Source organism: Aeromonas allosaccharophila (assembly GCF_000819685.1).
GTDB lineage: Bacteria > Pseudomonadota > Gammaproteobacteria > Enterobacterales > Aeromonadaceae > Aeromonas > Aeromonas allosaccharophila.
Genome location: NZ_CDBR01000023.1, coordinates 111,814 through 156,432, shown reverse-complemented (window position 1 = coordinate 156,432; position 44,619 = coordinate 111,814). Strand labels below are relative to the sequence as shown.

The 44,619-nt window shown below is 56.4% G+C and carries 45 protein-coding genes and 2 tRNA genes (1 of these 47 only partly in view); 20 read left to right on the top strand and 27 right to left on the bottom strand.

Annotated elements, in window-relative coordinates; translation table 11 throughout:
* Positions 1-421 precede the first annotated feature (421 nt).
* From BN1115_RS05195 to BN1115_RS05180, 4 genes are all read right to left on the bottom strand, one after another.
* Positions 422-2,353, bottom strand: a complete 1,932-nt coding sequence (locus BN1115_RS05195) for a putative bifunctional diguanylate cyclase/phosphodiesterase (protein WP_042656336.1) — start codon at positions 2,351-2,353, stop codon at positions 422-424.
* A gap of 23 nt (positions 2,354-2,376) precedes the next feature.
* On the bottom strand, positions 2,377-2,877 hold the full coding sequence (locus BN1115_RS05190) for a putative pterin-binding protein (RefSeq protein ID WP_042656335.1): 501 nt from the start codon (positions 2,875-2,877) through the stop codon (positions 2,377-2,379).
* Positions 2,878-2,978: 101 nt separating this feature from the next.
* The gene (gene groL / locus BN1115_RS05185; RefSeq protein WP_042063066.1) at positions 2,979-4,613 is read right to left on the bottom strand and encodes a chaperonin GroEL; all 1,635 of its coding nucleotides are present in this window, start codon (positions 4,611-4,613) and stop codon (positions 2,979-2,981) included.
* Positions 4,614-4,655: 42 nt separating this feature from the next.
* Complete coding sequence (locus tag BN1115_RS05180) at positions 4,656-4,949, bottom strand: co-chaperone GroES (protein ID WP_005340573.1); 294 nt, start codon at positions 4,947-4,949, stop codon at positions 4,656-4,658.
* A gap of 260 nt (positions 4,950-5,209) precedes the next feature.
* On the opposite strand from BN1115_RS05180, the gene BN1115_RS05170 reads away from it, so the two are divergent.
* Positions 5,210-6,544 (top strand): MATE family efflux transporter, encoded by a 1,335-nt coding sequence (locus BN1115_RS05170; RefSeq protein WP_244152222.1) that lies wholly within the window; start codon positions 5,210-5,212, stop codon positions 6,542-6,544.
* A 46-nt stretch (positions 6,545-6,590) separates the two neighbouring features.
* On the opposite strand, the gene BN1115_RS05165 is transcribed toward BN1115_RS05170, so the two are convergent.
* Positions 6,591-7,070 carry an FxsA family protein gene (locus tag BN1115_RS05165; protein ID WP_042656332.1) on the bottom strand — a complete coding sequence of 160 codons (480 nt, stop codon included), beginning with the start codon at positions 7,068-7,070 and terminating at the stop codon, positions 6,591-6,593.
* Between the two features lie 442 nt (positions 7,071-7,512).
* On the opposite strand from BN1115_RS05165, the gene aspA reads away from it, so the two are divergent.
* The gene (gene aspA / locus BN1115_RS05160; protein ID WP_042063058.1) at positions 7,513-8,955 is read left to right on the top strand and encodes an aspartate ammonia-lyase; all 1,443 of its coding nucleotides are present in this window, start codon (positions 7,513-7,515) and stop codon (positions 8,953-8,955) included.
* A gap of 126 nt (positions 8,956-9,081) precedes the next feature.
* A complete protein-coding gene (locus BN1115_RS05155; RefSeq protein ID WP_042656331.1) occupies positions 9,082-10,401 on the top strand; it encodes an anaerobic C4-dicarboxylate transporter in 1,320 nt (439 codons plus the stop codon).
* 562 nt (positions 10,402-10,963) lie between these two features.
* Here BN1115_RS05155 and tsaD read toward each other — a convergent pair.
* Positions 10,964-11,977, bottom strand: coding sequence for a tRNA (adenosine(37)-N6)-threonylcarbamoyltransferase complex transferase subunit TsaD (gene tsaD, locus BN1115_RS05150; RefSeq protein WP_042656330.1), 1,014 nt, complete (start codon positions 11,975-11,977; stop codon positions 10,964-10,966).
* 179 nt (positions 11,978-12,156) lie between these two features.
* On the opposite strand from tsaD, the gene rpsU reads away from it, so the two are divergent.
* From rpsU to BN1115_RS05125, 5 genes are all read left to right on the top strand, one after another.
* Positions 12,157-12,372, top strand: a complete 216-nt coding sequence (gene rpsU, locus BN1115_RS05145; RefSeq protein ID WP_005309452.1) for a 30S ribosomal protein S21 — start codon at positions 12,157-12,159, stop codon at positions 12,370-12,372.
* A gap of 15 nt (positions 12,373-12,387) precedes the next feature.
* Positions 12,388-12,831 carry a GatB/YqeY domain-containing protein gene (locus BN1115_RS05140; RefSeq protein ID WP_042656329.1) on the top strand — a complete coding sequence of 148 codons (444 nt, stop codon included), beginning with the start codon at positions 12,388-12,390 and terminating at the stop codon, positions 12,829-12,831.
* 88 nt (positions 12,832-12,919) lie between these two features.
* Positions 12,920-14,698 carry a DNA primase gene (gene dnaG, locus BN1115_RS05135; RefSeq protein ID WP_042656328.1) on the top strand — a complete coding sequence of 593 codons (1,779 nt, stop codon included), beginning with the start codon at positions 12,920-12,922 and terminating at the stop codon, positions 14,696-14,698.
* 183 nt (positions 14,699-14,881) lie between these two features.
* A complete protein-coding gene (gene rpoD, locus BN1115_RS05130) occupies positions 14,882-16,777 on the top strand; it encodes an RNA polymerase sigma factor RpoD (protein WP_263718854.1) in 1,896 nt (631 codons plus the stop codon).
* A gap of 187 nt (positions 16,778-16,964) precedes the next feature.
* Positions 16,965-17,041 (top strand) — tRNA-Ile (locus tag BN1115_RS05125).
* Between the two features lie 648 nt (positions 17,042-17,689).
* Here the strand turns inward: BN1115_RS05125 and BN1115_RS05120 are convergent.
* The 9 genes from BN1115_RS05120 to BN1115_RS05090 all read right to left on the bottom strand — a co-directional run bounded on the left by BN1115_RS05120 (position 17,690) and on the right by BN1115_RS05090 (position 23,055).
* Entirely contained in the window at positions 17,690-18,121 is a 432-nt protein-coding gene (locus BN1115_RS05120) for a hypothetical protein (RefSeq protein ID WP_042656327.1), read from the bottom strand.
* On the bottom strand, positions 18,121-18,495 hold the full coding sequence (locus tag BN1115_RS05115; RefSeq protein ID WP_042656326.1) for a hypothetical protein: 375 nt from the start codon (positions 18,493-18,495) through the stop codon (positions 18,121-18,123). The genes BN1115_RS05120 and BN1115_RS05115 overlap by 1 nt, the downstream gene beginning before the upstream one ends.
* A 225-nt stretch (positions 18,496-18,720) precedes the next feature.
* Positions 18,721-19,074, bottom strand: coding sequence for a hypothetical protein (locus BN1115_RS05110; protein ID WP_042656325.1), 354 nt, complete (start codon positions 19,072-19,074; stop codon positions 18,721-18,723).
* 205 nt (positions 19,075-19,279) lie between these two features.
* A complete protein-coding gene (locus BN1115_RS22960; protein ID WP_413835532.1) occupies positions 19,280-19,510 on the bottom strand; it encodes a recombinase family protein in 231 nt (76 codons plus the stop codon).
* A gap of 109 nt (positions 19,511-19,619) precedes the next feature.
* The gene (locus tag BN1115_RS22955; RefSeq protein ID WP_082034797.1) at positions 19,620-19,982 is read right to left on the bottom strand and encodes a helix-turn-helix domain-containing protein; all 363 of its coding nucleotides are present in this window, start codon (positions 19,980-19,982) and stop codon (positions 19,620-19,622) included.
* Positions 19,945-20,145 carry a hypothetical protein gene (locus BN1115_RS22530; protein WP_042656324.1) on the bottom strand — a complete coding sequence of 67 codons (201 nt, stop codon included), beginning with the start codon at positions 20,143-20,145 and terminating at the stop codon, positions 19,945-19,947. Before BN1115_RS22530 ends, BN1115_RS22955 begins: the two co-directional genes overlap by 38 nt.
* A gap of 681 nt (positions 20,146-20,826) precedes the next feature.
* Positions 20,827-21,111, bottom strand: coding sequence for a hypothetical protein (locus tag BN1115_RS05100; RefSeq protein ID WP_042656323.1), 285 nt, complete (start codon positions 21,109-21,111; stop codon positions 20,827-20,829).
* 12 nt (positions 21,112-21,123) lie between these two features.
* Positions 21,124-21,606, bottom strand: a complete 483-nt coding sequence (locus BN1115_RS05095; protein WP_128821499.1) for a hypothetical protein — start codon at positions 21,604-21,606, stop codon at positions 21,124-21,126.
* A gap of 147 nt (positions 21,607-21,753) precedes the next feature.
* The gene (locus BN1115_RS05090; RefSeq protein ID WP_042656321.1) at positions 21,754-23,055 is read right to left on the bottom strand and encodes a tyrosine-type recombinase/integrase; all 1,302 of its coding nucleotides are present in this window, start codon (positions 23,053-23,055) and stop codon (positions 21,754-21,756) included.
* 166 nt (positions 23,056-23,221) lie between these two features.
* On the opposite strand from BN1115_RS05090, the gene BN1115_RS05085 reads away from it, so the two are divergent.
* Positions 23,222-23,297: transfer RNA gene (locus BN1115_RS05085), tRNA-Ile, on the top strand.
* Positions 23,298-23,461: 164 nt separating this feature from the next.
* Here the strand turns inward: BN1115_RS05085 and BN1115_RS05080 are convergent.
* The 4 genes from BN1115_RS05080 to purH all read right to left on the bottom strand — a co-directional run bounded on the left by BN1115_RS05080 (position 23,462) and on the right by purH (position 27,645).
* Complete coding sequence (locus BN1115_RS05080) at positions 23,462-24,019, bottom strand: cytochrome b/b6 domain-containing protein (RefSeq protein WP_042656320.1); 558 nt, start codon at positions 24,017-24,019, stop codon at positions 23,462-23,464.
* Positions 24,000-24,374: a cytochrome b562 gene (locus BN1115_RS05075; RefSeq protein WP_042656319.1), complete on the bottom strand. Its 375-nt coding sequence runs from the start codon at positions 24,372-24,374 to the stop codon at positions 24,000-24,002. Before BN1115_RS05075 ends, BN1115_RS05080 begins: the two co-directional genes overlap by 20 nt.
* A gap of 277 nt (positions 24,375-24,651) precedes the next feature.
* On the bottom strand, positions 24,652-25,938 hold the full coding sequence (gene purD, locus BN1115_RS05070) for a phosphoribosylamine--glycine ligase (protein WP_042656318.1): 1,287 nt from the start codon (positions 25,936-25,938) through the stop codon (positions 24,652-24,654).
* Between the two features lie 114 nt (positions 25,939-26,052).
* Positions 26,053-27,645, bottom strand: coding sequence for a bifunctional phosphoribosylaminoimidazolecarboxamide formyltransferase/IMP cyclohydrolase (gene purH, locus BN1115_RS05065; RefSeq protein ID WP_042656317.1), 1,593 nt, complete (start codon positions 27,643-27,645; stop codon positions 26,053-26,055).
* Positions 27,646-28,060: 415 nt separating this feature from the next.
* Between purH and zntR the strand changes: the two genes are divergently transcribed.
* Positions 28,061-28,516 carry a Zn(2+)-responsive transcriptional regulator gene (gene zntR / locus BN1115_RS05060; RefSeq protein WP_042656316.1) on the top strand — a complete coding sequence of 152 codons (456 nt, stop codon included), beginning with the start codon at positions 28,061-28,063 and terminating at the stop codon, positions 28,514-28,516.
* Positions 28,517-28,728: 212 nt separating this feature from the next.
* Positions 28,729-28,968 (top strand): alternative ribosome-rescue factor A, encoded by a 240-nt coding sequence (locus BN1115_RS05055; RefSeq protein ID WP_005340543.1) that lies wholly within the window; start codon positions 28,729-28,731, stop codon positions 28,966-28,968.
* 116 nt (positions 28,969-29,084) lie between these two features.
* On the opposite strand, the gene hemW is transcribed toward BN1115_RS05055, so the two are convergent.
* Together hemW and rdgB are read right to left on the bottom strand one after the other, a co-directional pair.
* The gene (hemW, locus tag BN1115_RS05050) at positions 29,085-30,230 is read right to left on the bottom strand and encodes a radical SAM family heme chaperone HemW (RefSeq protein ID WP_042656315.1); all 1,146 of its coding nucleotides are present in this window, start codon (positions 30,228-30,230) and stop codon (positions 29,085-29,087) included.
* 90 nt (positions 30,231-30,320) lie between these two features.
* The gene (rdgB, locus tag BN1115_RS05045; RefSeq protein ID WP_005340539.1) at positions 30,321-30,917 is read right to left on the bottom strand and encodes an RdgB/HAM1 family non-canonical purine NTP pyrophosphatase; all 597 of its coding nucleotides are present in this window, start codon (positions 30,915-30,917) and stop codon (positions 30,321-30,323) included.
* Positions 30,918-31,155: 238 nt separating this feature from the next.
* Between rdgB and BN1115_RS05040 the strand changes: the two genes are divergently transcribed.
* The 3 genes from BN1115_RS05040 (at position 31,156) to BN1115_RS05030 (ending at position 34,072) form a co-directional block, all read left to right on the top strand.
* Positions 31,156-32,319 carry a multidrug effflux MFS transporter gene (locus tag BN1115_RS05040; protein WP_005340537.1) on the top strand — a complete coding sequence of 388 codons (1,164 nt, stop codon included), beginning with the start codon at positions 31,156-31,158 and terminating at the stop codon, positions 32,317-32,319.
* 133 nt (positions 32,320-32,452) lie between these two features.
* Complete coding sequence (locus BN1115_RS05035; RefSeq protein ID WP_042656314.1) at positions 32,453-33,514, top strand: oxidoreductase; 1,062 nt, start codon at positions 32,453-32,455, stop codon at positions 33,512-33,514.
* A 309-nt stretch (positions 33,515-33,823) separates the two neighbouring features.
* Complete coding sequence (locus BN1115_RS05030; protein ID WP_042063080.1) at positions 33,824-34,072, top strand: hypothetical protein; 249 nt, start codon at positions 33,824-33,826, stop codon at positions 34,070-34,072.
* Between the two features lie 62 nt (positions 34,073-34,134).
* Here BN1115_RS05030 and rimJ read toward each other — a convergent pair whose 3' ends face one another.
* The 3 genes from rimJ to BN1115_RS05015 form a co-directional block, all read right to left on the bottom strand.
* Positions 34,135-34,686 (bottom strand): ribosomal protein S5-alanine N-acetyltransferase, encoded by a 552-nt coding sequence (rimJ, locus tag BN1115_RS05025; protein ID WP_042656313.1) that lies wholly within the window; start codon positions 34,684-34,686, stop codon positions 34,135-34,137.
* Positions 34,686-35,240, bottom strand: coding sequence for a GNAT family N-acetyltransferase (locus BN1115_RS05020; RefSeq protein WP_042656312.1), 555 nt, complete (start codon positions 35,238-35,240; stop codon positions 34,686-34,688). The genes rimJ and BN1115_RS05020 overlap by 1 nt, the downstream gene beginning before the upstream one ends.
* Before the next feature lie 107 nt (positions 35,241-35,347).
* Complete coding sequence (locus BN1115_RS05015) at positions 35,348-36,244, bottom strand: LysR family transcriptional regulator (protein WP_042656311.1); 897 nt, start codon at positions 36,242-36,244, stop codon at positions 35,348-35,350.
* Between the two features lie 92 nt (positions 36,245-36,336).
* Here BN1115_RS05015 and mdtH point away from each other — a divergent pair, with 92 nt between their 5' ends.
* From mdtH to BN1115_RS05000, 3 genes are all read left to right on the top strand, one after another.
* Positions 36,337-37,533 carry a multidrug efflux MFS transporter MdtH gene (gene mdtH / locus BN1115_RS05010; protein ID WP_042656310.1) on the top strand — a complete coding sequence of 399 codons (1,197 nt, stop codon included), beginning with the start codon at positions 36,337-36,339 and terminating at the stop codon, positions 37,531-37,533.
* A gap of 140 nt (positions 37,534-37,673) precedes the next feature.
* Complete coding sequence (locus tag BN1115_RS05005) at positions 37,674-38,084, top strand: type III secretion system chaperone (RefSeq protein WP_082034796.1); 411 nt, start codon at positions 37,674-37,676, stop codon at positions 38,082-38,084.
* A gap of 14 nt (positions 38,085-38,098) precedes the next feature.
* Positions 38,099-39,514, top strand: coding sequence for a hypothetical protein (locus BN1115_RS05000; RefSeq protein WP_042656308.1), 1,416 nt, complete (start codon positions 38,099-38,101; stop codon positions 39,512-39,514).
* 34 nt (positions 39,515-39,548) lie between these two features.
* On the opposite strand, the gene BN1115_RS04995 is transcribed toward BN1115_RS05000, so the two are convergent.
* Positions 39,549-40,636, bottom strand: a protein-coding gene (locus BN1115_RS04995) for an IS3 family transposase (RefSeq protein WP_128821496.1) whose coding sequence is annotated in 2 segments (ribosomal slippage) — positions 39,549-40,387 and positions 40,387-40,636 — 1,089 coding nt in all. Because the reading frame shifts where the segments join, the coding sequence is not laid out codon by codon here.
* Positions 40,637-40,746: 110 nt separating this feature from the next.
* On the opposite strand from BN1115_RS04995, the gene BN1115_RS04985 reads away from it, so the two are divergent.
* The 3 genes from BN1115_RS04985 (at position 40,747) to BN1115_RS04975 (ending at position 42,655) form a co-directional block, all read left to right on the top strand.
* Complete coding sequence (locus BN1115_RS04985; RefSeq protein WP_042656306.1) at positions 40,747-40,980, top strand: hypothetical protein; 234 nt, start codon at positions 40,747-40,749, stop codon at positions 40,978-40,980.
* A gap of 156 nt (positions 40,981-41,136) precedes the next feature.
* Complete coding sequence (locus BN1115_RS21555; RefSeq protein ID WP_042656305.1) at positions 41,137-42,060, top strand: bifunctional helix-turn-helix transcriptional regulator/GNAT family N-acetyltransferase; 924 nt, start codon at positions 41,137-41,139, stop codon at positions 42,058-42,060.
* 64 nt (positions 42,061-42,124) lie between these two features.
* The gene (locus BN1115_RS04975) at positions 42,125-42,655 is read left to right on the top strand and encodes a phosphatase PAP2 family protein (protein ID WP_050070490.1); all 531 of its coding nucleotides are present in this window, start codon (positions 42,125-42,127) and stop codon (positions 42,653-42,655) included.
* Between the two features lie 76 nt (positions 42,656-42,731).
* Here the strand turns inward: BN1115_RS04975 and prfC are convergent, their stop codons facing one another.
* Positions 42,732-44,321 (bottom strand): peptide chain release factor 3, encoded by a 1,590-nt coding sequence (gene prfC, locus BN1115_RS04970; RefSeq protein ID WP_128821495.1) that lies wholly within the window; start codon positions 44,319-44,321, stop codon positions 42,732-42,734.
* 216 nt (positions 44,322-44,537) lie between these two features.
* Positions 44,538-44,619 carry the end of a tetratricopeptide repeat-containing diguanylate cyclase gene (locus tag BN1115_RS04965; protein ID WP_042656303.1) on the bottom strand. It continues 1,766 nt past the right edge of the window, so 82 of the gene's 1,848 nt are visible here — the last part of the coding sequence; its start codon lies off the right edge, out of view — the gene reads right to left on this strand; its stop codon occupies positions 44,538-44,540.

Genomic DNA, 44,619 nt, shown 5'->3' with positions numbered 1-44,619 from the left:
TGCTGAAATAAACTGTTCGGCTTGTTATTGCTAACAAGTCGTTTTGGTCACTTCACCAGACATTGAAAATCAACAAAATTGTTTGATGTTCGATGCTGTGAGTGCCCACACAGATTGCTTGATTCAAATTGTTAAAGAGCGACGCAACAGTTCGTTGCTGCGGGAGTGGAATTCTACTCAACCGCCTTCTCGAGTCAAGCCTTATTTTCAAAGGCTTTTCGAGGTTATCGACTCAGGCTTTCTGCGTTGCCGCTTGCCCTGTCGATGGAGGCGCATTATAGGGAGTTGAATCTTTCTGGCAAGGGTAAATTGCATATTTTTTTGATAAAACCGCACAACCGTTCAAACAACAAACAACACGAGGAAAATTTGAACCGAATCACACATTCCGGAGGCAGATGACAGCCAAGTAATCCCCCCTTCAACTCATATAAGCCATTTCAGATTGTTGACGCGCCAGCCAAAGCTCCTCCATTTCCAGCAAGGTTTGATAGATTTTCTCCGCCTGCTCTGGCCGGCTGAACAGATACCCCTGCCCATAAAGATGGATATCGGTCAGGGATCGCAGCACATCCAGCTGGGCCTGAGTCTCAATCCCTTCACACACCAGACTCTTGCCCAGCATGGACCCCATCCGGCAGATATTGGCGACCAGCTCGGATGCCTCCATTGAGGTGTCAATGCCCTGTATAAAGGAGCGATCGATCTTCACCTTACTGACCGGCAGTTTTTGCAGGTAGCTCAGAGAGGAATAACCGGTACCAAAATCGTCCAGAGCCAACAGCACTCCCTGCTGATTGAGATCCTGCATCAGTTGCAGCGAGTTCTTCACTTCGCGCATGGTGGTATCTTCCGTGACCTCCAGGACCAGACTGCTGGCAGGCAGGTGATGCTCCATCAATGCTTTGGCCACCAGTTTGAGCAAATTCCGCTGGTACATGCCTGGCGAGATATTCACGCACATCTGCAGATCGACCATACCAAGCTGGTGCCACTGATAGAGCTGCTCGCAGGCGGTGTTCAGCACCCAGCTGCCAACCCGTTCGGCAAGCTGGAACTCTTCTGCAACCATGATCACTTCGTTTGGCGGAATAAAACCGAGCTCCGGATGCCGCCAGCGCAACAATGCCTCGACAGCTTCGCAGCGGCCACTCTCGAGATTGACGATGGGTTGGTAATAGAGCTCCAGCGCATTGTGCTCCAGCGCCATGATCATGTCCGAGGCCAGATGCTTGCGCCGAGCCGTCTCGTTGAGCAGGGAGTTATCGTAAATCACATAGGGAACGTGGGTCTTGCGACTATGAAACAGGGCCTGTTCCGCACGGCTTAACAACTCCTGGGTCTTGTCACTGTCCATCGGATAGAAGGCAATGCCGATCCCGACTTCCAGCCGGAAGGGATAGTCGTCATAGACGATATCCTGCTTCAGCGCGTGCAGCAGGCGCGCGACCAGCTCCCTGACCTGACGCAGATCACTGCTGCCTCGCTGAATAATGGCAAATTGATCACCCCCCAAGCGCCCACTCCACTCGCCCTCCTCACAGAGCACCTTGATCCGTTTGGCAAACTCGCTGAGCAGATGATCACCGGTGTCATAGCCGAACTTGCTGTTGATATCCCTGAAGTCATTGATGTCGACCAGCACCAGTCCGAACGGTACTTCCTGAGTGGCATACAACTCCATCCGCTCCAGCAAGGCAACCCGATTGGACAACCCGGTCAACGGATCCCGTCTGGCCGCCCTGAAATGACGACGCCCTTCATATATAAGCAGCATGCTGAGCAGCAGCACCGAAATGACCAGACCAGAGACCATCAGCAACAAGGCATTGCGCAGCTGGCCAAAATGGCGATCGTTCTCGGAGTAGACGTTGATGTTCTTCTGCATCACAGAAGCGAGGGAGTAAGAGAGCGGCTCTTGCAGCGGGGCAAGGCGCATCATGATCTGCTGATAATCGGGCGCCCCGCTCTGCAACTTGGTGATATCAGACTCTATTTGGCGAATATTGGTTTCAATCAGCTGCACCAGACGCAAGGTTTTCTGCTTGTCCTGCATGCTTTTGCGCAGCTGACCGCTCAACAGGATGGGCGTTCTACTCCAGAGAATGTCATAACGCAGCATCAAGGTGTCATGATCAATCCCGCCATAGTGATAGACCTCTACCGCATTGAGGAAACGCCCGAGCTCCAGCTGCAACTGCATCAGCGCCCAGGAGACATCGTAGGTGTATTTCTCCATCGCTCTGGTCGCATTCTGGATCTGCATCAGGCAATAGAGGGTGCTCCCGGTAAACGACAGGATGGATACATACAGAATGACGAGCAGTGGCCACGCCCTGGTCTTTCCTTTCACCCCATGCTCCCGTGCAGTTTTTATCAGTGCTGAATGTCTATCAAATCAAGTTGCCAGATCATCATGTCGGTATATTCGGATCGCTTCAATTCCGGATATTGATCAAGAGGCAGCATAAACCAGAGCGGTCCCTTGTCACGCACCCGCATGACAGCGCCATTGTCTTCCCATGCAAGGATAGGGTCATATTTGGCGACCTTGTCCCATTCAATACGGATCTGGAAGCTGTTCAGCGCCGTCAACGTAATGGTCTTGCCATCCGCGCCGACCGCAGCCAATACATCGGCCAGTTTGGGGCCTCTGTATTTGTGAGGTTTATCGACCCAGGGATTGCCGGTCACTATCTCATGTTGCGGCAGTGCCTGCAGTTTGGCCAGATCAAACAATACCTTGCCATCAACTTCATCTGTCGAGCTGATGTTGCCACCCACTTTCAGGATCACCGGCCCGGTCAATGCCTCAGCAGCCATAACTGGCATGATGACCAATGAGCACAGTAGCGTCAGCCAACCAAACATCTTCATATCGCCCCCAAATTTGCTGTCTCAACAGACTCAGTTTAGTCAGATATAAAAAAACGGCTCGCCTTGGGCGAGCCGTTTCTCAAACAGAGCAAGGGTAATGATTACATCATGCCCATGCCACCCATGCCGCCCATGTCAGGCATGGCAGGGGTATCTTTCTTCGGCAGTTCGGTGACCATGCACTCGGTGGTGATCATCAGACCGGCGATGGAAGAGGCAAACTGCAGGGCAGAACGGGTCACCTTGGTCGGATCCAGGATACCCATGGCCAGCATGTCGCCATACTGCTCGGTGTAAGCGTTGTAACCGAAGTTGCCTTCGCCGTTCTTCACTGCGTTGGCAATGACAGAGGCTTCTTCACCCGCGTTGATCACGATCTGACGCAGCGGGGCTTCCATGGCGCGCAGTGCAACCTTGATACCCACGTTCTGGTCTTCGTTATCACCACGCAGGCCAGTCAGCTTGGCAGCTACGCGCACCAGCGCTACACCACCACCGGCAACCACACCTTCTTCGACAGCGGCGCGGGTAGCGTGCAGGGCATCTTCCACGCGTGCTTTTTTCTCTTTCATCTCGACTTCGGTGGCAGCGCCAACCTTGATAACGGCAACACCGCCAGCCAACTTGGCTACGCGCTCTTGCAGCTTCTCACGGTCGTAATCGGAAGAAGTATCTTCAATCTGCTGACGGATCTGGGCAACACGGCCTTCGATCACAGCGGCATCACCCACGCCATCAATGATGGTGGTGTTCTCTTTGGTGATAACGATGCGCTTGGCACGACCCAGATCTTCCAGCGTCGCTTTTTCCAGCTCCATGCCCACTTCTTCAGAGATGACGGTACCGCCAGTCAGTACGGCGATATCCTGCAGCATGGCCTTGCGACGGTCACCGAAGCCCGGTGCCTTGACTGCAGCCACTTTCACGATACCGCGCATGGTGTTGACCACCAGAGTCGCCAGCGCTTCGCCTTCTACGTCTTCGGCAACGATCAGCAGCGGCTTGCCAGCTTTGGCAACGCCTTCCAGCACCGGCAGCATTTCGCGGATGTTGGAGACTTTCTTGTCAACCAGCAGGATGAACGGGTCGTCCAGTTCAACGGAACCGGTCTCTTGCTTGTTGATGAAGTAGGGGGACAGGTAGCCACGGTCGAACTGCATACCTTCGACAACCGCCAGCTCGTCTTCCAGACCTTGGCCATCTTCTACAGTGATGACGCCATCGCGACCCACTTTGTCCATGGCTTCAGCAATCAGCTTGCCCACTTTCTCGTCGGAGTTGGCGGAGATAGTGCCCACCTGAGCGATGGCATTGCTGTCAGCACACGGCTGGGACAGCGCTTGCAGCTCGGCAACAGCAGCCACAACGGCTTTGTCGATACCGCGCTTCAGATCCATCGGGTTCATACCGGCGGCAACGGCTTTCAGACCTTCGTTGACGATCGCCTGAGCCAGAACGGTTGCAGTAGTGGTACCGTCGCCCGCTGCATCGTTAGCCTTGGAAGCCACTTCCTTGACCATCTGGGCGCCCATGTTCTGGAACTTGTCTTCCAGCTCGATTTCGCGCGCAACAGACACACCATCCTTGGTGATGGTCGGGGCGCCGAAGGACTTGTCCAGCACCACGTTGCGGCCTTTCGGGCCCAGAGTCACCTTGACGGCATCAGCCAGGATGTTTACGCCTTCCAGCATCTTGATGCGGGCTTCGTTACCAAACTTAACGTCTTTAGCTGCCATTTTCTTCAATCCTTAAATCAATTCGGGGAAAAGGAGGATGGATTACTCTTCGACAATCGCCAGGATGTCGGTTTCGGACAGGATCAGGACGTCCTGACCATCCAGCTTCTCGGTTTTCACACCGTAGCCTTCGTTGAAGATAACCTTGTCACCAACCTTCACGGCCAGCGCTTTGACTTCGCCATTATCCAGGATGCGACCAGTCCCCACGGCAAGCACTTCACCACGGGTGGACTTCTGGGCCGCAGTACCAGTCAAGACGATACCGCCGGCAGATTTGGCTTCAGCTTCGATGCGCTTGATGATGACGCGGTCGTGCAGTGGACGAATTTTCATCGATAACTCTCCCAAAATGAGTCTCATTGTTGCTTTGAGGAATGGCCGTTCCAGGCCAAATTAGATATGTCCCTGATGTGGGGCAGAGTTGCTAACCCTTCAAGGGCAAATACAAAAAAAATTTTTTCACGTACTATGAATATCTTCGATGGTTCACCCATGTCCGCACCCTGGTGCAAGGTCGGTTCACGCCGCCCGTTTTCCATGCCAGAACCTTCAAAGCCAGCTGTAGAGACGAGCCCTTGACCCGCACCAACCCCATGCTGACAGCCCCTATTCCGGTCGTATTGCGCCAGATGACGGGCCCCATGATCTTCGGCATCATCGCCATTCTGGCCTTCAATCTGGTCGACACCTTTTTTATCGGCATGCTGGGCACCCAGGCACTGGCCGCCATCAGCTTTACCTTTCCGGTCACCTTTGTGGTCACCTCACTGGCGATGGGATTGGGCGCCGGATTGTCAGCGGTGATCGGTCACACCCTGGGACAGGGCAAACACGATGAGGCGGCCCACCTCACCACCGACAGCCTGTTTCTGGCGGTGATCATGGTGGCCATGCTCTCCACGGGCGGCGCCCTCACCATCACACCGCTGTTTACCCTGCTGGGCGCCAGTGCCGAGCTGATCTCCCTCATCCATGACTACATGCTGATCTGGTATCTCACCGTCCCCATGCTGGTACTACCCATGGTGGGAAATGCCGCCATCCGGGCGACCGGCGATACCAAAACCCCCAGTCTGGTGATGGCGGTAGCCGGGCTGGTCAACGGGGTGCTGGATCCTCTGTTGATCTTCGGGATCGGCCCCTTTCCCGAATGGGGGATCCGCGGGGCCGCCATCGCGACCTCTATCTCCTGGTTGATGGCGATGCTGGTCAGCCTCTATATCCTGCGCCATCGGGAAGGCTTGCTGCTCTGGCGCCTCTCGCCGCGAGCGCGGTTGCTATACCACTGGCGATCGCTGCTCCATGTCGCCGTCCCCGCCTCTTTTACCAATATGCTCAACCCCCTGGCCAACGCGGTGCTGATGACAATTTTTGCGGGCCTGGGTACCGAAGTGGTAGCCGCTTATGGTGCCGCGTCGCGGGTCGAGGCGCTGCTGCTGATCGTGATGATGGCGCTCGCCTCCGTGCTGGCCCCGTTCATTTCGCAAAACTGCGGGGCAGGCAATCCGGCACGCGCCAAGGCTGCGCTGCAAAGCTGCATGGGTTTCGCCCTGCTGTTCCAGCTCGCCATCTATGGCCTGACCTGGCTGCTTGCCCCGCTGATCGCCAATCTGTTCAGCGATCATCCGCAGGTCATTCGCCTGATTATTCTCTATCTGCATCTGGTGCCGATCGGTTACGGCTTTCAGGGCATGGTGATGCTGCTGGCCTCGGCACTCAATGGCGTGCGAGCATCCAGTATTTCGTTCTTGTTCAATGGATTGCGACTATTCGGTTTTCTGTTGCCAGGAGCCTGGCTGGGGGCACAGCTGGGGGGAGAACAGGGGATATATCTGGGGATACTGCTGGCCAATCTGGCGGCGGGCACCCTCGCGTGGTGGTATGCCCGACACCGCTTCGAGGCGCTGTGCCATCAGGGCAAACCCTGATTAGTCACTCGCCTCGGGTTTTCGTCTCGTCGATTACTCTTTACGCTCACTCTTTGCGCTCAAATTCGCCTTCGATGGTGGTACCGCCCTGCTTGGCGTGACCCAGATGATCATCTGACGGCGCGTTGCCAAACGGCGATTGTGTTCCCTGCTGGAAACCACCCATCTGCATCCGGAACTGGCTGCTGCCGATCAGCTTGTCGGCCAGTTTGTTGCGCAGCCAGGGTTGCAGCAACAGCACACCGAAAATGTCGGTCACGAAACCCGGGATAATCAGCAGCAAACCAGCCAACGCCAGCATCATGCCCCCCATCACCTCGCGGCCCGGCATCTCGCCCATCTGCATTTTTTGCTGGGCACTGAACAGGGTTTTGATCCCTTCACTGCGCACCAGCGAGGAGCCCAATACCGCGGTCAGTATGAGCAAGCCGACTGTCGGCAGCGCCCCAATCACTGAGCCGACCTCGATCATCACGGTGAGCTCCAGTACCACCAGACCCACCAACAACAGAAACAACTTGCCCATATCCACTCCAGCACCGGTAAATTGAGAAAAAGTGGCAACCTTCACAGGGCGGCCCATGCGCGATGCGTCTGTCGCATCATCACCACTTTTACCCTGAATAAGTGGGGTCTTCCCTGCCCTTTTCAAGCCTCTCAAATGACACCTACGTCAGCAACCATCTAAAAAACCGGCAAAAATTCACAAAAATTTATAATAATCATCATGATAAAAGCGTCATAACATATGTGTACTTTCCTCAAAGTAATTTGAAAATGTCTCAAATTTAGTGATCCACCTCTAATAACCGATACCTCAATTGGAGTAGTATATTGATTAGTTTTTCGGGAGGTCATTCTCCCTACCGCCCCACTCGATGTGTGGTGCTTCAGGATGAGCTGTGCGCAAGGAACTCGCGACCACTCGGTGAGGATTTTTCCATTTATCTGATTTCTGAGGCATTACAATGAGCGACATCAAGAACGTCCGCATTGAAGAAGACCTGCTGGGCACCAAAGAAGTTTCCAATGATCTCTACTACGGTGTGCACACCCTGCGCGCTGTCGAGAACTTCAAGATCAGCTCTCAGAAGATTTCTGACGTTCCGGAATTCGTCCGCGGTATGGTTCTGACCAAGAAAGCGGCTGCGCTGGCAAACGGCGAACTGGGTACCATCCGTCCTGAAATTGCTGACAAGATCGTAGAAGCCTGCGACCTGATGCTGAACACCGGCAAATGCTTCGACCAGTTCCCAGTCGACGTTTACCAGGGTGGTGCCGGCACCTCCGTCAACATGAACACCAACGAAGTACTGGCCAACATCGCCCTGGAAATCATGGGTCTGGAGAAAGGCCGTTACGACGTCATCAACCCGAACGACCACGTCAACAAGTGCCAGTCCACCAACGATGCCTACCCAACCGGTTTCCGCGTAGCGGTAGTGAACAGCACCGATGTGACCCTGCACGCGCTGGAGCACCTGATCGCGGCATTCGATGCCAAGGCTGAAGAGTTCAAAAACATCCTGAAGATGGGCCGTACCCAGCTGCAAGATGCGGTTCCGATGACCCTGGGTCAGGAGTTCCACGCGTTCGCCGTCACCCTGCGTGAAGAGATCAAGTCCATCAAGCGTTGCCAGGAGCTGCTGCTGGAAGTGAACCTGGGCGCTACCGCTATCGGTACCGGTCTGAACACTCCGCCCGAGTACTCCGAGCTGGCCATCAAGCGTCTGGCCGAGATCACCGGTCGTGCCTATGTGCCGGCAGAAGATCTGATCGAAGCTACCTCCGACTGTGGCGCCTACGTCATGCTGCACGGCGCCATCAAGCGTCTGGCCATGAAAATGTCCAAGATCTGTAATGACCTGCGTCTGCTCTCCTCCGGCCCGCGCACTGCACTGAAAGAGATCAACCTGCCGGAAATGCAGGCGGGTTCCTCCATCATGCCAGCCAAGGTCAACCCGGTTATCCCGGAAGTGGTCAACCAGTCCTGCTTCAAGGTATTCGGTAACGACATCACCATCACCTTCGCCGCCGAAGCCGGTCAGCTGCAGCTGAACGTCATGGAGCCGGTGATTGGTCAGGCGATGTTCGAATCCCTGAGCCTGATGGAAAAAGCCTGTATCTCCCTGCGCGAGAAGTGCGTGGAAGGTATCACTGCCAACCCGGAAATCTGCATGAACCACGTGCTGAACTCCATCGGTATCGTGACCTACCTGAACCCCTTCATCGGCCACCACGAAGGTGACATCGTCGGCAAGATCTGTGCCCAGACCGGCAAGAACGTCCGCGAAGTCGTTCTGGAGCGCGGCCTGCTGAGCGCCGAGCAACTGGACGAAATTCTCTCCATCGAGAACCTGATGAACCCGCAATACAAAGCCAAGCGTTTCACCCGCGAAGCTGCCGTATAAGCGAGTGTGGGCCGGGATCTTCCCGGCCCATAAAGTCAGTTCCCGATTGGTCTTTATCCCCAGCCCGATCGGGAATTGGCTTTTTGCCAAATAAAAACCAAAAAACTAAAAAATGGAGTTATCGCTATGATTGGAATCGAGTTACTTGTCGTGCTCGCCGCTATCTATCTGGGGGCCCGGATAGGCAGCATCGGCATCGGCTTTGCCGGTGGTCTGGGGGTACTGGTACTGACGTGGGGTCTGGGCATGCCCATCCCGAGCGACCAACTGGTCACTTACATCCCCTGGGATGTAATCATGATCATCGCGTCCGTCATCTGCGCCATCGCCTGTATGCAACTGGCTGGCGGGATGGACTACCTGGTCTCCCTGGCAGAGAAAGCGCTGCGCAAGAACCCCAAATACATCACCTTCGCCGCCCCGGTCGTCACCTATCTGATGACCATGCTGGCCGGTACCGGTCATACCGCCTTCTCCACCCTGCCGGTTATCGCTGAAGTGGCCAAAGAGCAAGGGATCCGCCCATCCCGTCCGCTCTCCATCGCGGTTGTTGCCTCCCAGATTGCCATCACAGCCTCCCCGATCTCTGCCGCTGTGGTTGCCTTCTCCGGCATGCTCGAGCCGTTCGGTGTTGACTACCTGACCCTGCTGGCCATCTGCATCCCCTCTACCTTCCTGGCCTGTATCCTGGGCGCCTTCATTGCCAACATGATGGGCAAGCCGCTGGATCAGGACGAAGTCTATCTGGAGCGTAAAGCCAAGGGCCTGATCAAACTGCGTGGCACTACCAAGCTTGAGCTGAAACCTTACGCCAAGGTTTCTGTCTGGATCTTCATCGCTGCCATCGTAGCTGTCATGGCCTATGCCACTGCCATCTCCGGTAAAGTGGGTCTGATCACCAACCCGCCGATCCCCCGTGACGGCGCCATCATGGGCATTATGCTGGCTGCTGCCACCATCATGACCCTGGTGTGCAAACTGGACGCCACCCAGGTCACCAACATGCCGACCTTCAAGTCCGGTATGTCCGCCTGTATCTGCGTACTGGGTGTCGCCTGGCTGGGTAACGTCTTCGTCAAAGGCAACATGGACACCATCCAGCTGATCGCTGGCGACCTGCTGAACCAGTACTCCTGGCTGCTGGCCGTGGTGCTGTTCTTCGCCGCCATGCTGCTCTATTCACAAGGTGCCACCACCAAAGCGCTGATGCCTGCCGCACTGGCACTGGGTGTCAGCCCGCTGACTGCGATTGCCTCCTTCGCAGCCGTAAGCGCCCTGTTCGTACTGCCAACCTACCCGACCCTGCTGGCTGCGGTAGAGATGGACGACACCGGTTCCACCCGTATCGGTAAGGCGGTATTCAACCACCCCTTCTTCGTACCGGGCACCGCTACCATCGCCATCGCCGTGGCACTGGGCTTCTTCTTCGGCGGCATCCTGCTGTAATCCCATCGCCTGCCGATAGCCAAACAAAATCCCCGCCAACTGGCGGGGATTTTTTTATCTCGTCTTTCAGAGCGTTGAGTTCTGCCACCATGTAAAACCATTGATGGTAAGGAGCCCTCATAAGCCCCCTCAATGGCCGTGACAGCCTTTTGGCTGTCCCAGAAAGGCCATCCCCTCCCCAACCATCGCCATCACTTTATAAGACGCCTTTGGCGCGATCTGACTTATCGCGTCATGCAAGATCGGGCTGTCGCTGTTAGACAGGTATCGCTGTTAAGCAGATATAGAAAACCCAGGAAGAGCGGCAGATAGAAGAACGAACAGCCATAAGCCGAGATTGGGGCACATCGGCAAAATCCAGAAAATTCAGTTTATAGCGAACAATTGGCACCCCAAACAGGCTTCGGGATGTTGCAGCAGGCCTGGCTGAGCCGCTGCCGATGTGAAGGGAAACATGTCGAAAAACAGGCAATAAAAATGCCTCGAACAGGCTCCCGCATTATCGGGAGCATGCCCAAGGCATATCAGACCATCCGCCCGACAAGGGGCAGGATCCTCTGGATCAGACCGGATCCAGAGTATCCAGCGGCCAGCGCGGCACGGCCTTGACCGTCAGCGGCTCGAATACACCGGCTTTGAGGCGCTGCATGCCCGCATAGGCGATCATGGCGCCATTATCGGTGCAATATTCGGTGCGTGGATAGAACACCTCACCCTTGAGACTCTCCATCAGCTCGGCCAGCTGGGCACGCAGATGACGGTTGGCACTGACACCGCCGGCGACCACCAGACGCTTGAGACCGGTCTCTTTCAGCGCACGGCGGCATTTGATGGCCAGAGTATCGACCACCGCATCTTCAAACGCCCGGGCGATATCGGCACGGGTCTGCTCATCATCACCGTTGGCGGCAATGGTGTTGGCAGCAAAGGTCTTGAGGCCAGAGAAGCTCATGTCGAGCCCCGGGCGATCGGTCATCGGACGGGGGAAGTGGAAACGTCCGGTGGTGCCCTTCTCGGCCAGACGGGAGAGCTGCGGGCCGCCCGGGTAGTCCAGCCCCATCAGCTTGGCGGTCTTGTCGAACGCTTCGCCCGCGGCATCATCGATGGATTCCCCCAGCAACTGATAGCTGCCAATGCCGTCAACCCGTACCAGCATGGAGTGACCACCGGAGACCAGCAGCGCTACGAAGGGGAACTCGGGGGCCTTCTCCTCCAGCATGGGGGCCAGCAGGTGGCCTTCCATATGATGGACGGCGATGGCCGGTTTGTTCCACGCCATCGCCAGCGAGCGGCCGATGGTCGCCCCGACCAGAATGGCGCCAACCAGACCCGGGCCCGCGGTATACGCGATGCCGTCGATGTCATCTTTACCCAGTCCCGCCTCTTGCAATGCGGCCTGGATCAACGGGATCGTCTTGCGAACATGATCCCGGCTGGCGAGCTCGGGAACGACGCCACCGTAGTCCGCATGCAGCTTGACCTGGCTGTATAACTGATGGGAAAGGATCCCTTTTTGATCGTCGAAGATCGCGATCCCGGTTTCGTCACAGGATGTCTCTATGCCCAATACACGCATTGCTAAAAAATTTCACTGCTAAAATGAGACGGCTATGGTAACCTTCGCGGGTTTTTTAAACCAGAGCGATCTCTGCGGGTTTACTTTCATTCCCTGTCCAGAGTATAATTTCGCACCATTTTAAGACATGCTGATCGATTGAAGGTCAGCTAACAATTTATCACTGAGGTGAAAGGCACATGCCAGTAATCAAAGTCCGTGAAAATGAGCCGTTTGACGTTGCTCTGCGTCGTTTCAAGCGTTCTTGCGAAAAAGCCGGTATCCTGTCCGAAGTTCGTAGCCGTGAGTTCTACGAGAAGCCGACTACCATTCGTAAGCGCGCCAAAGCGTCTGCTGTCAAGCGTCACGCCAAGAAGCTGTCTCGCGAAAACGCACGTCGTATCCGCCTGTACTAATCGGGAGATATTGCCGTGTCTCTGAAGGATCAACTCAAGGATCAGCAAAAACTCGCCATGCTTGCCAAAAATAAGGCACGTCTGGGAGCGATCCGCCTGTTGATGGCAGAAATCAAGCAACGTGAAGTCGATACCCGTATCGAGCTGAATGATGAGGATATCCTCGCTGTCGTGACCAAAATGGTCAAACAGCGCCGCGATTCCATCAGCCAATTTGAAGCTGCCGGTCGCCAGGATCTCGCCGACAAAGAGTCCGCCGAGATCGTTGTGTTGCAGGAATTCCTGCCGCAACAGCTGACCGCAGATGAAATTGCCGCTCTGATCGAGCAAGCCATCACTGAGAGTGGTGCTGCCGTCATGGCTGATATGGGCAAGGTCATGGCTGTCTTGAAGCCGAAAATTCAGGGGCGTGCCGATGTCGGCGCCGTCAGTGTTCAGGTGAAAACCCGCTTGGCGTAACAGGCAACTCTCTTGTTTGGTCGAAGAAGCCGTGCTTCCCTTGGAATGCGCGGCTTTTTTATTTTCTCCGCAATGAAACAGGACGGTTATGGCAGGCAGGATCCCCCAATCCTTTATCGACGATCTGCTCGTACGCACAGACATAGTCGAGCTGATCGACTCGCGAGTGCGGCTGAAAAAAGCCGGTAAGAACTACCAGGCTTGCTGCCCTTTTCATAACGAAAAAAGCCCCTCTTTTACCGTCAGCCAGGAGAAGCAGTTCTACCACTGTTTCGGTTGTGGCGCCCACGGCAACGCCATCGGCTTTGTCATGGAATATGACGGCCTCGAATTTCCCGATGCCATCGAAGAGCTTGCCAGCATGCAGGGCATGCAGGTGCCTCGCGAGCAGAGCATAGGTGGTTCGGCCAGCTCCCAACCCGCCGTCAGCAAGGATCTGTTCGAGCTGATGAACCAGATCGCCCGCTTCTACGAGAGCAATCTCAAGAGCGCTCCCCATGCGGTGGAGTACCTCAAAGGGCGCGGTCTGACCGGCGAAGTGGTCAAGCGCTTCAACATCGGCTACGCCCCCAGCGACTGGGATCAGGTGCGCCGCCGCTTTGGCGCCAGCCGGGATCACGAGCAGCTGCTCGTCTCGGGTGGCATGCTGATCACCCGTGAAAATGGTGGGGGCAGCTACGATCGTTTCCGCGATCGCATCATGTTCCCGATCCGTGACAAGCGTGGCCGGGTCATCGGCTTCGGTGGTCGGGTGCTGGGTGATGGTACGCCCAAGTACCTGAACTCGCCGGAGACCCCCATCTTCCATAAAGGGCGGGAGCTGTTCGGTCTCTACGAGGTGAAGCAGGCACACAAGGATCCTCGTCGGATCCTGGTGGTAGAAGGCTACATGGATGTGGTGGCACTCGGTCAGTACGACATCGACTATGCGGTGGCGGCACTGGGTACCGCGACAACCAGCGACCATATCCACACCCTGTTTCGCACCACCGCTGAGGTAGTCTGCTGCTATGACGGTGACAACGCCGGTCGTGAAGCCGCCTGGCGAGCACTGGATAATGCCCTCCCCCATCTGCAGGATGGCCGCGAGCTGAAGTTCGTGTTCCTGCCCGATGGCGAGGATCCCGACTCGCTGGTACGCCAGATTGGCAAGGAGGGCTTCGAAGCTCTGCTCGATGAAGCCCAGCCGTTCGCCGACTTCATGTTCCAGCGCCTAAGGCGGGACGCGATACTACTAGGTGAAGCAGGCAAGCATGAGATAGCCCATGAGGCTGCTGAACTCATCCGCCGCGTACCGGAAGGATTTACCCGAGAAGGATTGATCACCCGCCTCTCCAGCATGATGCGCTGGGGCGAGAACAAACAGCGTATCGCCGAACTGTTTGCCCGCAACAATCAGCCCAAGGCCGAGGTCAACAAACCAAAAGCTATCAAGTTGACTCCACTGCGGCGGGCGCTGGCGCTGATGGTGCAATATCCGGCGGTAGCAGCCAAACTGCCTTCCATGCCGGAATTGGCCGGACTACGCGTACAGGGCATCAAGTTCCTGCTGCAATTGCACCAGCAGATCCTGGCACAGCCCGGTATTACCACTGGTATCCTGCTGGAACATTGGCGCGGCACCAAGGAGGGAGAGATCCTCGCACAACTGGCAATGTATTACCCGTTTGAAGAGATCAATCCGGATCAAGCTCCAGACATTCAGAGGGAACTGGAAGACACTTTTTTTGGCTTTACCAGTCAGGTTTTGAATCAGCGTATAGAAGAGTTACAAAACAAGGAAAGACCAAGCCAAGCGGAGATGCAGGAGTTAATGATGCTACTCAGGGAGATGAAGACTGAGAAAAGAAATGAGTGTGGGGCTTGATATTTGAGTGAATAGTCCCAATATGAATAACGTTGCCCGAATCGACGGGATGAAAAGCAAAATTTATATAACCGCCTGGCCCCGACAATACTGCGGGCAGGGGTTTCTCATGACCGACGCCGCAACCAGACATAGCATGTCTGGCGGTTTTCTATTAGAATTGGCTATTTGCGCAGCAGCGCACTGTACGCGCAACCTAGCAACACCAACCGGATGAGTTCTATGGAGCAAACCCCGCAGTCTCAGCTTAAACTCCTCGTTGCCAAAGGTAAAGAACAGGGCTACCTGACCTATGCCGAGGTGAACGATCACCTCCCGCAAGACATTGTCGATTCAGACCAGATCGAAGACATCATTCAGATGATCAACGATATGGGCATTCAAGTGGTTGAAAACGCTCCGGATGCCGATGACCTTATCATGGCTGAAGGTGGTACCGCCGATGAGGACGCTGCCGAAGCAGCGGCCCAGGCTCTGGCATCTGTTGAATCTGAGATTGGTCGCACGACCGATCCCGTCCGCATGTACATGCGGGAAATGGGTACCGTCGAACTGCTGACCCGTGAAGGCGAAATCGACATCGCCAAGCGGATCGAAGACGGTATCAACCAGGTACAAAGCTCCGTAGCCGAGTACCCTGAAGCAATTACTTACCTGCTCGAACAGTACGACAAGTACGAAGCCGAGCAGCTGCGTCTCTCTGACATCATCTCTGGCTTTATTGATCCGAACGAAACCGAAGACATGGCCCCTACCGCCACGCACATCGGTTCCGAACTCGGCGAAGACGATCTGGCCGACGAAGATGAAGAAGACGAAGAAGACGAAGACGAAGATGGCGACAGCTCTGACGACGACGGTGACGGTGGCCCGGATCCGGAAGTCGCTCGCGAGAAGTTTGGCGAACTGCGTGCCCAGTATGAGGTGACCCGCCTCTCCATTCAGAAGAATGGTCGTGCGCACGAAGATACCCAGGCCGCCATCGCCCAGCTGGCTGATGTATTCCGTCAATTCCGCCTGATGCCCAAGCAGTTTGATCGCCTGGTCAACAACATGCGCGAAATGATGGAGCGCGTCCGCGTGCAGGAACGCATCATCATGAAGCTCTGCGTTGAGCAGGCCAAGATGCCGAAGAAAACCTTCGTCGCGGCCTTCACCAACAACGAGTGTGAAACTGCCTGGTTTGAATACCAGAAGCAGGCTGGCAAAGCTTGGTCTCCCCGTCTGGTTGAAATGGACGAGGATATTCAGCGCGCCATCGGCAAGCTGCAGCAAATCGAAGAAGAGACCGGTCTGTCGATTGCCCAGATCAAGGATATCAACCGTCGCATGAGCATCGGTGAGGCCAAGGCCCGCCGTGCGAAGAAAGAGATGGTTGAGGCCAACTTGCGTCTGGTTATCTCTATCGCCAAGAAATACACCAACCGCGGTCTGCAGTTCCTGGATCTGATCCAGGAGGGCAACATCGGTCTGATGAAGGCGGTAGACAAGTTTGAATACCGTCGTGGCTACAAGTTCTCGACCTATGCAACCTGGTGGATCCGTCAGGCCATTACCCGCTCCATCGCGGATCAGGCCCGTACCATCCGTATCCCGGTACACATGATCGAGACCATCAACAAGCTCAACCGTATCTCCCGTCAGATGCTGCAGGAGATGGGTCGTGAACCGAACCCGGAAGAGCTGGCCATGCGCATGGGCATGCCGGAAGACAAGATCCGCAAGGTACTGAAAATCGCCAAAGAGCCTATCTCCATGGAGACGCCCATCGGTGATGATGAAGATTCCCACTTGGGCGACTTCATCGAAGATACCACCCTGGCTCTGCCAGCGGATGCAGCGACCAGCGAAAGCCTGCGCAACGCTACCCGCGAAGTGCTGGCTGGCCTGACCGCCCGCGAAGCCAAGGTACTGCGGATGCGTTTCGGTATCGACATGAACACTGACCACACCCTCGAAGAAGTGGGCAAGCAGTTCGATGTTACCCGTGAGCGTATTCGTCAGATCGAAGCCAAGGCACTGCGCAAACTGCGCCATCCGAGCCGCTCGGAAGTGCTGCGCAGCTTCCTGGACGAATAGTCCTGACACTGTGTCAAACTGCTCTGCCAAAGCCCCGTCATGCGGGGCTTTGTTTTGTCTGGCATTTACCCTTGCGACCCACTTTGCACCCTCTATCAAGCTGGACAATTAGTCGCCAAGTGGTTGATATGCCTATAGACTGCTCTTTCCTCTTCCCCTATAATCCACGCCGCTAAACGCACAATTTGGCCCCTTAGCTCAGTTGGTCAGAGCAGTCGACTCATAATCGATTGGTCGTGGGTTCAAGTCCCCCAGGGGCCACCACATTCAGAAAGGCGTAGCAGGTTAGTAACTGCTGCGCCTTTTCTATTTCTGGCGTTTTGAAGTGTACTTGTGAGTGTACTTAGCTAACTGCTAGGGGCGGAATGATGACGGCATTCCAAGCCCTATCAATTGCCCAGTGATGGGTTGACACAATGACAGTGGGTTAGGGGACAGGAAGAAAAAGCTGTGTGGGGAGTGCATAGAGGCATCGTCGATTTGCTGGGGGGATTGCATGGAGGGGGGCAGGGGGTAAGGGGTGCTCTTATATATATGCAATGCAGCTTGAAAAAATCTCACAGAAATTTTTACAAATTTAGTTGCATTGGGTAGGCTGTTTGCTGTAGTGTCTTTTGGAACCTTAACAATGCTTGCGCTGCTAGGCGGCTAGCATTTAAACAATGTCTTTAAGTTGGTGAGTGCATGGGCTGTATGCCCTTACGTGTGAAGTAATTACATCTATCTGCTAGTGCGTTCCTTGGTGTCTATCACCATTGTAACTATTTAAAATAGAATACCTCTGCAAGAGTACCTCTTGATTGTCCTCGCAACCCTTGAAGTAACTCCTTGTGCAGAGGCTAGTTGAAATCAGTCAACTAGATGGCCTGTGTATGTCAACTTGACACAAGGGGTTAATGCGCCTCTCCTCTATCACCGGATTACTTCATCTTTCACGGCTTCATAGTAGGAATAGTGGGAGTGTCGAGCGCATAAGGGGCAAGAAATCCGCTCCTCTTGCCAATCTCTCTTCTGAATGAGCGTTACGCCCTTACAAGCTGGACACCGATGGTTGATATTCAGCGCTCTTAGTTCTTCTTGGCGTTCACTGTCAACATTCAGAAAGGCCAAATCAAGCGCCCCTTGTAGCGAACGAGTATCGGTATAGACACCATCACACAAAGCCATATCAAAGCCTTTAAGTTTGGGTGGCGTAATACGGTAAGTGTTCTTGTTACGCTCAATGATAACGCCCTTGTAAGAGAATCTAGTAATTTCTGATTTGTATTCATGGAAGCGGACAGGCTTATCAGCCTGCCCTCCGAACTTGTAATTTGCAGCCTTTGGCGTCTTGATGAGGGACATTAACCACCTCTATGTTTCTTGAAGAAGTCAGCAGCGTCTTGGCTGTTGGTGAGTGGGCTAGGCTTGTAACCAGCTTTCACACGTCTAGCACGCTCCCATTGATTCCATTGCTTGGTTGTCCAATTGGGATTAGCTAATTCATCCCCTGTAAACTCCGTTTGTTGAATAGGATCTGAGAAACCATGCTTGCGCATAGCATCATTCTTCAATGACTGCATATAAGCAATGTGCTCTTTAGAGCCAGCACCAATACCAAGGGCTTTCATGCTCTTGCTCACCCTAGAGGCGTCGCCTTGAGCCTCTTGGATGATGGCTGCAAGCTGATCATCATTGATTGATTCATCTTGAAACAGGTCTTTGATTTGTTCATTCATCTTTAGTTTCTCCGAAAGGGGTTAGGTGCCCAGGTGAAAGGGGCATCAATGTCATAGTTCTTGAATTTTGAATAATCGCGGTAGTGGTCACAGTGGGTTACCGCAACCCGTTTGCGTGTGTTAAGAAAACACCACATAGTAGAGTCCTACTTTGCTAAAAATGGCTGTTTTAAGCCTTGATATACAAGGGCTAGAGAGGATGTGGCACAGGGGGGAGGTACTACCCTACAGGGTAGGGGGAGTGGCACTGATAAGCTCGTTACGCAATCGGTGATAGGTACGTTTAGAGATGCCGTATTTGGTATGTAATACGGAATGAGAACAACCTAGCTTGATTTCTTGCTCTAACTCGGGGGTACGCTGGTAACGCATCCCTTTCGATTTATTCAGTTGCTCTTGCTTGGTGAACAAGGCTTCATCGATTGCCTCTGAGAGAGTAAAAGTATCGGTGACTAGCATTCTGCTGTAAAGGCTGGTCGGCCTGATGCCTGCAATAATCTTGATGATACCATTTGCGCTTTGGCGCTCTACGCATACCGCCCTATCTTGTTGGTTGTAATAGACATGATAAAGGTTCATAAAGTAACAACCTCCTCGCCAACTACAACCGTGACGCCTTGGGACGAGACGGTATTGCTAATCTCTCGCATAGCCAAGCTTATGCATTTTTCTGGGAGCTCTTTGTAACTCACCGCGTTGTCTAAGCTCCCTACTAGGAGAATTAATTCACCTGCTCGCTCTCGTTCTACAGCACAACAGCGACCATATTGATCGAGGTGCGCTATTATTGTTCTTTGCATTCTTGTTCTTCTGCTCCCACTGTAGAAAGCCCTAAGTTATTTAGCAGGGTGCGTACACTCTCACGAGTGAAGGGCTTACCTCGTTGGGTTAGATAACCCTTCGCATTAAGAGCTGAGGCAAGGGAGACATACCCGAAACCAAACGCCAATAGCTCTTCGACTGGTTCACGCAACTTATCGAAGTACGTCGCGTTAGCAGCAGCTCTAGCTAGCATAAATTGGTCATGAGTTGAGTTGTATCGTTGCATTGTCGTTACCTATTGGATTATAAAAATTGAAATCATGTGGGTTAAATAGACTACAAGGGGATATAAAAATAGGATTTTACCAATCATCTAGATCATCCTCCCAAGCATCCCCTTTAGCTTCTGGCTCTGCCGATACTGGCGTCAGCTTGTCTAGGTTAAGGATTAAAATTCGGGTCTTCTTGTTAGCGCCAGCATCGTACTTTGTAATACGTTGTAGGTATCCACGCTCTTCAAGATTGGAAATGGAATTGCGTACAGACCGATCACACAAGCTAGTTAAGGCTACTAACTGAGCGTTTGTAGGCCATGCACGTAAATCACCGTCACGTAGGGGGTTGATAAAGGATGAGAGGGTTAGGAGCAAGTGTTTATCGTTGCTCGAAAGGTCAGACAGGTTTGCCCTACACAGGGCTGTTGTTATTTCCAGTTGAGTTTTCATCACGTTTGTCGCGATCCTTTTTCTTGATAGCCAAATCCTTTAGGATTAGGTCTACGATGTAGCGAGTTGCCTTTACACCTTCTGGTAAATGCTTGACCAACTCATTGGCGCAAAAGGCAGGTATCTTGACCCGAAGGCCATTTTCTTGGGAATACACCATCATCTCATTACCTCAATCTTGACTTGGAACGGGCAAGAGCCCACTTACTTGCGTAAGCAGGCTAATTTCAATAGCTTCTATATATACTTATACTGTTAGTTGTATGTTTTCTTAGACAAATATTTTCATGGATGTTTGTTAAGTGTGTGTGCTCTCTAGGTAAGGGATATGCCTACCCTCCAATTAGGAGTAGCTCTAGGATATGGCTGGATTGAAGGGCTACAAGAAGAGGAGGATGATACCATTTGTAATGAGGGAGCATCCTCTAGGTGCAAGAGGGGTGGCACTATTTGCCAGGGGGGGTGGCACTATTTGCCCAATAACATATAATATAACAAATAAATTAAGTAATTATTATGCGGCACGTAGTGCCACCCCTTGTGCCGAAGGCGTTATAGAGGATTACTGGAGATATGTGCCTCAGGCCGGCAGGGCCAAGCTAAAGAAGACGCCTAAAGGAAAGAGAGAAAAGACAAACCCCTTCCCCTGTCCTTGTAGCCCTTGGCTACTAGCTACTTACTGTGTGGATTTCTTCCCTTTTTTTGGCGTGTCTTTTACTCTTTGCCGAAGGCGTTGGTCTACTCACTTATGCTATATAGTGTCACTAGGCGTAGCCTAGGGATTCTACACGTAAGCCTCTCAACCTCGTTAGGGACGATCCTAGACGCCTTCCTGTATGTTTATCTAATCAGCGTTACTTTCTTCAATTACACACAACCGTCCTTTAGTTTGGATCAAAATGTGTCTGGGTTTACCACTATCCAATATTCCCCAGACACCGACCAATTCGATTCTATCACCATAAACCTTGATGTTCCTCCCTTCAAAGCTAACATGCCCTCCTTGTGATTCACACATAACTTTTCCCTTTTCAAAGTTTGGATAGAACTTGAATAGGAATGGCCCTGCCACTAAGGTCAGTAACACTACAATGATCGCTATGAAGGAAGCCTTTCTATAGAAATCCATACAATCCCTACACTAATGTAAAACTAGCTTTGGCGGTTCCCTTGTGCCATCACTGTCAAGATACTCTTCATATTCGGCCATAAAGACAGAGAGGTTTTGGTTGAATCTGCGCAGGTCGTACCCCCGTAATTCAATACCACCTAGTAGTGACTGTGCGATACTTAACGCATGCGTATCTGTACTGATCTGATCAATCAAAAATCCCTGTTTTGCTAGATGTTGGTGCATCCAATTGATGTCACCAGCACTCTTATACAAACACCAATGGAAGAAAAATATTAGTGCGCCACATTCATAGATGAAGCGGAAAGGATCAGTTGCACTCCCCTCCGTTTTTGCAATCATCAGCCCTAGTTCGTTACCACACTCAGGCCCAAGATCCCCCATCATACGTGATACCAATGATGGGTTAACCCCTAGAGTACGTGACAATATGTCCACTGCCTTTCTTACTGTTTTTGCTTCGGTGAATAGTTGAGAAATGAGCTTGAGCATTTTTTTAAGTACTCCAAGTGCATTGCTGACGATTTTGTGAGCTAAGTTAGCACGCTGTTATTGCAAAGAGCTATTGTCACCCTTTATTGAGTAACGCCATTAGGGCTCACATTACTATTCATCGTCGCTAAAGCAATGCCTTTGGCGTCAGGAAGATAACCCACGTCCCCCAAAGTTAACGGAAACCACGGTATCCGCTGCCAGATCCAATAACCGCCGTTCCCATAGCTCCAAGGCTCGGCGCTTCTCTGGCAGGTACTCATATCGGTCATAGTGTTTACTGGATACGTCATTCAGGGCGTGATTCTGTAGGCGGTCGCGCAGATCTTTAGCTATGCCAAGCTCACCCATCAGGGTCTTACAGGTGCGGCGAAAATCGCGGGGGATAAAGTGTGCCATCTCGGTGCGTTTACGGTAACGGTCAATCGCTTGGCTAAGTGAGGCCATCGGCATCGGCTCGTTTGGCTTGGTGGCGTGAGCAAAGATAAAGGGGCTACCCGCCGTTTCCTCTTGCTGCTCTCTCAATACTCGCAAGGCGCTATCAGTAAGGGGGATCAGGTGGGGGCGGCCATTCTTGGAAGTATCGGCGGTAATGGTCAGGGTCTTGGCTTGCCAATCGATATTGGCCCAGCGTGAGACGGCGAGTTCATAGGGACGCTGGCCACCAGTAAAGAAGCAAAGCCGGATCAAGCTACGCAGGGTCAAGCCTAAGCTAGTGGGTTGCTCCATATCATCAAGCAATTGGCGAGCCTCTGCCCACGTCAGGAAACGTTCCCCAACGCGTTCGGCGGCCTTCTGCTTGGGTATGGCAGCCACCGGATTAATCACCAAACCAAATTTGGCATCGTCTATGAAGTTGGCGGGGTCGTTGTCATGCTTTAGCCCGTAATTGAATGCGGCCATTAGATAGCTTCTGACTCGATTGGATTGGGTAGCAGCACCACGGTGGATCATGTGTGCCAGAATGATTTTGATATCGTGTGCGGTCACGTCCTTAGCTTTGGTCGTGGGTTTGATTACTGGGTAGGTCTCTTTCTCCAAGGCCACCAATACGGCCTCATAGGTGCGCTTGCCATCCTTATTCATCTGCTCGGTGTAGCTTTTGAATAGCTGCTCAATGGTTCCTTGCTGCTCATGCTCCCGCTTTTCTTGCTCCCGCTCCTTTGCTTGACGGGCCAGTTCGTCTTTGGGGTCTAGACCATCGCGGATCATCTGACCAAACGCCTTGGCCTTCTCGCGGGCATCGGCAAGGGTGAGGTTTGGGAAGCTGCCAAGCGGTATAAATGCCCACTTCCCCTCGCGCCTGTAGCGAAACGTCAGGGTCTTTGTGCCACTCGGGAATACCTGCACACCTAACCTCCCTTCTCCTCGGGTGCGATTGTCGTCAGTCTGAAAATATGGGTTCTTTTTCGCGGGTAGCGCGTTTACTTCACTGTGAGTCAATGGCATTGGATGGCAACCTCGCTAAGTGCACTTCAATATCTTCAAAGTGTACTTGTAAGTGTACTTGGAGTGAAGCTACCGGATATGACTTGAGGCAAGATAATACGGTCACAAAACACAAGTGATTGATATTGTGGGGATAATATAATCCACGCCGCAAAACCAACATCATGGCCCCTTAGCTCAGTTGGTCAGAGCAGTCGACTCATAATCGATTGGTCGTGGGTTCAAGTCCCCCAGGGCCACCAAATTGAAAAAGGCCGCTCATCAGGAGCGGCCTTTTTGCATCTGCCGAACGGGCAATATCCAGTGATGAGCTCGATGAGGTCATAGAAAAGACCCGCCAGGGGCGGGTCTGGGCAGGGTCCGGATCAGGCGCCTCACTCAGAGACAAGGAGCCTAATGCTGAGCCTCAGGTCTGCTCGTTGCTGCCGCTCTGGATGGATGAGCGACGCCCGATGGCAGGCAGCATCCGGGTGACCAAATTGCTGCGCTGACGCCAGGAGGTAAACACAATGGCCAGCAGATGCAGACCAATCAACCCCTGCAACGCCACCACGCACCACTCATGCCACTCGTCAGCGCCCAGTTCAAAACCCATCTCGGTATTTTGAAACCAGCCGCTGCCAGCGGTGGCCAGCACGACCAGCCAGAGCGCCCACACGGCCAGCTTGCCGCTGCCATGGTGACCCGGTGCCGGAGGCTGGCGCTCACGCATCTCGCGCGCCTGCTGACGAAAATCCTCACCGCTGGGGATGAGGGCGCCAAGGCGGGCGTAGCCACGGGCGAAGGTGAGCCCCCAGAGCAGACGCAAGGAGACCAGCCCAATGGCGCCGTAACCCAGCCACTCGTGCCACTCCTCGCCCGCTTCGTTAACCCAGAGGTTGCCGATGCAGACCGCCGCCAAGCCCCAGTGGGTCAGGCGAACCAGCGGATCCCAGCGAAAGGGCTCACCCTTTTTGCTTGGCATATTTGTGGTACTCCTTCTTCAGGTCGTTGACCTTGGCCAGATGTTCGCGCGCCTTGGCCTCATCACCCGCCTTGAGTGCGGCCAGGCTGGCATCCAGCTCGGTCTGTACCTCGTTCATCCCTTCAAGGAATTTCTCTTTCTTGGCGGCCGGCATGTTCTTCTGCTTGGCCACATCCAGCTGGGCCTTCATCTCGTTGATGTGCTGCTCCATGGTGGCTGCATCATCAGCCTTGACGGCCTGCTTGTAGTTGAAGCCAATCTTCTTCATCGGCTGTTCCAGATCACCCGCCACGGCAGGCAGGGTCATCAGGCCAAACATCAGAGGCAGCAGCAGGGGGCGGACGGTTTTCAACATGGGATTTCCTTATATAACGACATGCTCGAATTGTTAGGGGTACTTATGAATCCCAGCAAGAATTCATCAGGGCATGATGCCATGACTCAGGGTGAAATGTTTGTGAAAAATGCTGTTTTTTTGTGGCAAATAGTGACAGCTATGCCGTGCTTGTTTGCACTTGGTAACTGATTAAGCACTGGTGACGCGCGGCAAGAGGATGGTGGAAAGCGGTAAACAGGGACAAAAAACCCCGCCGTAGCGGGGTCTGGATCAGCGGGCCAATGGCTTGCGTCAGTTACTCCTGTTCGCGAGCAATGGCGCGCCAGCCGATATCCTTGCGGTAGAAGACGCCATCCCACTTGATGCGGCCAGCGAGCTGATAGGCACGCTGCTGAGCCTCTGCAACCGTATGGCCCAGCGCTGTGGCGCATAGTACACGGCCACCTTGGGTCAGGCTGGTATCGCCTTCCAGACGGGTACCGGCATGGAACACCTTCTCGCCCGCCACCTCATCCACCGGCAAGCCGCTGATGGGGTGATTGGTGCTGTAATCGCCGGGATAGCCTCCCGCCGCCAGTACCACGCCGATGGCGGCACGGGGATCATAGATGGCCTCTTTCTGATCCAGCTTGCCTGCGCAAGCGGCCAGACAGAGTTCCACCAGATCGGACTGCATCCGCAGCATGATGGGCTGGGTCTCGGGATCGCCAAAGCGGCAGTTGAACTCGATCACCTTGGGATTGCCTGCACCGTCGATCATCAGACCGGCGTAGAGAAAACCGGTGTAGACGTTGCCCTCGGCCGCCATGCCGCGCACGGTCGGCATGATCACCTGCTCCATCACCTTTTTATGCACGTCGGCAGTCACTACCGGTGCCGGCGAGTAAGCCCCCATACCACCGGTGTTGAGGCCGGTATCACCGTCGCCAACCCGCTTGTGATCCTGACTGGTGGCCATCGGCAGCACGTGCTCGCCATCGACCATGACGATAAAGCTCGCCTCTTCCCCCTCCAGAAACTCCTCAATCACCACCCGGGAGCCCGCTTCGCCAAAGGCATTGCCGGAGAGCATGTCGCGCACCGCGTCTTCCGCCTCCTGCAAGGTCATGGCGACAATCACCCCCTTGCCCGCCGCCAGACCATCGGCCTTGATGACGATGGGGGCGCCCTTCTCGCGCAGGTAGGCGAGTGCTGGCTCCACTTCGGTGAAGTTCTGGTACTCGGCAGTCGGGATGGCGTGACGGGCCAGGAAATCCTTGGTGAAAGCCTTGGAGCCTTCCAGCTGGGCAGCGGCAGCGGTCGGGCCAAAGATCGGCTGGCCGGCGGCGCGGAAAGCATCCACCACCCCTTTCACCAGTGGCGCTTCCGGCCCGACGATGGTGAGGCCGACCTGCTTCTCTTTGGCAAAGGCCAGCAGCCCTTCGATATCGGTCGCCTCGATGGCAACGTTCTCGACCCCCGGCTCAAGCTGGGTACCTGCGTTGCCCGGCGCTACAAAAACGTGGCGCACCAGCGGGGAGTGTTTGGCCTTCCAGGCCAGGGCGTGTTCGCGGCCACCGTTGCCAATGATCAGTACTTTCATCGTATCGCTCGCTTCTATTTGTGGTCACTGGACGGCCACCCGGGCCGTCAGTCAGTGGAAATAGTCAGTTGAAAAGAGACAACAAAAGGGCCGCCATCGGCAGCCCCTGACCCATCAATGACGGAAATGGCGCATGTTGGTGAACACCATGCACATGCCGTGCTCGTCGGCGGCGTCGATCACCTCCTGATCGCGCATCGAGCCACCCGGCTGGATCACGCAGGAGATACCGGCCTGCGCGGCAGCATCGATACCGTCGCGGAACGGGAAGAAGGCATCGGAGGCCATCACGGAGCCCGCCACGGTCAGCCCTTCATCCGCCGCCTTGATACCGGCGATTTTGGCCGAATAAACACGGCTCATCTGGCCTGCACCGACGCCGATGGTCTGGCCATCTTTGGCGTAGACGATGGCGTTGGATTTGACGAACTTGGCCACTCTCCAGCAGAACAGCAGATCCTGCAGCTCGGCCTCGGTCGGCTGGCGCTTGCTGACCACAGTCAGGTCACTCAGCGTCACCATGCCGAGATCCCGCTCCTGTACCAGCAGGCCGCCGTTGACGCGCTTGAGGTCAAACCCTTGCGCCGGAGCCGTCCACTGCCCGCATTCGAGCAGACGCACGTTCTGCTTGGCGGCGACCGCATCGCGGGCCTCCTGGCTGACGGTCGGGGCGATGATCACCTCAACAAACTGGCGGGCAACGATGGCAGCGGCAGTGGCGCCATCCAGCTCGCGGTTGAAGGCGATGATGCCGCCAAAGGCGGAGGTGGGGTCGGTCTGGTAGGCACGATCGTAGGCACTCAGCAGGTCGCTACCAATAGCCACACCGCAGGGGTTGGCATGCTTGACGATGACGCAGGCCGGCTCGTCGAACTCCTTAACACACTCCAGCGCCGCATCGGTATCGGCGATGTTGTTGTAGGAGAGCGCCTTGCCCTGCAGCTGGATAGCGCTGGAGACAGAACCCGGAGCGGCATGCTCTTCGGCGTAGAAGGCGGCTGCCTGATGGCTGTTTTCGCCGTAACGCATGTCCTGCTTCTTGATGAACTGGCTGTTGAAGGTGCGCGGGAAACGGGACTCCTCGTCACCCTCCTTGTTGTCACCGTAGGAAGGAACCATGGTGCCGAAGTAGTTGGCGATCATGCCGTCGTAGGCAGCAGTGTGCTCGAAGGCGGCGATGGCAAGATCGAAACGGGTCGCCAGTTTCAGGCTGTTGCCGTTAGCATCCATCTCGCGAATAACCCGATCATAGTCGGCAGCTTTGACGACGATAGCGACATCTTTATGGTTTTTGGCGGCAGAACGCACCATGGTCGGACCGCCGATGTCGATGTTCTCGACCGCATCGGCCAGAGTGCAGCCCGCTTTGGCCACGGTTGCAGCAAAGGGGTAAAGGTTGACGACAACCATGTCGATGGGGGAGATAGCGTGCTGGGCCATGATGGCGTCATCCTGATCCCGACGGCCGAGGATGCCGCCATGAACCTTGGGATGCAGGGTCTTGACCCGGCCATCCATCATTTCAGGGAAACCCGTGTAGTCGGAGACCTCGGTCACCGGCAGACCCGCCTCGCCAAGCAGCTTGGCGGTACCGCCCGTGGAGAGCAGGGCAACACCACGCTCGTTGAGTGCCTTGGCAAATTCCAGAATGCCAGTTTTGTCAGACACACTCAGCAGTGCACGGCGAATGGGTCGAGCTTGTTCCATCACACTATCGTCCTCAACATAACGGGGACCGTTCCATGGGAGGCGAGGCTCAACACAGAGAGTCCCCAAATAAATGGAAGTGGGGGATTTCGCAAACCACTCTCGCCCCGACATCCGGCAAAAGCGTTTTAGGAAATGCCCGCTTGGTGCGGCGCTCTGTTATGGGCGCGTATTCTACACAAAAAATGTGACCTGTGGTGGATTTTTTGAAACAGCAAAGCCTTATTTGGCGCGGCGTTAAACGTTTTCCACTTGATTTTCTCGAAACGTTTGCACTTTCAGTGTTTTATGGGAAAAAGGGTCGCCAGGAGATGTTTATCTGCCCCTTTTATGCCCTTGGCTGGCAATCCATGGGCAAAGGGGTGATAGTGGATTCCGTTTTTTATTGCGGCATACCTTCAAGGGGAGAGAGAGCATGTATCGGATCGGTGAACTGGCCAAGGCGTGCGGGGTCAAGGCAGATACCCTGCGTTTTTACGAGAAGAACGGGCTTATCTCACCGGGGATCCGCAACGAATCCGGCTACCGTCTCTACAGCGAACAGGACAAGCGGCGGCTGGAGTTTATTATCCGCGCCAAGTCGGTCGGATTCTCGCTGGCCGATATTGGCGAGCTGCTCGACCTCGATACCAACAAGGCCAAAGTCACCTGTCAGGAGGTGAAAGCAGTAGCCGACACCAAGCTGGCCCAGGTGGAGCAGAAGATCATCGAACTGACCCGCTTTCGCGACAACCTGCGCGAACTCTCCAATATCTGCTGCGGCGGGCCGCGCTCGGCGGAGCACTGCGCCATCCTCGGGACGCTGGAATCTGGCGCCCCGGCCCATCACGAGCATCACAGCCACGACCAGCATGACCCGGTTCACGGCTGACATGGCATGCCTGACTGAGCGTGCCTGGCTCAGTGTGACTGACTCGGCTCCCGACACATTGCTCCGGCGGCGATTTGGTGACAAAATCGCCGCGTTTTTAACCGGTGCCAGAGCATCCGGTTGCCGGGCGCTAGCCTGAACAGGCGCCCGCAGCGAAAACCGCCATCCAGACACAAGAATCAACACACCAAGAGAAAAGAAGAGGAGCCATCATGGCCAAAATTCGGGTCGACCAACCCGCCCTCCCCCGTGAGGAAAATGCACAAGGGGGCAACTATGCCCATCAGCGCGGCGAGATAAAGGATAACCATCTGCACGCCCTGCTCTCCGATCCCCTGTTTCGCAGCCGGGTCGAGCGCAACAAGAAGGGCAAGGGGAGTTACCAGCGCAAGGCCAAATTTGGCAAGCGGTGGGAGCCTGGCCAACAGCAGATGATCCGCGTCTGCTGCTGAGCGGGTTTCTACCGACCAAAACAATCAGGGCGCCAATGGCACCCTGATTGTTTTGACAGAAGAAGCGATTTGGCAACGCCAACTCACTGCCTCAACAGCGCGTCTCAACAGGCCACTCACTCATCCATAAAGAGTTCGAGCAGCACGTTGAGATAGCGATGGCCGAGAGAAGTGAGCTGCCAGCTATCCCCCAGATCCTCGATAAGCTCCTTGCTCTGTGCGATGGCGAGCACCGTCTCGACCCGCTCCAGCGGCAAGCCGGTATAGACCTCGAACTCTGCCTTGGGGGCCGGTTCAAACAGCCGGAAGCGGTTCATAAAGTATTCGAGCGGCAGATCGTCTGCCGTCACCTGCCACTGCTCGTCCAGATAGGGGCGGCTCTTGTCCAGATACCCTTTCGGATGCTTCACCTTGGCGGTGCGCAGGATCTGTTTGTTCGCGAGATCGGTCACCTTGCCGTGGGCGCCACAGCCAATCCCCAGATAGTCACCAAAGCGCCAGTAGTTGAGGTTGTGATGGCACTGGTAGCCCTCTTTGGCATAAGCCGAGATCTCGTACTGGCGATAACCGCTGGCGGAGAGCATGGCGTGGCCCTGCTCATAGATGTCCCACAGGGTGTCATCTTCCGGCAGTTTGGGCGGCTTGGAGGCAAACGCCGTATTCGGCTCTATGGTGAGCTGATACCAGGAGAGGTGCGGCGGGGCGCAGTCGATCGCCTGCTGCAGGTCATAAAGGGCGTCATCCAGACTCTGATCCGGCAGACCATGCATCAGATCCAGATTGAAGGTAGGCAACTTGATGGCATGGGCCAGTTCGGCGGCCTTGCGCGCCTCTTCCGGGCCGTGAATGCGGCCGAGGCGGGTCAGCTTCTCCTGCTGGAAGCTCTGCACCCCGATAGAGATACGGTTGATACCGGCGCGCTGGAAACCGGCGAACTTGTCCGCCTCCACCGTGCCCGGGTTGGCCTCCATGGTGATCTCGCAATCTGCGGTGAGCGGAATGCGGGCCCGCACCCCGTCCAGCAAGGCTTGCATCGCCTCTACCGTCAGCAGGCTGGGGGTGCCGCCGCCGATAAAGATGGAGGAGAGCGGCCGTCCCTGCGCCCACTGCAGATCCTGATCCAGATCCTCCAGCAGGGCAGCGACATATTCGAGGTGAGGCAACTCCCCCTTCTGGGCATGGGAGTTGAAGTCACAGTAAGGGCACTTCTGGACGCACCAGGGCACATGAATATAGAGAGAGAGCGGCGGCAGTTGCAGCATGGGGCTTCCAATAAAACGGGGGCTCAAGGCCCCCATTGTAGATGACTATGTGTAATTGACCGTGTGTAACCAACAAGGTGGCGAAGTGACTCAGTGCGCCGCAGCCAGCGCCGCTTTGAGCTTGGCCAGCGCCTGGCCGCGATGGCTCAGCTGGTTTTTCAGCTCGGCTGGCATCTGGGCGGCGGTGCAGTCGTGATCCGGCACGAAGAAGACCGGGTCATAGCCAAAGCCATGTTGACCGCGCGGCTCATCGATGATCATCCCTTCCCAGCTCGCCTGACAGATGATGGGGGTGGGATCGTCGGCGTGGCGCATATAGACCAGCACACACCAGAAGCGGGCGCTCTTCAGGTACTCGGGGGCACCTTGCAGCTCGCCGAGCAGCTTCTCGATGTTGGCCTTGTCACCGGCACCCACACCGGCAAAACGGGCGGAGTAGACGCCGGGGCGCCCTTGCAGCAGATCGACTTCCAGACCGGAGTCATCGGCCACGGCGGGCAGACCGGTAATGCGGGCGGCGTGGCGGGCCTTGATGATGGCATTCTCGACGAAGGTGGTGCCGGTCTCATCGGCATCGGAGACCGCAAACTCGCTCTGTGGGATCACCTGGATCTTCATATCGGCCAGCATGGCGGCCAATTCCTTCACCTTTTTCTGGTTACCTGTTGCCAGGACAAGCTTGTTCATCGAGCACCTCCGCAAAAATAATCTGCGCATTCTATGCGGCGCAAGCGTTTAGTAAAAGCGTCAATTACACCCGCTGTGATGGGGTTACGGGGGATTTGCCGCCATCGAATAACCAGCTTTTTAATACATGTTTCCATAATGGAATAACCAAAGTGATTAAATACCATTTCTATTCATTACTGTGAGTCAGTAGACTCGCGCCCCAATTCATTAACCTGGCTGACTAAAGAGGTGACAGATGCCATTGATACTTTTGCTCGTACTACTGGTGCTGTTCAGTCCGCTGGCTATCGACATCTACCTGCCCGCCATTCCGCAGATGGCCGAGCAGCTGGGCGCCGAAGTAACTCTGATGCAGGGCACCATCACCTGGTTCCTGTTCAGCATGGGGCTGGGGCAACTGCTAGTCGGACCGCTGGCCGATCGCTACGGTCGCAAGCCCATCGCGCTGGGCGGCGTGCTGCTCTACGGCCTGAGCGCGCTGGGGGCCGGTTTTGCCGCCAGCCTCGGCGAATTGATGCTGGCGCGAGTGCTGCAGGGCTTCGGCGCCTGCGCCACCTCGGTCGCCGCCTTCTCGGTGGTACGTGACAGCTACGGCCCGAAAAAGAGCGGTCAGATGATCTCCTATCTCAATGGCGCCATCTGCTTTATTCCTGCGCTGGCCCCCCTGCTCGGTGGCTGGCTCACCGCCAAGGCAGGCTGGTCTGCCAACTTCTGGTTTATGGCCGGTTATGCGCTCATCGTCGGCAGCTGGCTGATGTGGCGGATGCCGGAGACCCGCCCGGAGGAGACCCGCAGCGAAGGGGCCCTCATCAGCTGGTCTCGCTACAGCCCGGTGCTGCGCTCCCCCAGCTTCCTGTTCAACGCGGCGCTGTGCATGCTGGCGATGGCGGTGATCCTCGCTTATGTCACCGCCGCACCGGTACAGCTGATGGTGAAGCTGGGGCTGGATATGAGCGGCTTTAGCTACTGGTTTACCGCCAACGCCGCCCTCAACATCCTGGCCTGCTTTATGGCGCCGCGCTTTATCGCCAAGGTGGGGCCAAGACGCACCCTTCGCATCGGCCTGCTGGTGTTGATGCTTTCGGCCATCACCCTGACTTTGGCCATGCACATCGAACATCCGCTGGCGATGATGGGGCCGGTATTCCTCTCCAGCATCGGCTTTGCCATGATCCTGGGCTCGGCCGCCGGGATGGCGCTGGCACCGTTCGGCCACTGCGCCGGTACGGCCGCCGCCCTGCTCGGCCTGTTCCAGATGAGCGGCTCAGGCGCCCTGGTTGGCCTGACCGGCGCCCTGATGCACGACCCGCTGAGCCAGCTGGCTCTGCATATGTGGTTGCTGCTGCCGCCCCTGGTGATGCTGATGACCCGTCGCGGCCGCCGCTTGTGTTTGCAATAAATCTTGTGCTCTGATGCACACTCAGGGGGCCATCGGCCCCCTTCTCGTTTGTATCGCCTTTACAGCGTATGGCCATCCGGCAGCCCGGCTGCGATGGCAACCCCACTCACTCGATGTCAGCGGAGAACTCCCGATGAGCCACACTCTCAACGCAGCCCTGGTGGGCTATGGCTTTGCAGGCAAGACCTTCCACGCCCCCTTTCTCTCCACCACGCCAGGCTTGTCCCTGAGCTGGGTGGTGAGCCGCGATGCCGCCAAGGTGCAGGCCGATCTGCCCGGCAGCCGGGTCGGTTCGCTGGAACAGGTGCTGAGCGATGAGACCGTCGATCTGGTGGTGATCGCCACCCCCAACGACACCCATGCCCCCCTCGCCCGCCAGGCGCTGCTGGCAGGCAAGCATGTGGTGATCGACAAGCCGTTTGCACTGGATCTGGCCGAGGCGCAAGCACTGGTCGAGCTGGCCGAAAAACAGCATCGACTGCTCAGCATCTTCCACAACCGCCGCTGGGACGGGGATTTTCTCACCGTGCGCAGTTTGATTGCCGAGGGGACTCTGGGGCAGATCGCCCAGTTCGAATCCCACTTCGATCGCTATCGCCCCGAGGTGCGCCAGCGCTGGCGCGAAGCGGGTGGCCCGGGCTCCGGCCTCTGGTTCGATCTCGGCCCCCACGTACTGGATCAGGCGCTGCAGCTGTTTGGTCAGCCGGACTGGCTGCAGGCCGATCTGGCCGAGCAGCGCCCCGGCGCACTGGCGGACGACTACTTCCACGTAGTGCTGGGCTATGGTGAACGGCGTGGCGAGCTGCGGGTCGTTCTGCACGGCAGCTGTCTGGTCTCGGCCACCATGCCGCGTTTCATCGTCCACGGCAGCCAGGGCTCGTTCGTGAAATTCGGTATGGATGTGCAGGAAGAGCAGCTCAAGCTGGGCAAGCGACCACCGGCGGCGGATTGGGGCGTGGATGGGGAGCCCGGTCAGCTCAGCCGGATCGTGGAGGGTCAGTTACAGCAGCAGAGCGTGGTGGGTGAAGCGGGCGATTATGGCGCCTACTATCGCGGTGTCTGCGCCACCATCAAGGGCGAAGGAAGCAACCCGGTGCCCGCATGCGAAGCGCTGGCGGTGATGGCACTGCTGGATCTCGCCCGTCAGAGCCACCTTGAGGGAAAACGGCTGCCCTGTCAGAAGCTGTCTGACTAAGGCGCTGGCCATCGGCCTCTTTTACCCAGAGTAAATCTTGTTAAACTGCCAAGAGACAACACAAATGTGGTCATTTGTTGTGCAGATTGCGCCATTTGAGCGCATCTTGTATTGATATCAGTCGTTGCAGTAGTGCTTTTCATCCACGGCACGAAAAAATGTTATTGTGATATCCGTTTTCATCGGCAACTAATGGGGCTATATTGCGCCCGCCTGCTGCCTCCCGGCTTCTTGTTTCAATACCGGGCAACGGTGGGCGCTGTGATGGTTGCACAGACCATCTCTCCATCTTTTTTTGAGGGTATGCACATGAACAAAGTACTGGTAGCCGGTATCCTGGGTCTGATGTTGACCGCTTGCGGTCAGAAAGAAGAAAAAGCTGCCGCGCCTGCTGCTGCTCCGGCCGCCGAAGTTGCTGCAACTGTAGAAAAAGCCGCTAGCGAAGCCACCTCTACCGTAGAGAAGGCCACCTCCGAAGCGACTGCAACCGTTGAGAAAGCTGCTGACGAAGTGGCTACCAAGGTTGAAGCTGCAGTGAGCGATGCCAAGGCCAACTAAGCCTGTACCTCATTCGAAGACGGGTCCGAAGGCAACTTCGGGCCCGTTTTTTTATCTGTCGCTCAGGGGGCCGGATTAATCAGCGAGGTGAGGATGTGATCCTCCCAGCGGCCATTGATCATCAGATACTCCCGCGCGAATCCCTCCCGCTTGAAACCGAGCCGATCCAGCAGGGCGCCACTACGCTGATTGGCAGGCATGTAGCAAGCCATGATGCGATGCAGGTCGTGCTCCCGAAACAGGTAGTCGATGGCGGCAGACAACGCCTCTCGCATCACCCCCTGCCCCTGATGCTGCTGGTCGATGGCATAGCCCAGATGACAGGCCTTGAAGACCCCCATCAGGATATTGCTGAAATTGCAGGTGGCGATCACCCGCTCACCAGCCGGATCCAGCGCCACCAGATTGACGCCGGTGCCGTTGAAGAACTGGCTGTAACTGTCCTGCAACCGGGCATGCCAGTAAGAGAGGGTGTAAAAGTGCTCGTCACGCAACGGCTCCCAGGGGGCGAGATGGGCGCGGTTGCGCCGGTAGAAGTCGAGCATCATGGGGGCGTGATCCGGCGACAATATGGTCAGATGGGTTCGGGCCGTCTTGATATGCGGCAGTGCCATCAGGACTCCCTCTGTCTTAGCCACTCGTCGCGCAGCAGGCTGTAGTGGGCATGGTCCACAATCCGGTTGCCCAGCCGCTCAGCGCGCCGGGTCACCCCCTCCTGCTGCATCCCGAGCCGTTCACAAACGGCTCTGCTGGGCTCATTATCGGTGGCGGCAGTGATCTCCACCTTCTCCATCCCCATCTCCTCAAAGGCGTGATGGATCAACGCATGACAAGCCCGGGTAATGATCCCATTGCCCTGCCAGCGCTCCGCCAGCCAGTAACCGATGACCACCTTGCCAAGGTCGTGATCGATGCTGTTGTAACCGATAACCCCCACCACCTCCCCCTGATACTCGATGGCAGTGGTGAGCCCCTCGCCGCGGGCGAACTTCTCGATGGCACTGCGAATGAAGAGGGCACTGTCGACGGGGCGCTGGATCAGTGGCGGCCAGGGCAGCCATTGGGAAAGGTACTCCCGGTTGTCATTGCAGAGGGCAAACAGTTCGCTCGCCATATCGGGCTGCAAGAAGAGCAGCGCAAGCTCGTCGTCCAACTGCCATGAAAACATGGGATTCTCCTTTCAAATCAGTGATCAAATAGCGAAGCAGCCACCCAATGTAGCCAATCGCCACTGGCCGCGCCAACCCTTTTACACTGCTGCCCCCCTCTTCCCATTCACCCCTCGTTGCGCCACCGTTTCGCCAGTGTGCGGGCGGTGGCGAGCACCGCTTCGCGTGCCGGATTGGGCCGCTTGCCACCGCGCCACGCCATCATCACATCCCAATGCTCCTGCGGCAGATTGCGCACATCGAGCCTGACCAGCCGCCCCACCTCCAGATCCCGCTTGATGGCCAGCTCCGGCATCAGGGTGATAAACCCGTGCTCCAGCGCCAGATCCCGCGCCGCACTGGCGGGCTGTACCGCATGCAATGGGCTGGCCGCCCGCCGCAGCCGTCGCAACTGCTGGATAAAGACGTCACACCCTGGCCCCCACACCTGAGGTGCCAGCCGCTGGTCGGCGATATCCTGCAGGGTCAGGCCATGGCATCCCGCCAACGGATGCAGCGGCGAGGCGATGGCAATGATGGGGGAGCAGCAGAGCAGCTCCATCTGCAGGCCTGCCACCGGTGGACACTTGAGCACAAAGCCGATATCGGTCACCCCGGTCAGCAACTCCTGCATGATGACCCCGGAGTGATCCGTGGTGCAGCGGATCTCGAAGGGCTCATCCACCAGCTCCATCAACAAGGAACCGAATACCACAGCCGTCAGAGAGGGCAGGCTGGCAAGACGGATGCAAGGCAAGGCTGGCGCCCCCTGCAGTGCCAACCGTCCCTCACTCAGGGTGGCCAGTGCCGAACGGGCTGATGGCAGAAACTGCTCGCAGGCACGGGTCGGCGTCACCCCGCGCCGATGGCGCTGAAACAGCGGCGCACCGAGACTGAGTTCGAGCTGAGCTATGCGCTGGCTCACCAGCGGCTGCGACCAGCCACGAATGGCCGCCGCCTGACTGAAACTGCCCAGCTCGGCGACATCCAGCAGCAGTTGCAGATCGTCCAGATCCATAGACATAAATAATCCTGATATGAAATATAGGTAGTTGTCGTCTACCACTATATCTAAACCCTCTCCAGAATGAAGTTATCTATGAGTGAGAGGGTGTTATGGTCGATAGGGCGAGGTTTTGGGGACGCTGGTTTCTGGCGCTGGATACCACACTGGTGATCCTGGGTTTCTTTGTGGTGATGCCGATGATCAGCCTGCGCTTCGTCGATCAACTCGGCTGGGCGGCGGGTCTGGTGGGGCTGGCCCTCGGCCTGCGCCAGCTGACCCAGCAGGGGCTGGGGATCTTCGGCGGCTCGCTGGCCGACCGTTTCGGCGCCCGCCCGCTCATCGTCACCGGCATGCTGTTGCGCGCCGTCGGGTTCGCCACCCTGGCCTGGGCCGACAGCGGCGCCATGCTGATCTTCTCCTGTTTTCTCTCGGGCCTGGGTGGCTGCCTGTTTGACCCGCCACGGGCCGCACTGGTGATCAAATTTACCCGTCCCCATGAGCGGGGCCGCTTTATCTCCCTGCTGATGATGCTGGAGAGCGCGGGAGCCGTCACCGGTGCCCTGCTCGGCAGCTGGCTGCTGCGTTTCGACTTCACCTACGTCTGCCTGCTGGGCGCCGGGCTCTTCACTCTGGCGGCGCTCTGCAACTGGACCCTGCTGCCCGCCTATCGCCTCTCGGTCAAACCGACGCCGATGCGGGAAGGGATGGGGCAGGTACTGGCGGATCGCGCCTTCTGTCGGCTGGTGCTGATCCTGAGCGGTTACTACATGCTGTGGGTGCAGGTGATGCTGATTTTCCCCATTCTGGTCAAGCAACTGGCGGGCACAACCACGGCGGTGGGCTGGATGTACAGCCTCGAGACGGCGCTGTCGCTGGCGCTGCTCTACCCCATCGCCCGCTTCAGTGAACGACGCTACCGGCTGGAGAGCCGACTGATGGCGGGTATCCTGCTGATGACGGTGGGGATTGGGCTGGTTGCGTTTGTCAGCACCCTCTCCGGCATCTTCGTGCTGTTGGCCTGCTTCTATCTGGGGATCATCATCTGCGAACCGGCGCGGGAGACCCTGATGACCAAGCTCGCCAACCCCAATGCCCGTGGCAGCTACATGGGCTTCAGCCGCCTTGGGCTGGCACTGGGCGGCATGACCGGCTACGTGGGCGGCGGTTCTCTCTATGACTTCTCGCTGCAACAGGGGCAACCGGCCCTCCCCTGGCTGGTGCTGGGCACCATAGGCGTGGCCACCATGCTGCTGCTCGCCCGCTGCTTCTCCCGCCGCCCGGAACTGGCCATCAGAGCCGCCGCCTGACGCCCCTCCTTGCCTGCGGCAGCCCCGTCAACGGGGCTGCCGTTCGTCCTTTCCCGCCATAATCGCGGCCAGCACTGACAGATAGCGCCGCCTCGCCATGGAATACTCTTCCCGACACCTTGCCAAGGGGATAGCACACCATGTCACACCACCATGCTTATCACTGGATCGCACGCCTCTCCGGTACGCAGGCTACCGCTGCTCCGGATGGGAAAAACCGGATGTTTCTATTGCTCGACCAGCAGGACAGGGAGTGGTGGCTGGAGGTCGATCCCGATGAGAGCGTGCTGCTCATCACCACCCCGATGACAGGCCAGCTGGATGCCAATAGCCTGACCCCCGCCAACCTGCAGCACTGGCTAAGCCTCAATAGCGAGGTCAACCGGATGGGCGGTACCTGGCTTGGACTGGAGGGGGATCTACCCACCCTCACCCTCTACGCCCAGATTTTTCTCGCCCACTGCGATGAACCCTTGCTCGACAACCTGATGGGTCAGCTTGCCGAACTGGCCCACGACCTCACGCCCCGACTCTACGCAGAGCCGCAGTAAGCAAGGAGCCCACCATGAAAATCGACCCCACCGCCCCACTCGCGACTGTCGCAACGCCCTCCCGCCCCCGGAGCAATCCCGGCAGTCGCTTTGTGAACGCGTGTCGCAACCTGACCGCACCTACCACCGATCGCCCCGAACTGGCGCTGCCGACCCCGCCAGCGCTGGCCCCCGATAGCCAGCAGCAGTTGAATCGCGAACTGCGCAAGGGGCTCTCTGTCTATGTGCAACACCACCCCGAACAGCAAACCGCACTCGATGACTTGCTGAGAGCCGGACAGATGCGCAATGAACTCGGCAAGCCGACGCTGGCGACCGCAGATCCCCTGACCCATCTGGTCACCCTGCTCAACCGGCTGAAAAAACTGCCGGATGGCAAGGCGCTCACCAACGCGCTGGTCAAGGATCCTGCCGGTGAGATCGGACGCTATGTCACCCTCAAGGGATCCTTTGGCAGCAAATCCTGCCAATTACGCAGTCAGCCCCTTCCGCCGAGATCCTTGGAAGAAACCGAACTGCGGCAACTGGCGCTGGAGCTGAAACAGGTGTTGCAGCACTATCTGGATGCCAACCCGGCCAAGCGTGAGCGCCATACGGCGTATCTGCGCGACTACCTGCAACAACCCGAGATCGGCCGCTATCTTGGCTTGCTCGACACGCCCGACGGCGCACAGGTCAAGATCAACGCCCTTCCCTCCCGCAAGGAGGAGATTGCAAACGTGATGAACCGCCTGCTGGCCGGTCATAGCCATGGTGCGCTCTATCACGCCTTCGCCCAAGAGAGCGGACGGGCAGGCATGCTGGGCCGCCACTTCAAACTCGAAGGCATACTGGCGTTCAGCTTCACGGTGCGAGCCGAACCACTGCCGCCAGCAGCCGTTGCCACCCCATCCACAGCCGAGCGCACTGACCCCCAAGCAAAAACGGCAGATCCGGCGCTGGCACAACGGCAGGCGGAACAGCTACGCCGCCTCGAGGCGGAAGAACATCTCAATCTGGAAAAGGAGATCACCCGCCAGCTGGGCAACCGACCTGCCTGCCAAATCCTGGCAAAGCTGACCAGATCGGCCGCCAATCTGCAGGCAGAACTGGATGGAAAACACCTGCCATCCGCCGAATCCATTCCGGTAACCCATATCGATATGGCGACCCTGGCAGCACTCACCCTGCCGCAGGTACGCGAGTTGGCTGCCCAGCTGACAGAGGAGAACAACCGCTACCTGCGACGGGTCGAGGAGCATACCGTGCATCTGCCGACCCACGCCGATGCGGATCGGTTTTCCCCTCATACCCTCGACATGTTGGGCATAACGTTCACCCAGCCCTACCTCAAGGTGCTGGACGATGGCATCCAGGCACTGCGGCAACCGGCCACCAGCCGCACCGGCCGCTTGCTGGGCTGGTTACTGCCCGCTCAGGCCAGGGGGTAATCCCCCCATTTTTAGGGGCATTCAAAAGTAGAGGTCATGCAGCCTTTGTCAGATGCTGCTTTGGGGTATAACCATCCAGCGCCATATTGGGCCGCTCATGGTTATAAACCCATAGCCATTGTGTTGCAAACTCTTGGAGCTCCTCCAGTGTGCCAAACAGATGATGAGCCAACCAATCGTAACGTACCGTTCTGTTAAACCGCTCTATGTACGCGTTCTGCTGAGGATTGCCTGGTTGGATATACCCCAAGGTGATCTCCTGTTTCGCCGCCCACGCCTTGAGCACTTCGCTGATATATTCTGGTCCATTATCGCACCGGATCATCGCCGGTTTGCCACGCCACTCAATCACCTGCTCCAGTGCGCGCTTGACCCGTGAAGCGGGCAATGAAAAATCGACCTCAATGCACAGCGCCTCGCGGTTAAAATCATCGATCACATTAAACAGTCGCACTGACCGACCATCGCTCAGTTGATCGTGCATAAAATCCATCGACCAGCAGTGGTTAGGCTGGGCAGGTACGGCCAGAGCCTGCGGCTTTTCACGTACCAGTCGCTTCTTGGGCTTGATGCGCAAGTTCAGTTCAAGCTCCCGATAGATCCGGTAGACCCGCTTGTGGTTCCAAGCAAACCCTTTGACGTTACGCAGGTAGAGGAAGCAGAGGCCAAAGCCCCAGTTCCGCTGGCTGTTGGTGATACGCAGCAACCAATCCGCAATAAGCTGGTTTTCATCGGCGAGCATGGGTTGATAGCGATAACAGCCTTCGCTGACCTTGAAGATGTTGCAGGCTAGCCGGATAGAAATGGCAAAGAGTGACACGGCTTTGGTAGCCATCTCCCTGCGGGCAGATGGCGTCACCACTTTTTTGCTATGGCCTCGGGGATAATCTCGGCTTTGAGGCGCTCCTCGGCATACATCTTCTTGAGGCGGCGGTTTTCCTCCTCCAGCTCTTTGAGGCGAGCCATGAGAGAGGCATCCATGCCACCGAATTTGGTGCGCCACTTGTAAAAGGTCGCGGAACTGATGCCATGCTCGCGGCAGAGTTCAGGGACGGGTGAGCCAGACTCGGCCTGTTTGAGGATGGCGATGATTTGGGCATCGCTAAAGCGTGATGTTTTCATGTAGAACCTCCTGCGTTCAAGATACGAGAAAATTCTACTTATGAGCACCCCAGGTTTTCGGGGGGATTACCAGGGTACGCCAGCTCAAACAAGAGCAGAGCATCGGCAAATTGCACGAGCTGCGGCAGGTCATCACCCTGTTGCAGTTACAGGGTGGCAGCTGGCAGGGGATCGACCGCGCAGGCTGGGCCAAACAGCTGCTGGCCCGCACGCTGGAGCAAGCCATGCCAACACCATGGCAACTCGGGCCATTTCGAATCAATGAAGGGCGCCCACAGTGGCAGGCCAGATTGAGCGAGTGGGGGATTTTGAACGAATGGGGCATTCCGGTAGCCAAAGGCTGATATCGGGTAATCACGGCAGCCCACCCTGAGCCGACCCCATGGCACAGGGTTGGCCTGACCCGCCTCCCCCGGACCAACATGACGGAGAAAAAGGTTGCGAATTACAACTTTTACGCTACTTTAGTTGTTATGCACAACTAAAAAGGAAACCACGATATGGATCCCCGTCCCCTGCGCGCCCTGTCGCGCGATCTGGTTCGCGAACTCGGCATGCTCTCCCAGCAGTGCGGCAATCTGGCCCTCACCCCCATCGAGGCTCACCTGCTGATCGAGCTGGAAAACGCCCCCGCCACCAACCAGCAACTGGCGGAAAAACTGCACATCGACAAATCCAATGCCAGCCGCCCGCTGGCTCGCCTCGCCGAACGGGAGCTGATCAGCTGGCACCCGCACCCCTCCGACGGGCGCAGCAAGGAGGCCCGTCTCACTGCCGAGGGGCAAACGATGCTGCTAGAGTTGCACCGGGAGATGAACGGGGCGATGGAGGAGATGCTGGCGCAGTTGAGCCAGCCCGAGCGTGAACAGTTGTGGAGCGGCCTGCTGCTCTACCGCAGCGCCCTCTCCCGCGCCCGCCGCCAGCAGGGTTACCGCATTCGCCCCATCACGGCGGCAGATGATCCCCGGATCGCCACGGTGATCCGCGCCGTGTCGGCCGAATATGGCCTCACCGCCGACAAGGGTTATGGGGTCTCCGATCCCAATATCGATACCCTCTCCCGAAGCTATCAGGGGGAGAAGAGCCGCTACTGGGTGATCGAAGGGCCGGACGGTGCCATCCTCGGCGGTGGCGGTATAGCGCCGCTGGCGGGGGAAGAGGGGGTCTGCGAGCTGCAGAAGATGTACTTTATGCCCGCCCTGCGCGGACTGGGCCTTGGCAAGCGGCTGGTGTTGCAGGCGCTGGATGCCGCTCGTGACTTGGGCTATCAACGCTGCTATCTGGAGACAACCGAAGTACTTCGCGAAGCCACCAGCCTCTATGAATCCCTCGGCTTTGAACACCTTCCCGGCCCCCTCGGCTGCACCGGTCACGGGGATTGCGAGATCTGCATGGTCTATCAAATCACTAAAATTGCAGATTAATCGATTGATATTAAAGATTTTTGATTATAGGGTTCGAAACCAATTTGTATGATGAGAAACGAATATGAAGCGGTTACTTCTCACCTTTCTGCTAACTATCTATATCCAACACCCCGCACACGCATCAAACTCGTTCGAAACATACGGCAATCTTGGTCAATATGCGATTCCAACCATAGCTGCTGGCATCTCTTGGTATCAGGATGACATTGATGGACTGAAACAATTTGGTTATTCCCTTGCAGCGACAGGGGCTAGCGTATGGGCCTTAAAAAATACTGTTGATTCCCAGCGACCTAATGGCGAGGAAAAGAGTTTTCCTTCCGGCCACAGCGCCTTGGCATTTAGTGGCGCCAGTTATTTACAGATGCGTTATGGCTGGACATACGGTATCCCAGCTTACACAGCTGCGGGATTAGTTGGTTGGTCTAGAGTCGATGCAGAACAACATTACTGGAGAGATGTGATCGCAGGGGCAGTTATTGCAACCAGTTTTAGCTATCTTTTTACTGATGCTAAAGAACAACAAGTGGCCTTCTACCCAACCTTCATGGGTTCAGATGCGAAAGGAATAGCGATCAGCTATTACTTCTAACACATGATGTAGCGCTCAAATAAAGGCCCCCTCACTACAGCGAGGGGGCCTTTGTAGAGCGAAGAAAATCCTTGTATCAGTGCTCGCGAGTCTGGCGGAAGTGAACGTCGGGATGACGCTCCTGGGCCAGGCGCAAGTTAACCATGGTCGGCGCGATATAGGTGAGGTTGTCACCGCCATCGAGGGCCAGGTTGACCTCGTTCTTGCGCTTGAACTCTTCGAACTTCTTGACGTCGGTCCCTTCCACCCAGCGGGCGGTGGAGACGTTGACCGCCTCGTACAGGGCTTCAACGTTGTATTCGCTCTTCAGGCGCGATACCACCACATCAAACTGCAGCACACCGACCGCACCCACGATCAGATCGTTGCTGATCAGCGGACGGAACACCTGCACCGCGCCCTCTTCGGAGAGCTGTACCAACCCCTTGAGCAGCTGCTTCTGCTTGAGCGGATCGCGCAGGCGGATGCGGCGGAACAGTTCCGGTGCGAAGTTCGGAATACCGGTGAACTTGAGATCTTCACCCTGGGTGAAGGTGTCGCCGATCTGGATGGTGCCGTGGTTGTGCAGACCGATGATGTCACCGGCGAAGGCGTCTTCCGCCTGCTCACGGTCACCGGCCATGAAGGTCACGGCGTCGGAGATGTTCACATCCTTGCCGATACGCACGTGGCGCATCTTCATGCCCTTGCTGTAAGTGCCTGACACGATACGCATAAAGGCAATACGGTCGCGGTGTTTCGGATCCATGTTCGCCTGGATCTTGAACACGAAGCCGGAGAATTTCTCCTCGGTCGCTTCGACTTCGCGGCTCTCGGCCTTGCGTGGCATGGGAGACGGAGCCCAGTCGGTCAGGCCGTCCAGCATGTGGTCGACACCGAAGTTACCGAGTGCAGTACCGAAGAACACCGGGGTCATCTCGCCAGCGATAAAGGCCTCGTGGTCGAACTCGGGAGAGGCGCCCTGCACCAGCTCCAGCTCGCCGCGCAGTTGGGCAGCGAGATCCTCGCCGATGGAGGCATCGAGGTCCGGGTTGTTCAACCCCTTGACCACCCGCTTCTCCTGGATGGTGTGGCCCTGACCGGTCTGATACAGATAGGTCTCATCCTTGTAGAGGTGATAGACACCCTTGAAGGATTTGCCACAGCCGATCGGCCAGGTGATGGGCGCGCACATGATCTTCAGCTCGCGCTCCACCTCGTCCATCACTTCCATCGGGTCGCGCACTTCGCGGTCCAGCTTGTTCATGAAGGTGAGGATGGGGGTATCGCGCAGACGGGTCACTTCCATCAGCTTGCGGGTCCGGTCTTCAACACCCTTGGCGGCATCGATGACCATCAGGCAGCAGTCGACTGCCGTAAGGGTACGGTAGGTATCTTCGGAGAAGTCCTCGTGACCCGGGGTGTCGAGCAGGTTGACCAGACAATCGGCATAGGGGAACTGCATCACCGAGGTGGTGATGGAGATACCACGCTGCTTCTCCATCTCCATCCAGTCGGATTTGGCGTGCTGACCTGAGCCACGGCCCTTGACGGTACCGGCGCGCTGAATGGCCTGTCCGAACAGCAGGACTTTTTCGGTGATGGTGGTTTTACCCGCATCCGGGTGCGAAATGATCGCAAAAGTGCGTCTCTTGGAGACTTCACTCAGAAATTCAGCTGACATAATTCAACGTTCTTCTATTGAGCGGTAGCATCAGCCACCGTGGGAATAAATCCGGAATGCCGCTCACGGCACATGTATACGCAACGAAAGCCACGCCAGCTGGCGTGTTGCCAACCTGGTGGAGAGAGGGAGGAGGGTTGCGTTACATGGGTCTTCTCGCCTGAGTCAAAGCAAAATTGCGCGACATTATACCCGCGCGAGTGAAAAATACCCAGCCCGTCACTCGTCTGTTTCCACCCGGTTGCGACCAGCCCCTTTCGCACGGTACAGCGCACTGTCGGCACGCTGGATCAGGGCAGCC

Coding starts and splice junctions, on each gene's coding strand:
- BN1115_RS05190 (WP_042656335.1), bottom strand. CDS start 2,877: ATGAAGATGTTTGGTTGGCTGACGCTACTGTGCTCATTGGTCATCATG.
- groL (WP_042063066.1), bottom strand. CDS start 4,613: ATGGCAGCTAAAGACGTTAAGTTTGGTAACGAAGCCCGCATCAAGATG.
- BN1115_RS05180 (WP_005340573.1), bottom strand. CDS start 4,949: ATGAAAATTCGTCCACTGCACGACCGCGTCATCATCAAGCGCATCGAA.
- BN1115_RS05170 (WP_244152222.1), top strand. CDS start 5,210: ATGCTGACAGCCCCTATTCCGGTCGTATTGCGCCAGATGACGGGCCCC.
- BN1115_RS05165 (WP_042656332.1), bottom strand. CDS start 7,070: ATGGGCAAGTTGTTTCTGTTGTTGGTGGGTCTGGTGGTACTGGAGCTC.
- aspA (WP_042063058.1), top strand. CDS start 7,513: ATGAGCGACATCAAGAACGTCCGCATTGAAGAAGACCTGCTGGGCACC.
- BN1115_RS05155 (WP_042656331.1), top strand. CDS start 9,082: ATGATTGGAATCGAGTTACTTGTCGTGCTCGCCGCTATCTATCTGGGG.
- tsaD (WP_042656330.1), bottom strand. CDS start 11,977: ATGCGTGTATTGGGCATAGAGACATCCTGTGACGAAACCGGGATCGCG.
- rpsU (WP_005309452.1), top strand. CDS start 12,157: ATGCCAGTAATCAAAGTCCGTGAAAATGAGCCGTTTGACGTTGCTCTG.
- dnaG (WP_042656328.1), top strand. CDS start 12,920: ATGGCAGGCAGGATCCCCCAATCCTTTATCGACGATCTGCTCGTACGC.
- BN1115_RS05120 (WP_042656327.1), bottom strand. CDS start 18,121: ATGTCCCTCATCAAGACGCCAAAGGCTGCAAATTACAAGTTCGGAGGG.
- BN1115_RS05115 (WP_042656326.1), bottom strand. CDS start 18,495: ATGAATGAACAAATCAAAGACCTGTTTCAAGATGAATCAATCAATGAT.
- BN1115_RS05110 (WP_042656325.1), bottom strand. CDS start 19,074: ATGAACCTTTATCATGTCTATTACAACCAACAAGATAGGGCGGTATGC.
- BN1115_RS22960 (WP_413835532.1), bottom strand. CDS start 19,510: ATGCTAGCTAGAGCTGCTGCTAACGCGACGTACTTCGATAAGTTGCGT.
- BN1115_RS22955 (WP_082034797.1), bottom strand. CDS start 19,982: ATGAAAACTCAACTGGAAATAACAACAGCCCTGTGTAGGGCAAACCTG.
- BN1115_RS22530 (WP_042656324.1), bottom strand. CDS start 20,145: ATGATGGTGTATTCCCAAGAAAATGGCCTTCGGGTCAAGATACCTGCC.
- BN1115_RS05100 (WP_042656323.1), bottom strand. CDS start 21,111: ATGGATTTCTATAGAAAGGCTTCCTTCATAGCGATCATTGTAGTGTTA.
- BN1115_RS05095 (WP_128821499.1), bottom strand. CDS start 21,606: ATGCTCAAGCTCATTTCTCAACTATTCACCGAAGCAAAAACAGTAAGA.
- BN1115_RS05090 (WP_042656321.1), bottom strand. CDS start 23,055: ATGCCATTGACTCACAGTGAAGTAAACGCGCTACCCGCGAAAAAGAAC.
- BN1115_RS05080 (WP_042656320.1), bottom strand. CDS start 24,019: ATGCCAAGCAAAAAGGGTGAGCCCTTTCGCTGGGATCCGCTGGTTCGC.
- BN1115_RS05075 (WP_042656319.1), bottom strand. CDS start 24,374: ATGTTGAAAACCGTCCGCCCCCTGCTGCTGCCTCTGATGTTTGGCCTG.
- purD (WP_042656318.1), bottom strand. CDS start 25,938: ATGAAAGTACTGATCATTGGCAACGGTGGCCGCGAACACGCCCTGGCC.
- purH (WP_042656317.1), bottom strand. CDS start 27,645: ATGGAACAAGCTCGACCCATTCGCCGTGCACTGCTGAGTGTGTCTGAC.
- zntR (WP_042656316.1), top strand. CDS start 28,061: ATGTATCGGATCGGTGAACTGGCCAAGGCGTGCGGGGTCAAGGCAGAT.
- BN1115_RS05055 (WP_005340543.1), top strand. CDS start 28,729: ATGGCCAAAATTCGGGTCGACCAACCCGCCCTCCCCCGTGAGGAAAAT.
- hemW (WP_042656315.1), bottom strand. CDS start 30,230: ATGCTGCAACTGCCGCCGCTCTCTCTCTATATTCATGTGCCCTGGTGC.
- rdgB (WP_005340539.1), bottom strand. CDS start 30,917: ATGAACAAGCTTGTCCTGGCAACAGGTAACCAGAAAAAGGTGAAGGAA.
- BN1115_RS05040 (WP_005340537.1), top strand. CDS start 31,156: ATGCCATTGATACTTTTGCTCGTACTACTGGTGCTGTTCAGTCCGCTG.
- BN1115_RS05035 (WP_042656314.1), top strand. CDS start 32,453: ATGAGCCACACTCTCAACGCAGCCCTGGTGGGCTATGGCTTTGCAGGC.
- BN1115_RS05030 (WP_042063080.1), top strand. CDS start 33,824: ATGAACAAAGTACTGGTAGCCGGTATCCTGGGTCTGATGTTGACCGCT.
- rimJ (WP_042656313.1), bottom strand. CDS start 34,686: ATGGCACTGCCGCATATCAAGACGGCCCGAACCCATCTGACCATATTG.
- BN1115_RS05020 (WP_042656312.1), bottom strand. CDS start 35,240: ATGTTTTCATGGCAGTTGGACGACGAGCTTGCGCTGCTCTTCTTGCAG.
- BN1115_RS05015 (WP_042656311.1), bottom strand. CDS start 36,244: ATGTCTATGGATCTGGACGATCTGCAACTGCTGCTGGATGTCGCCGAG.
- mdtH (WP_042656310.1), top strand. CDS start 36,337: ATGGTCGATAGGGCGAGGTTTTGGGGACGCTGGTTTCTGGCGCTGGAT.
- BN1115_RS05005 (WP_082034796.1), top strand. CDS start 37,674: ATGTCACACCACCATGCTTATCACTGGATCGCACGCCTCTCCGGTACG.
- BN1115_RS05000 (WP_042656308.1), top strand. CDS start 38,099: ATGAAAATCGACCCCACCGCCCCACTCGCGACTGTCGCAACGCCCTCC.
- BN1115_RS21555 (WP_042656305.1), top strand. CDS start 41,137: ATGGATCCCCGTCCCCTGCGCGCCCTGTCGCGCGATCTGGTTCGCGAA.
- BN1115_RS04975 (WP_050070490.1), top strand. CDS start 42,125: ATGAAGCGGTTACTTCTCACCTTTCTGCTAACTATCTATATCCAACAC.